The sequence below is a fragment of the Caballeronia sp. DA-9 genome, assembly GCF_051615025.1.
GTDB lineage: Bacteria > Pseudomonadota > Gammaproteobacteria > Burkholderiales > Burkholderiaceae > Caballeronia > Caballeronia sordidicola.
Map to the genome: position 1 here is coordinate 229,321 of NZ_CP195131.1, position 56,507 is coordinate 285,827.

Consider the following 56,507-nt stretch of genomic DNA (forward strand, 5'->3'; position numbering starts at 1 on the left):
GTCAGCGTGACAGCGGCGAGCGCGATGGCAATACGATTGAGTTTCATGCGTTTGTCTCCGTTATGGTTCGTATGTGCAGCACATGAGATGAAGCGAAAGTCATGCAGCGGGTGGTTTTGGCACCTTCGTTACGGGCGTCGCGCCGCCCAATCCGAAGATCGCGCGAACGCGTTCGCCACCGGCCAGCGCCAGCGACGCCAGCAGCAGAAAACCCCAGGCGCAATCGCCGAAGAACTGCGATACACCCAGCAAATTGAAGAGGCTCGACAAAAACTGCAGCACGGTTGCGGCGAGGAACACGCACACAATGCGCCCATAACCGCCCGCAGGATTCACGCCGCCCATCACGGCGATCAGGATTGCGATCAGCAAGTACGAGTTGCCGTAATCCCACTTCGCGCTTGACGTATGTGTCGCGCTGATCAGTCCGGCAAGCGACGCCAGCACGCCACACATGCCATACGTCACGATCAGCATGCGGTCGCGCGGAATGCCGGCGTAGAACGCGGCCTTCGGGTTCGTGCCCATCAGGTAGAGCCGCAAGCCGAACGGCGTGCGCTTCAACAGCCAGCCGAGCAGCAACACGGTCGCCACAAAGATCCACAGCGATATGGGCACTTGCAGGAACGTGCCATTGCCGATTGCCGAAAGCGCATCGAGATATTCCACGCGCACCGACGCGCCGTTGCTCAACACCACGGCAATGCCCGTGAACAACAACGACGTGCCGAGCGTGCATAGAATCGGCGTGAGCTTCAGCCGCGCGATGATCACGCCGTTCATCAAGCCGCCGATCAATCCGAGCGACACGGTGATCGCGCAGAAGACAGCCGTATAGAGCACGGGTGAATCGTCGGCGGAAATGAACATGGGCAGCACCAGCGCCGCGACCATGCCGGAAAGATTGGCGAGCGCGACACCCGACAGGTCAATGCCGCCATTGCCCGATACCATCGAGAGCATGATGCCGAGCGCGAGCAAGCCAAGCTCGGGCAACTGGCTTCCCATCGACTGGAGGTTGTCGATATCGACGAACTGTCCGTGCGATAAAACCGTCGCAACGATCACGACCAGCAGGTTTACCGCGACCAGGAAATTCAGTTGCCGGTCGGCGAGCCATTCGGCGAGCCATTTCGATGCAGACATTCGGGCGCTCCTCCGTTCAGGAATGTTGAGCTTGTTCGCCGAGCACGGCGTGAATCTCGGCGAGCTTCGGCATGGACGGCGCAGTACCGGCGCGCGTCACCGACAGGCTCGCGAGCGCGCAGCCGAAACGTACTGCATCGAGCGCACTTTCGCCGCGTGCGAGCGCCGCCGCGAAACCGCCGGTAAAGCCGTCGCCCGCGCCCGCCGTTTCCACGACACGGCCGCAATTGAACGCCGGCACCAGCACCGATTCCTCGGGCGTATGCAGCAACGCGCCCGCTTCGCCAAGCGTCACGATCACCGCTTTCACGCCTTTGCCAAGCAATACATCGGCGGCTTTGCGTGCGTCGTCCACGCAAGAGATGGCTACGCCCGTAAGCGCCGTCGCTTCGGTTTCATTCGGCGTGATGTAGTCGCACAGCGGGAAGATGCCGTCATCTAGCGGGAACGCCGGTGCTGGATTGAACACGGTCGTCACACCATGCCGATGCGCGATTTCCAGCCCGCGCCGCGCCGCCTCAACGGGTTGTTCGAGCTGCGTGACGAAGACAGCGGCGGACGCTATGTCCGCCTCGATGGCGTCCACGTCTTCCGGGCACAAATGTCCGGCAGCCCCGGACGCCACGATGATCGCGTTGCCGCCCGTGACGTCGTCCACGAAGATATGCGCCGCGCCCGTGGCCACGCCCGGCGTTGCTGTGGCACGCGCGGTGATGCCTTCGGCGGCCCACGTCGAGCGCGCAATCTCGCCGAACGCGTCCGCGCCCAGGCGCGTGCAGAAGATCACGTTGGCGCCCGCGCGCGCCGCTGCGACCGCCTGATTCGAACCCTTGCCGCCGGGCCCCATCGCGAAAGCCGATCCGGCAATGGTCTCGCCCAGCAGCGGCATGCGCGCGGCGCGAAACGTCAGGTCCGTCACGTAGATGCCGAGAATGACGACGCTGCGGCTCATTTGGCGTTCCCCGAAGGCGCGTCGGGCGCAAGGTTCACGCCCTTTTTGAAGATGAAGCAGCCATAGCCGCGCGCTTCGCCGGTCGCGATCACGCAATACGCTTTCTTCGCACGCTCATAGAACGCGAAGCGTTCGACAGAAGCAAACGGCGTGGCACGGCCTTCGGCCGCATCGACTTCGCTCTGTGCTTCGCGTTGCACGGCGGGAAGCGCGTTTGCGTCGCCGACGACTTCCATGCGCTCGGCGGGATGATCGACAAAACTGTCCAGCGGAAATACCGACAACACCGCGCGGATCGCGCGCGGCGCATCCACGCCGTCGAGTCGCAGCACGTGGCCGAGAGCGGTCTGGCGCGCGACGGAATCCGCCGGGAAATTGGCATCGCAGATCACGACTTCGTCACCGTGGCCCATTGCGCAAAGCGCATGCAGGATGTCGGCGTTCAGCAGCGGATCGAGATTCTTGAGCATTGTGTCTCCTTCAGTTGAGCGGCCTCGCTGTCGTGCGAGGTCAAGCGCTCACGATTCTATTTCTTCTGCTTCTACTGCGGATTCGCCCTCGGTGCGGCCGGGTCAGGACTCAGTCGCCATAGGGAATCCAGATGTTCTTCACCTGCACGGCTTGCCGCAGGAACGGCAAGCCTTCCGCCACGTTCGAATCGAACCAGTCGAATACGCGGCCATGATCCACGAACGTGCGCTTCAGGTTGCCAACGGACTCACGTTCCACCATCGCCGATACATCCGCGCCGCCGAACGACCAGAGCGCGTCGACATCGTCATGCTTCGCGAGCGTCGAGGCCAGCGGCTTGCGCTCGCCCGTGACGATGTTCAGCGCGCCCGCCGGCACGTCCGACGTCTCGACCACCTGATAAAAATCCGTCGCCATCAGCGGGCAAGTTTCGCTCGGCACGGCCACCACGCGATTGCCCAATGCAAGCGCCGGCGCAATCAGCGAAACGAGGCCCAGCAGCGGCGCTTCGTCCGGACACACCACGCCGATCACGCCGAGCGGTTCGTGCATTGCGAGCGCCACGCCTTTGAGCGGCGGCGAATGCACTGCGCCGTCGAACTTGTCGGCCCACGCGCCGTAAGTGAACAACCGCGTGATCGATGCCTCGACTTCGCGCGCGGCAAGCGCCGAAGACACACCGGTTCGCGCCACGAGTTGCCGCGCGAATTCGTCCGAACGCGCCGACAGGTTTTCCGCGAGGTAATACAGCACTTGCGCGCGGTTGTGCGTGCTCGCTTGCGACCACTTTCCTGCGCCGCGCGCGGCAGCCACCGCATTGCGTACATCCTTGCGGCTGCCCTCGCCGACCTCGCCCACGATATTGCCCGACGGCGCATGCACGAGCCGCGTATAACCGCTATCCGGCCGCACCTGCTTCCCGCCGATAAACAATTTCGCCGTGCGATCCAGCGCGCTGACGTTGCTTTCCGAAGCAGGACCAGAAGCGGACACGGACGCGGCGGCCTGCGCAGAAGCAGCAGTGCGGACGGCCAGCTTAGACCACGCACGCGGCTTCAGATACTCGTAAATCCCCTCGCGTCCGCCTTCGCGACCGAAGCCCGATTCGCGATATCCGCCGAAGCCCACGCCCGCGTCGAAGAGATTGGTCGCGTTGATCCAGACCACGCCGCATTCCAGACGCGGTGCAATATCGAGTGCGCGCCCAATGGTCTCGCTCCATACGCTCGCGGCGAGCCCGTAGCGCGAATGATTCGCCAGCGCGACGGCTTCGTCGGGCGTGCGAAAACTCATGGTTACGAGCACGGGCCCGAAGATTTCGTCTTGCGCCAGCGTGGAAGACGGCGCGACATTCGTCACGAGTGTCGGCGGATAGAACGCGCCTTCATCCGGCATCCGCACGCCTTTGGGCTGATGAATCTCGCAGCCTTCCTCAACCCCGCGCGCCACCAGCGACTGAATGCGTTCGAGCTGAACCGTATCGACAATCGCGCCCATGTCGATGCCCTTGTCCAGCGACGGCCCCACGCGCAGCGTATCCATGCGGCGCTTCAGCTTGTCGATGAACCGCTTTTCCACGCCTTCCTGCACGAGCAGCCGCGAACCCGCGCAACATACTTGTCCCTGGTTGAACCAGATCGCATCGACGACACCTTCCACCGCGCTGTCGAGATCGGCGTCATCGAACACAATGAACGGCGACTTGCCGCCCAGTTCCAGCGTCAGCGATTTGCCCGAGCCCGCGGTCGCCACGCGAATCTGCTTGCCGACTTCGGTAGAACCCGTGAACGCAATCTTCGCCACACGCGGATGCTCGACCAGCGCGGCGCCCGTGCGGCCGTCGCCCGTGACCACGTTCAGCACGCCCGCGGGCAAACCCGCGCGCGCCGCCAGTTCGGCGAACAGCAACGCGGTGAGCGGCGTGTATTCGGCCGGCTTCAGCACCACGCAATTGCCGAGCGCAAGCGCGGGCGCGATCTTCCACGAGAGCATCAGCAGCGGAAAATTCCACGGCACGATCTGGCCGATCACACCCAGCGGCGCCCACTCGGCGAACTCGCGGTCCTGCAATTGCGCCCAACCCGCGTGATGCAGGAAATGCCTTGCCACAAGCGGTATGTCGATGTCGCGCGACTCGCGGATCGGCTTGCCGTTATCGAGCGATTCGAGCACGGAAAAGAGCCGCGCATTGCGCTGGACCATCCGCGACAACGCATACAGATGACGCGCGCGGCCCGCGCCGCCCAGCGCCTGCCACGCAGGCAACGCACGTTCGGCGGCATCGACCGCCGCATCGACATCGGCCTGATCGCCTTGTGCAATGCTTGCAAGCAACCGCCCGGTAGCGGGTTCCGTGGAGTCGAAGCGCTCGCCGGCTGACGGCTCGCGAAACGCGCCATCGATGAAATGACCCAAGCCGTTCGCATGCTGGTCCAGCCACGCGCGCGCGGCGCCATCGTCTTCCGGTGCAGGTCCGTAATCCATCGAGGAGAAGTAGTCGGCTACGCTCATTGGGAGCTCATGTAAGAGAGTGATGCGGAGAATTCAGGCGAATGTCATGCCACGGGATGCCGGTGAAAAGCCGAATACCGGCCAGTCACGTGATGCTCGAGTTGCCGTTCTATATCGGCGAGCAGGCTCGACGCGCCGATTCGAAACAGCTCCGGCTCGAGCCATTCGCGGCCGAGTTCCTCTTTCATCAGGATCTGGTATTCGAGCACCGACTTGGCCGTGGACACGCCACCCGCAGGCTTGAAGCCGATCATCACGCCGGTGCGCTCGAGGTATTCGCGAATCATGCGCACCATGACGAGCGAGACGTCGAGCGTGGCGTTCACGCCTTCCTTGCCCGTCGACGTCTTGATGAAGTCGGCGCCGGCCATCATGCAGACCATCGACGCCTTGGCGATGTTCGACAACGTGCGGATATCGCCCGTTGCGAGAATCGCCTTGATATGCGCCGGGCCGCATGCCGCGCGAAAATCGCGCATTTCTTCGTAGAGGGCTTGCCAGTTGCCCGTCAGCACGTGTTCGCGCGTGACGACAATATCGATTTCCGCCGCGCCGTCTGCAACAGACGCCTCGATTTCCTTCAGCTTCAGCGGGTGCGGAATCAGGCCGGCGGGAAATCCCGTCGATACCGCCGCGACCGGAATGCCGCTGCCGTGAAGCGCCGCGACCGCGGTCGCAACAAAGCGGTGATACACGCACACCGCGCCGGTTGTAATGCCGGGCGGCATGCCGAGCGCTTCGAGCAGGTCGTCGCGCACCGGGCGGCGTGCCTTCGCGCACAGGCGTTCAACGCGCGCGGCGGTATCGTCGCCATTGAGCGTGGTCAGGTCAATGCACGTGATTGCCTTCAGCAGCCACGCGGCCTGCGCGTCCTTCTTGACGGCGCGGCGCGTGCCGAGCGTACTGACGCGCCGGCCGACCGCCGATTGATTCACGCGCAAACCGTCGATCCACGACAGATCCAGCGGCATACCGGGATTGCGCTCGGCATGGCCGGTTTGAGGTTTTCCGCGCAACGGAACGACAGATTGGGAGGCGACATCGAGCATGAGTAGGGCCGGTTGTGCAACGCACAACATTTTCCGGTTAATCGATACAGCATTCTAACATTATGTTGTTACGATCATAACATCCGGGAATACGCGTACATGCGCTTTGTTTTCTCGGCGGAGCGGCCCGGAATCGCACGCCAACAATTCATCGGAATCAGCCAGAAATCGTCAAGATTGTTCTCGCGGTTAGAATCGTGTATCAAAGGCGGATCGTCGGCGCGTGATACACACCGACACGGCGCTGCCGCCGAGGAGAGTTTGATGGACGCATTGCCACCCGAAGAAACCATCCGCAGCGCAGTAGACCGGTCGGTAAGCCGCTTGCGACTGCAGCACGAAATCGCCGTCCAGTTCGCGACCTCCGTCCTGCGCCTGCACAACGCCGACGCACTGCTCGACGAAGCGTGCAAGGCGGTATCGGCGGGATTGCATTCGCGCTTTGTCAAAGTCCTGCGCTATCAGCCGGAAAGCCAGACCTTCGTGCTGGAAGCGGGCGTGGGCTGGGACCCGGCGGATATTGGCACGACGGAACTGAGCGCCGACGACGCCAGTCCCGCCGGCCACGCGTTCACGAGCGGGCAGCCGGTGCTCTCGAATCACCTGGGCGCGGAACACCGCTTTCGCACGCCCGAACTGCTGACCCGCCACGGCATCAAGCGCGCCATCAACGTGCCGATTCGCGGCATTCCGGAAACCTTCGGGGTGCTGGAAGCCGACAGTTCCGACGACGAAGACTTCAGCGAAACCGACATTGTTTTCCTGGAAGCCATCGCGAATGTGATCTCGATGAGCCGCGAGCGCCTCGTGGCCGAATCCCAGACGGACGCCGACGAACTGTTTTCCACCAGCGTGCTGAACGCGAGCACCGATTGCATTCAGGTGCTGTCGCTGGAAGGCGGTGTGGAGTTCATGAACGACAACGGGCTCGCGGCGTTGAGTATCGACGACTTCGCGGACATTGGCGGCACGCATTGCCTGGACCTCTGGCCCGAGGAGCAGCGCGGCAAGGTTCTGCACGCGCTGGAGGCGGCGGCGCGAGGCGAACCCACGCGCTTCGAAGGCCCCTGCCCGACCTTCACCGGCGATGCGCGCTGGTGGGACGTGTCGGTCTCGCCGATCCGCGATACCGACGACCACGTCAAACGCGTCGTGCTCACCATGCGCGACGTGACCGAGCGGCACGAGAATGAAGAGAAGCTTGCCGCGCTGGTGTCGAGCCAGGAAATCCAGTTGGGCAACTCCGCGCTGATGATGAAGGAGGTGCATCACCGCGTGCGCAACAGCCTGCAACTCGTGCAGACGCTGCTCGCGCTCCAGGCGAACCTTGCAGGCGACAAATCCGTCACCATGCAGTTGCAGGCCGCCGCCACGCGGGTGCGCACTGTCGGCTCCGTGCACCATCGGCTCTATCAGGACGATGGCGCCGAAGCCACGGACGCAACCAGCTACTTGCGCGGGCTGACCGCCGACCTGGCCGAACTCGCCGCCGACCGGGAAGTCATCCTCGAAGGTGAATCTGTTGTGTTGCCTGCCGCGCGCCTCGCGCCGCTCGGGCTTGTCACGGCTGAACTCGTGACCAATGCGCTCAAATACGGCCGCGGCAAGGTGCGCGTCAAGCTTGAACGCACGAGCGACGCTGTGTTGCTCGCCGTCGAGGACGAAGGCGACGGGTTTCCAAACGACTTTCCGAAACCGCAAGGCACGGGTCTCGGCATGCGGCTGGTGACGACCTATGCCGGCAAGGGAGTGGGCGCCGTGACGGTCGATCGAAACGTGCCTTATAGCCGGATTGTGGTGAGATTCGCGCCGGGTTGAAGCCGGGTTGAAAGCAGTTTATCAAGCAATTACATTTCGATTAAATCAGCCATTCGATTAAATCCGGCTCAACATAATCGGCCACCATAATCGGCCATTTGAACAGATCGCATATCAGACATACAAATCGATACAGCACGCCGTTTTACCGGATGTTAAGCTGAGGCCAATCAAGTATCTGCGTCGCCGTTGCGCATTCCCAGGAAGATTGGCTTACCGATCTGCAGCCCGGGCGGCGATCCTTGCCGTTCGGCATTCGCTCGCGACGATCCCTTCGAATCAGTCCAACCGGATACGTGCATATGACCAAGATCAGCAACCAGGACAGCAGGCAGTCGAATGAGTCGCGCACGAAAATCCTGATGTGCCCATTCACCAACTACACCAATCGCTATATAGAGATACAGAAAAATCTATTCACCGAGATTGGCTACGAGGTCATGCCCCTTTCCGTCAAGGGTTTGCTGCAAGGCGGATTCACCCAGTTATTCAAACCGGACAACGTACTGGTGTTTCACTGGCTCGAATACCGGCCATTCAAGCGGGAAAAAGGCCGCGCCCAGTTCAGCGTCTCGGGCAGCCTGCTTTTCGCTTTCTATTGCACGCTGATAACCATTGCAAGAGCGAAGACGGTGTACTTTGTGCATGACCACGTGGTTCACGACACCACCGGCTTCAACAGGCGGCTCGCCAAGCGCGTCATGTCCTTCATTCGCGGACTGGCCGATTTCCGTGTGGTCCATGCGCCGAACTTCGAAGAGAAATACAACGCCACGTATCTCCCACATCCGCTCTACTGGGATGCGCCGGGTCAATCGCCGACCGTGCCGAAGAAAGACAGCGGCAAGCCATTGTTTTCGCTGCTCGGCGTGATCCGTCCTTATAAGCAAATCGACGCCGTTCTGGAAAACTGGCCCAGCGAATGCAATCTGCTTATCGCCGGTCTGGGCACCGAGGCGTATCTCGCGACGCTCAACGAAATTCTCGACAGACGGTCGCTGCGAAGCGCCGTCAATCTGGACGCCAAGTTCCTGTCGGATGCCGAGTTCGCGCAAGACGTCGTCAACACGGACGTGATCATCCTGCCGCACGCGGCCGATTCCATGCTGGTGAGCGGCGCCTTTTTCGAGGCAATCGGACGCGTGCCGCTCGTGATCTCGCGCTCGACGCCCTTCATGAAATGGGCGGCCAACAAGTTCGACAACGTCCGTCTCTTCGACGACATCAGCGAACTTCCCGGCATCGTGCGCGCGATTAGCGATTCCTGGCCGGCGGCGGCTCAAGGCTCAGCCAACACCCTGGCGGCCGATGAGTTCGGCTGGCGAGCATGCCACAGGCGCTACGAGCAGTTCTTCGAGTCAGTCGTGGGGCGACGCAAAGTAGCCGAGGAACCAGTGGCGGAGTAACGCGCGGCGGTGCCTAGATCACGTTCTTTTGCCGCAGCAACTCGATAGTCTCTCCCGGTACATTCCAGTCGCGGAGAATCGCTTCGCTGTGCTGTCCCGGACTCGCGGGGGGCGCGCTCACTTCGGGCGCGGTGCGGCTGAATCGCGGCGCGGGTCCCGGCTGCGTCACGCCATCGATATCAACAAACACGCCGCGCGCCCGGTTATGCGCGTGCAGCGGCGCTTCGTCCATGTCGAGAACCGGTGCGAAACACACGTCCGTGCCTTCCATCAACTCGCACCACGCCTGCCGTGGTTTTGTCGCGAAGATGGCGGCGATCTTCGTTTTCAACGCGGGCCATTTGCTGCGGTCCATGTGATTGTCGAACTCGGGATCGTGGATATCGCAGAGCTTGAGCAGCAGCGCGTAGAACTGCGGCTCGATCGATCCCACCGATACGAACTTGCCGTCCGAGCACGCGTACGTAGTGTAGAAATGCGCGCCGCCAGCAAGCATGGCCGAGCCGCGTTCGCCCGTCCATGCACCGAACGCCTTGTAGCCGTAGATCATCGCGCCAAGCAGCGCCGAGCCCTCGACCATGGCCGCGTCGACGACCTGTCCCTGCCCCGAGCCTCGCGCCTCCAGCAGCGCGCACAGCACGCCGAACGCGAGCATCATCCCGCCCCCGCCAAAGTCCCCCAGCAGGTTCAGCGGCGGCACCGGCGGCGCGCCGGCGTGGCCGATCTCGTGCAGCATGCCGCTCATCGCGATGTAGTTCAGGTCGTGGCCGGCGGCGTTGGCGAGCGGCCCGTCCTGGCCCCAGCCGGTCACGCGTCCATAGACGAGCTTCGGATTGCGCCCGAGACATATGTCCGGTCCAAGCCCGAGCCGCTCCATGACGCCGGGGCGAAATCCTTCGATCAACGCATGGGCCTGACCGATCAGATGCAGCGCCAGTTCGCGCCCTTCCGGTTGCTTCAGGTCGAGAGCCAGGGAGCGACGCCCGCGCGCCATCACGTCGAACCGGGTGCCCTGCATGGGATAAGGCGTCGCACCGCTTGCCGGTTTCCGGTCGATGCGAATGACTTCAGCGCCCATGTCGGCGAGCATCATGGCGGCGAACGGACCGGGACCGAGCCCCACCATTTCGACCACGCGAATCCCCTTCAGCGGCCCGCTCATGTCCTAAGCCCGGCGATCAGCACGCAAATGACTGGCGATTTCATATCGATTTATCCTTGGAGTGTCCGCAAGAAAAAGCGCATTGATTCAAGAGACTCAATAGACTCTACACCTCGCGCAGTCGATTTAATTGCGGCCGGCACCATCGAATAGAATTGGAAACTGATGTGCTGCTCAAGCAGTACGAAGACCAGCCAGCGGTCCGCGATCATCCATGGGGAGTCTGCTAATGCGTCTTCAGCCATTCGGGCGTGCGAGCCTTGGCGCCGCTTGCGTGCTTTTGTGTTTATCGGGGCAAGTGCAGGCGCAACCCGCCAGCGGCACGGCGCCGGCGCCTGTGGCCGAACTGGCCGTGACGCCCAATTTCACCGGCGACGACCCAGTGGCCGTCAGGGACGCGCTTGCCAGGAAACTCACACCCGGCAAGACACGCACGTTCGCTCATCGCGTGGAAGACCTGATCGGCACGGCGCTGCCCAAGACGCTCCACGATCCCGTGCTGACAGACGCGAATCTGGCCCGCGATCTCGCGTTCGTGGTGCCGGCGCCGTATGGCATCAGGTATCGCGCGAAAGTCCATGTCATGACCGTCGACGTAGACCTCTCGGACAGCGATCATCCCGATGCCATCGTGCTGAAAAAAACCATCATGGGACCGGGCGGGCGGAAGCTGGTCATCGCGGCGGAGGCGAAGGCGAAGGGATACATCCAGAACGTCGATGTGATCGAACTGGACATTACTGCGGCCAAGCGGAACAAGACCACGGTACGCGGGCGCTTCGTGTTGCCGGAAGCAGAGTTCGAAGCCGCGGGCGACGGCGATCTTGCGCTTGTGCTGATTTGCCGGGTCGTGCCGCCTTATCTGACCGAGACCGTCGAGCATAGCGATCCAACCAACGAAGAACCCACCGACATCACCACGCGCACCGCGACGCTGCATGCGCATGTTGGCGATGTGTGGCTCATCAATCGCGAGAAAGGCGTGGTGCTCGCGAAGGGACTGCATGTCGTGAAGTGATGGCGCGCGAACGCCCTGGAGACGTTAAACAGCCTTCAATCGCAGCGCGCAAGCTCGCGCCGTTCGGCGTTTTGCAACGGAAATCCCGCGAATGCGCACTTCATCAGCGCGGGTAACGCCGCGTCTGGATCCGGATCGCGGTCGGCGTGCGTGACGCTGACCCGATACACCGTCACCCCGCTCGCGCGTTCCACAAATTGAACCGTCAGCGCGTGCACGTATCGCTTGCGCCCAAAGAATCGCGGCGGCGCTTCAGTGTCGCCGCACGCGCTTTCGGACGCCGCCGATAAACACGCGGCCTGAACCCGGACGCGCTGTGGGCGGGTCGCGTAGCCAAGCTCGATCAGGTAGTCGGCGTTGTCCGTGGATGCGGGCCGCAGACCCTGGGCCGTCATTGCGTCATCGAGTAACCGGGCAGCATTGCTGTCCGCCCCCGCCTGCATTTGAAGCGCATAAGTCCTCGCGGCGCCGTCCGTGGAAAAAGCGCTTTCGCGATATGCGCTGACGCGCACCGGTTGCTCGCCCGCGCAGCCGCACAGCAACGCGAGAAGAAGCACGGCGCCTGACATCGATCGTAGTTTCACTTTGCTCCTCGAATTCGTTATGGCTCGACGGCGTGCGTGCGCAGCGTGATCGTCACGGTCGTGCCCATGTTCAGGCCGCTTTCAATCGCGATGTCGCCCGCGTGGCGGCTGACCACGGTCTTGACGAACGCCATGCCAAGGCCGGTGCCGTCGCTCGCAGGCTGCCCGGCGGCGTGAAAACGGCGAAAGCGCTCGAAAAGATGCGCCTGCTGTTCGCGCGCAATCCCGTAGCCCTGATCGCGGACCACGCAGATCACAGCCTCGGGCGTCGCCCTGACGATGCAATCCACGCGCGTCGCGGGCGGGCTGTATTTGACCGCGTTGCTGAGCAGGTTGATCAGCGCGCGCGTCATCAGGGAACGGTCGGCCAGCACCCAGAAGTGTTCGCCCTCACAGCCGCATCGCACATCGATATGCTTGGCATTGGCCTGCGGCCAGATCTCGTCGCTGGCATCGATGGCAAGTTCGTGCAGGTTCAGAAGTTCCATCTGGTAATGCTGCGACTCGGCGCGCGCCAGTTGCACGAAGTCATCTGCGAGTGCGAGGGAGCGGCGCGCGTAGCGCTCAACGCGCGCGATCAGGTCCACCGCGCGCGGCGAATCGAGATGCGGCCGCTCGGTTTCAAGCAGCGCCAAAATGGATGCCTGCGGCGAACGCATGTCGTGAGACAGCAGGTGCAGCATGTCGTCGCGCTGGCGTTCGGACGCGTGCAGCGCGGTGATATCGATCCAGCTTGCAATCCATCCCGGCAATCCGCCCGTACTGGTCGTGCAGGGCGCGTAGCGCAGCATGTGATCGCGGCCACGGCGGTCGCGCACTTCAATGCCGCGCGTCATCACATCCGCATGGCCGCTCACGCGAGGATCGAGGACAGCAGGCCATGAAACGTCGCGGCTGGTTTCGTCGACGAGGCGCACGAAATGGAACGTGCTGAACATGTCCATGATGGACATGTCGGTGAAATGCATGGGGCCAAGCTGGAAGCGCGCGGGGTCGTTGACCAGCAGGATGCGTCCTTCGTGATCGCAGACCACGATGGGTTCCGGCAGGCTGTTCAGACTGTCCCAGATGAATTGCCGCATGTTGCGCTGGCGTTGCACGGCCTCGCGCGTGAGTCCGATCAGCCGTTCGAGCACGTCGCCGGCCGCGCCCTGCGCTTTTTGATCGGATCCGGGCAGCAGGTTCGGTTCGGCGGCAAGCAGGCGCAGTTCCTGGCCGAGATAGGACATGGCGACTTCGAGACGCCGCCAGCTCCACAGCAAGTAGATCAGCACCAGGCCGCCGAGCGCGGGAACCGGCGACAGCCAGCACGAGCGCGCATACATCAACGCGGCGCTCGCGACGAGGCTGGCGAGCGCGAGCCCGATTGTCAGTATCAGCGACTGGAACGGCGACATCACCAGCAAGCCGCCCAGCAACAGCACGATGGGCAGGACATTGGCCCACGCGGCGGCGTGATCGTCCATGGGTTCGATGGCGCTGTCATTGAGCAGCGCGTCGAGGATCGTCGCGTGGATATCGACACCCGGCAATTCGCCGACAGCGCCGGATATCGGCGTGGCAAAACGGTCGCGCAATCCGGCGGCCGTTGCGCCGACAAGCACGATCTTGCCCGCGAAGAACTCGGGCGGCGCCTGGCCGCGCATTGCGGATGCAAACGACACGCGCGGGTATTCGACCGATGCACGCGAGAACGGAATCATCATTCGATGTGCGCGCTTGAGGTCATCGGCGGGAGCGGCTTCCTTTCTTTGCATGCCGGGGAGCGGCGCACGCGGCCCGCGCAACGCCCGGTACACCGGCACCATCAGCCCCGGCCACCAGTCGCGGCCGCTGCCTTCGAAGAGCGAGACGCTTCGCGCAATGCCGTCGCGGTCGACATCGAGATCGATATGCCCAATGCCCGCGGCGGCATCGCGCAGCGCTGCAACCGGTTCGACGGCGGCCGGCACGCTCTGGTTGACCGGCTGGCGATCGACCAGCAATGGCAGATAGGTCGGCACGCGTTTCATTGCCTTGGCGAAAGCGGCGTCGCCGGGCGATGACTCCGTGAACAGCACGTCGTAAGCAATGGCGCGCGGCTTCGCTTTCGCGATCTGCTCCAGCAGCGCCGCGTGCGTGTCCCGCGGCCAAGGCCAGCGCCCGAGTTCGGCGATGCTTTCGTCGTCGATAGCAACGATCACGATGTCCCGCGCCGCCTCGCGTTTCGAATGCAGCAGCAGTTGGTCGTAGAACAGGAAGCTCGCGCGCTCCGTCAGCGGGCTGACGACGCCATGAACCACGGCCGCAATCCCGATTGCGCCGATCAGCGTCCATTCGAGCAGAAACCGCTTGCCCGTCGACGGACCTGGCCCGCGCCGGTTATGAAAAGGAAGGCGCCATGGCATGCGTCGCGCCTATCGCGTCTGGTTGAACGAATGGATTTCGCCGGGAACCGAGACGACGCGGCCGTTCTCGAAGACATCGACACCGATGCTCCAGTAGTACGTGCCCGGCGCCAGATGCGCGACTGACATGGCGCCGCCGGCTACATCGAGCAGATCGACAAGCGGCGCGCTCAGGTCGGCGTGCGTGGACAGGACGAACCGATACCGCGCGCCGGGTGACGCGCTGTCCACGTGCCAGCGGAACGCATAGCCGCCGCTTTCGGTCGGCGCGGCGCTGGGGTTGGTGGTATCGACGCGGCGGATGAACGTGAACACTTGCGGCAAGCCGTCTATGCCTTGCCGGTCCGTGGCGGACACGCGCACGAAGTAGTTGCCATCCGGAATGTCGTCGAAGGCCACGTGCCGGCCAGTCGAACGCTGGTCACGCAGCAGGTCGAGGAAACCGGCGTCGGCGGCGATCTCCGTGCGATACGCGCTGGCGCCATCGACCGGCGTCAAGTCGAATTCGACTTGCGCGAAACGCTGCAGCCTGTCCGGTTCCACAATATCGGGCGCACCCAGCAGCGGCACCGGAGCGCCCGCGGTTGCGCCCGTAAGCGTGACGTTGCCATAGCCCGCCACGACCACCGTCTCGGCGTCGCCCTGAATCGGTTGCGGCGTGGCCGAACCATCCGGCGAACTGTCCACGCCGATCTTACCCGCGAGCACTTCGACCGTCGTGGCGTCCTGCTGCGCCAGATAATTCACACGAAAACGCGTGCCGCGCACGCCCGCGACCACCGAAGGCGAGGTGACGCGGAACGAATCGCGCGGATTCCTGAGCGGTGTGACATCGGTCGTGACTTCGCCTTGCTTGAGGTCGAAGCGCCGCTCGACCGCGCCCGTGAGGAGCGTCTTGCGCAAGCGCGCGATCCGGATCCGGCTGCTCGATGGCAGCACGACGTGCGATCCGTCAGGCAGTGTCATCGATACGAATGCGTCGCGGCCCGTGCGGACTTCGTCGCCCTCTTGCAGCAACACGCCGGCGCCGACCGGGATGAATGGCACGCCCGGCGCCGTGCTTTTTTCGACGCTGCCGCGCACCGCCTCTACCCGCGCGGTCAGCGACACCTGCCTGAGGCGCGCGGTCGGCATGGCAAGGCGAGAATTGACCTGCAAACGGCGCGGATTCGCGACGTGATTGAGATCGCGCAAAAGCCGCCAGTCGTCAGGACTTTCCATGTACCGGTCAGCGAGCGTGTAGAGCGAATCGTCGGACTGCACCACGTACGGCGTAATGTCGGGCGGCATGCGTTTCGCGTGCGCGGGGTGCACGCTAAGGACGATGGCGGACACCATCGCGGCGGCGCGCCCGGTTTGACTGAACCCATTCACGACGAATCATTCCCCCACTTTTTCCAGCCGGTAGCCGTAGCTATAAATCGGCGTGATGCGGTATCCGTTTTGAGGCCGCAACACCAGCTTGGAGCGGATCTGCGACACGTGTGTATCGATGGTGCGCGAGGGAATGTCGACATCTTGCCGCCACACCGACTCGCGAATATGCGTGCGCGACAACGGCCGCGACAGGTTGCGAAACAGCAGCAGCGCCAGTTCGAATTCCTTTTGTGTCAGCGCGACCGTTTCGCCATTGACCGCGGCGAGTTGAGTGGCGATATCGAATCTATAAATGCCGTAGGTCTCATGCGCCGCGTCTTTTTGCTGCAGATAAATCCGGCGCAGCAACGCCTCCACGCGCGCGAGCAGCACGGGCGGCGAAACCGGCTTGAGAATGTAGTCGTCGGCGCCGGCGTTGAGCATCTTGACGATATCGCTTTCCAGGCTGCGGCTTGTCAGGAACAGAACCGGCAAATTCGTGGTGAGATTTTGCCTGATCCATTTCAGCACGATGTCTCCCGGCATTTCCGGCATGTTCCAGTCCAGCAGCAACAGGTCGAATGGCTGGCGCCTGAGTTCATGAATCAGGCTCTTGCCGTCCGTGAATACCTGACACACATGCCCCGCCGAGGTCAGTGTCTGAGCCACGTATTCCGTCTGGCTCAGGTCGTCGTCCAACACGCAAATCCGCATTTGCCTGATTCCCCGTTGAATAATCCAGACCGTCTTTTGCTAACCGTTCGAGTCGACTTGCCAAATACGTAAGGCGTTAATTTTTTCAGTCTAAAACCTGTTCGGCGTTTTATTATACTTTTTAACGGCTATTTATCGCATTTTGAATCAGCATCTTGTCGAGGCTTTTCATTACATGGTCCCACGCTGCCGCTGAATAATCCTCTCTCGCCTTTGCACACATGCGCGCGAACGTCATCAACCGCCGTGCTGTTTGTTCGCAATGGGTCAGCGGAATCGGACCGTCCTCATCACTATTCAAGCCTGAAAACAGATTCCGGGCGGGTTCCACCGACCGGTTTAACGCGTCAAGTTTTTTGCGCAGAATATCGGCCAGCCAGGGCAACTCATCCGCGCATGAATCCGCATATGCCTCGACAGCTGCACGTGCGTGGCGGTCGGCTTCAAGATCCAGTGTCAGCCGGCGCAGGCCGCTGGCGGCTTGGCCAGGCCGGATCGGCGACTTCAACGCAACCGGACCTCCGCTTGATTTGCACAACATTGCTAGCCCCCGGCCTTTATTCTCGATGGAATGTCGATTTAATCGCGTTCCGCAAGTCCGCTCAAAAGGGATTGCACCGCGTCGCGCTGCATATGGCTCAGACCGCAATCCCGTAACGTCATCAAGCGGTTTCGCCAATACCGCGCCTGGAAAATCGCGCCGTCGGCGCTTAAGCGGACGCAGCGAAACATTACAGTCCGGATATGCGTTATTTCAGCATCGATAATACTCGACGCGTGATTTCCCTGGTAAAGCCTTTTGCTTTTCACAGATATCCCCGAGCTGACGTTTTGATCGCTTCATGGTCGGCCTCCCACGCGCTGGATTAAACAGTTCTCCGAATTGCGAACAAAACTTCTATTGCGTTTTCGATACGCCACTCTACCGCCGATGACTCGCGATTTAAGCGTAGTTTTCACTATTTAACAGTTCGCGCGGCGGCCTATCCCGGGCTGTCCCCTAGCGACCTGCCGGTTCCTGGCGCTTACACTTTCGCGGCTGCGGATTGCCGCTTTCATCGACTTACAAACCATCCATGACTCTCATGAAATCGTTCTTGCTGAAGCTGTCTGTGTGTGCGTTCATCGGCTTGACGGCCGCCATTTCAGCTCAGGCCGCCGAATTACACGTGATGAGTTCAGGCGGCTTCACTGCCGCCTACAAGATCCTCGGGCCGCAATTCGCGGCGGCGAGCGGCAATACGCTCGACACGGCGCTCGGCCCGTCGATGGGGAAAGCGCCCGAAGCCATTCCAAATCGGCTGGCGCGCGGCGAACCCGCCGATGTCGTCATCATGGTCGGCTATGCGCTCGATGACCTGATCAAGCAAGGCAAGGTCATTCCGGGTTCACGCGTCGAGCTTGCAGACTCGCCTATTGGGATGGTTGTGCGTACTGGCGCGCCGAAACCGGATATCGGCACGATCGATGCATTGAAAGACACGCTGCTGCATGCGAAGTCCATTGCTTACTCGGACAGCGCCAGCGGCGTGTACATACAGAACGAGTTGTTCAAGCGGCTTGGGATCGAGGACCAGATTCGACCGAAGGCGACCATGGTCCCGAAGATTCCGGTGGCGTCAGTGGTTGCAACGGGTGAATACGAGGTTGGCTTTCAGCAAGTGAGCGAACTGCTGCCCGTGCCAGGCGTGACGTTTGTGGGCAAGATCCCCGGCTCGGTGCAATCGGTCACGCGCTTCGCCGCAGGCATTCCGGTGGGCGCGCAGCATCCGGCCGAGGCAAAGGCGCTGCTTCAGTATCTGGCGTCGCCCGCTGCGTTGCCCGTCGTGAAGCAGACGGGACTCGACCCGGTGGCCTCGCATTGATGAATGCATGCGGGGGGTCATTGTGCGGCTCTAGAAGCCAAGCATGGTGCGCCTTTAGTCCGCCGCAAGCTCACGCACGCGCGGAATGACTTCCTGTGCAAAACGGCGCATATCGGTTTCGAAGGGCTGGAATTGCAGCATGAACAATTCGATCCCCGCCCGATGAAATGCCACGATGCGCTCGGCAACCGTCGCGTAGCTTCCAACCAGACCCGCCGCCGTGCCGCCGTTCGTTCCCACGCGCGCCGACTTGCTGAAGGTCTGGTGCATGACCGTTTTCGGATCGCTGTTCTGCTTCACGATGGCGCGCAACGGCGCATCCTTCGCGGCGAGTTCGAACAGATGATCGAGATGATCCTGCGCTTCTCTTTCGGTCTCGCGCGCGATCACAAACGCCGATAACCCAAACCGCAACGCCGCGCCTGTGCGCTCGCGCGCGGCGACATCGGCTATGAGATGCTGCACGTCCGCAAGCGGCTGGCCGTTGATGAACCAGACGTCGCCTTTGTCGGCGACCAGCGCGCGGGCCGGCTCCGATTCGCCGCCCACGTAGATTCGCGGACGCTCGCGATACGCGCTCGCGGGCCGCAGCATGTAGTCCTCGACATCGAAATGCCGGCCCTTAAACGTAGTTCGCTCGCCGCGCAAAAGCGAACTCACCACGCTGATCCATTCGTGGCCATACGCATAGCGCTCGTCATGCTCGGCAAAGCCGATGCCCGCTTTCGCCAGTTCCGGACGGTTCCACGCGTTGACCAGATTGAGCGCAAAGCGCCCGCCGCTGATCTCCTCGATCTGCAGCGCCATCTTCGCGAGCACGACCGGGTGATAGAGATACGGCTTGATTGCCGTGATGATCTCGATACGCCGGGTCAGTGCAGCGATCGCCGCCGAGGCCGTCCACGCTTCGAGCTGGTCGAGCTTTTCATCGTGCGGATTGATGGTGTGCTGCGCAATCAGCGTGGCGTCGAAGCCAAGACGCTCGGCTTCCAGAATCAGTTCGCGGTTGCGGGTCCAGGAGGCGTCGTAGGGTTCGTCGGGATCTTGAAGTGCTGCGCGGCTACCGTGGACAAGCGCCCAGATGCCAAAGCGGGGAGGATTCGCGGACATGTGATGCCGAAAGGGAAAGTGTCGGGGCATGATGCGTGGCGCGGCGGGCGCCGGTCAACGAAGCGCTTTTACTTTTTTCTTCTTTGCATTTCACGTCCCGCACTAACGCCAGATCCGAACCCGTGGGAACGTCCACGCCCGGGTGTTAATATCGACCGCCCGGATTCAAGCCCCAGCCCGCCGATTTCCCGCCCCGGACGAAACGTCCGACCTTACAGCCCGCACCTTCGTTCGAAGGCACATTGAAGTGACCCTATAAGTGACTCGACCGCATTCGCCGGCGCATTCCGATGCGTGCGCAGATGACATGCATCGACACATTGTCGACGCGATGCATGAACATGGCTGGTCGGAGCAGGATATCTTCTTGCCACCGGAACTCACCGTTGCGCTCGCGCTGGAATGCGCGGCGCTGGCGACCGCTGGAACCTTGACGCTCGCGCGCGTCGGCCAGGGCGCGGCGCGCACGCTGCAACCCGAAATACGCGGCGACCGGATCCAATGGCTGCAAGCGGGTCAGTCCAAAGCCTGCGACCAGTATCTGGCGATCATGGAAACGCTGCGGATCGCGCTGAATCGCGGGCTGTTCCTGGGACTCGACGAATACGAAAGCCACTTCGCGTTCTACACGCCAGGGGCCGCGTACAAGCCGCATCGCGACCGCTTCCGGGACGACGACAGCCGCACCGTTTCAGTCGTCGTCTATTTGAATGCCGCCTGGCTGCCGGAGCACGGCGGTGCGCTGCGGCTGCATCCAGCGGGCTCGCACCCACGGGACATTTCACCTGTCGCGAGCCGGATTGCGGTGTTTCTCTCCGCCGACATGCTGCACGAAGTACTGCCCGCCACGCGCGACCGGTTATCGCTCACCGGATGGTTCCGGCGCCGCGCCTGACCTCCTCCTCTATGAAGGCACCGCATCATGCAAACTGAAAGCTTCATTCCCGGCAAGGACGCATCGCTGGAAACCTCCATTGCCACCATGACGCAGAAGCTTGCGGCGCGCGGCTTTTTCCTCGATGAAAGCTCGTGGCTCAATCCGGCTGAGAACATCTGGTCCGTGCATATGCGCGACCGCGACTGTCCGCTGCTGTTCACCAACGGCAAGGGCGCGTCCGAACTGGCAGCGCGCGCCAGCGCGCTGGGCGAGTTTTTCGAGCGCCTTGGCTGCCATTATTTCTGGACGCACTTCTATCTCGGCGAAACCCGCGCCGCGCGTCCGTTTGTTCATTACCCGCAGGAACGCTGGTTCGCACCCACGGATGATGGTACGTGGCCGAAAGAATTGCTGAATCCGGAACTGCATGCGTACTACAACCCGGATAGCGACATAGACGGCTCGGTGATGGTCGATCTGAACTCCGGCAACATGGATCGCGGTATCTGCGCGTTGCCTTACACGCGTCTGCGCGACGGCGAAACCACGTGGTTCCCGGTGAACCTGATCGGCAATCTGTATGTCAGCAACGGCATGTCGGCGGGCAACACGAAGCTCGAAGCGCGCACGCAAGCGCTGTCCGAAATCTTCGAGCGCCACGTGAAGTACCGCATCATCAGCGAAGGTCTGTGCCTGCCGGATGTCCCAGAAGACGTGATCGCGCGTTACCCGGGAATTGCTGCCGGCGTGAAGGCTTTGCGCGACGCCGGTTTCGGCATTCTGGTGAAGGACGCGTCGCTCGGCGGCCGTTATCCGGTGATGAACGTGACCTTGCTGCATCCGAAGGATCAAGGCGTGTTTCCGAGTTTCGGCGCGCATCCGCGTTTTGAAATCGCGCTGGAACGTGCACTGACCGAGTTGCTGCAAGGCCGGTCGCTCGCGTCGCTGGAGAACTTCCCCGAAGCCGGTTTCGATATGGACGAAATCACCGCGGTCGCAAATCTCGAGATTCACTTCGTGGATTCAAGCGGTGTGGTGAGCTGGGAATTCCTTGGCGAAGAACCCGATTATCAGTTCGCCGACTGGAATTTCAGCACGACCACGCAGGAAGATTACGACTGGTTGTGCGCGTGTATCGCGGCTGAAGACCGTGATGTGTATATCTCCGATTTCGAAGAACTCGACGTCTACGCCTGCCGCATCCTCGTGCCCGGCATGTCGGAGATTTATCCGGTTGAAGACCTGCAGTGGGAGAACAACAGCGTGGGCAACGAGATTCGTCCGGCGCTCGTGCGCCTGAACGAACTCGAGGACGACGAATGCCAGAGGCTGCTGGACGATCTCCAGACCATGAATCTCGGCGACGAACGCCCGCTGTGGGAAATTCTCGGGCTGGCCGTACCGGTCGGGACGACATGGAAGGAATTGCGCGTCGGCGAGTTGAAGACGTTGCTGGCGCTGGCAATAGGCGACAGGGAAGCGGCGCGCGAAGGCTGCGACTGGATCCATCATTACCGGCAGATGAACCATGCGCGCTGGCTGGTGTATCGCTGCGTCGAGGCGTTGCTCAATCTCGATGAACCCGGCGAGTTTGGACGCTCGTTGACGCTGCTGTATGGTGCGCAAACGCTGCGTCAGGCGCAGGCGCTGGTCGACGGCAAGGAGCGTTTCTTCGGCCTTCCCATGCTCGGCCCCGATTTCGAAGGAAGCGCCATCCACGGCACATTGCTCGCCGCCTACGACAAGCTGTTTGCGCCTCAAGCCACACCGCTAGCCACTCATTAAGCACGGCCTGCAAGCACATTCATCGCGCGAATCGATCACTCGTCTTGAAGGTCGCGCGGTGGGTGACCTTCGCCCGCCAGGCGCGTGGCCGCATCGCGCTTGAGCGCCGCGCGGTCGATCTTGCTCGTCGACGCCAGCGGAAACGCGTCGACGAACCACACTTGCCGCGGATGCTGATACGCCGGCGCATGTTCGAGCGCGAACTTTTTCACGGCCTCCGCGCTCAATTGCGCGCCCGGCTTTCTCACGATGAACGCAACGGGCTTCGTACCCTTGATGGCGTCATCCACGGGAATCACGCTCGCTTGCTGAATCAGCGGATGCCGCTCCAGCATCTTTTCCACATCGCCGGGAAAGATGTTTTCGCCGCCCGACACGAACATGTCGTCACGTCGCCCGATGAACGTATAGAAGCCGTTTTCATCGCGGCGAAATACGTCGCCCGAACGATAAAAACCATCGGCCGTGATCGGCGGCGCAAGGTCCGCGCGATTGTGATAACCGTTCATCAGACCGGGACTGCGCATTTCCAGTTCGCCCTCGTCGGCGGGCTGCCCGTTTGTATCGATCAGGCGAAGCTGCACTTGCGGATGCGCCACACCAACAGCGAGGGGCGGCGTCGGCAAGCCGCCGGGATGCGGGCCGAACACCACGGGACCGCCTTCGGTCGTGCCGTATGCATTGATCACTTTCGCGTTCGGCAACAACGTGTGGATCTGGTCGAGCAACGCGCCGCTGACCGGAGCGGAGCCCATGCGCACGTAACGTACCGACGATAGATCTGTTCGCGAAAGCAGGTCCCGCTCCTGCATCATCATGGCGATCATGGGCGGGACGGAGGTGAGCCAGGTGCATCTATACGTATCGATAGCGCGAATGTAGTTGCGCGCGTTGAACGCCGGCATGAGCACGGTCGTGGCGCGTGCGGCGAGCGCCAGAAACGCCAGCGCCAGCGCGTTCATGTGATAAAGCGGCGCTGCGATCAGCACGCGTTCGCTCTGCAACGGCTGCGCTTTCAGGCGCGTCTCGACAACCCACAAATGACTCGCGTGCGAAAGCACGACACCTTTGGGCCGGCCCGTCGATCCCGATGTGTAGAGAAATAGCGCGGCTTCGTTTTCATTCGGCGCGACCGGTTCGAACGGACCGCGATGAGCCTTGGCTTCTGCGATGAAGGCAGCGAAACCTTGCGTTTCGTCGGGACTGTCGAAGACGATTCGCGGCAGCGCATCAGGCGTATCGGCTGAACGCTTCGGATCACTGAATACCATTCGCGCGCCGCTGTCGGCAATAACCTCTGCAATCAGCGCTCGCGGGAACTTGTAGTTGACCGGCACGGCGACCAGCCCCGCGCGCATGATGCCAAGCAGGGTCGCGACATATTCGGCGGAGTTCGCAGCGAGCACCGCGATGCGTTCACCGCGCGCGTATTGCCGATGAAGCGTATGCGCAACGGCGTCCGCGATGGCGTCGAGTTCGGCGAACGTATACCGGCGCGCATTGAATGTTTCATCAAGGCCGATGATTGCAACGGCGTCGTTGTCCGCAGAGTCGCGGGCAATCAACGCACCGAGATTGGTGGGAAACGTCATGAGATGAATTCCAGCAAGGTATCGAAGCGCGGCAACGCAACGAGCACGCGATCTGCTTCGACTACAGCGGACAAGCCAGCCGCGCTCGCCATTGGCTCGATCGATCGCCACGCTGGAGTGCGCACGGTGATCGCGGCGTAACGCGGTCCGCGCGCCGCGACGTGCGCGGCCATTGCGCCGAAATGCTCATCGAAGGTCTTGCGTGTCCAGTAGGCCAGCGCGAAGCCGGGCGCGATCTCGCCGAGTTGCATGTAGGGTTCAGGCGCTACATCGACCAGATGCAGCGCGCTCAAGCCAGTCGCGCCGTTCGGATGATGCTGCCATTCGTCGCGAAACACGAACTCGGGCGTCAGGTGCTGGCAAAAATAGACGCGGCCGCCATCGAGCTGACCGGCTTTCAGGCGCACCGTCGTGAAACGCGCGTCGCCAAGCGGTTCAACCGGGCGCGAAAATGTCTGCGGCGGAGTCGCATCGAAGCCTGCCTGCTGCAAGCTTGCAAAGGTCGCATCCGGATCTTCGGTGCGAAACACGAGACCGTCTGCGCCGAGGGGACTGTTCAGGATCTCCTCGCGCACGGTCTTGCCATCGGCAGGCAGACCGATCAGTTCGAGATAGTGGTCATCGAATACGATCGCGTGATTGATCGAGCCGAGCGTGTGATACCCGCGCGGCGCGATCGTGAAACCGAGTTGCTCGAAGATGGCTTGAGCGGCGTCGGTATCGAAGCGCGTGTTGATGACCAGGTGATCGAGCGGCAACATCACGGCACGGATGGCGGCGTTGCGGGCGAAGCTGTCGCGGTCGAATACGCGCCGCGTCCGCTTGCGACGAGCTTGCCCTCTTTATCGAAGACTTGCGCCTCGGCGACCGACACTTGCGAGCCGAACTTGACCACCTTGCCTTTCACGGTCAGGTCACCCTTGAACGCCGCGCGATGATAGTCCACACGCAAGTCGATGGTAGGCACGCCGCGCCCTGTTTTCGACACCAGCGCCCAATCCGCCGCGAGATCCACGAGCGCGGCGAGAATGCCGCCGTGCGTGTAGCCCTTGTCCGGATTCACGACCCACTCTTCGCGCCACGCGGCCGTGAGTTCAATCTCGCCCTCACCCACCGATACCACTTTCAGCCCAAGCCATTCGTGGAACGGGCCGCGACGAAGGCGCGCCTCGATATCCTGCGCGGACGGTAAAGTTGCTTCGCTCATGATTTTTTCTCTCGATTTCGACTTTTCCCAACATTGGATTCACGGATTGACGACGACCTTGCCCAGCACCTCGCGATCGCGAATCAGACGCAGCCCTTCGGCCGCTTCTTCGAGCGGCAACGTCCGGTCGATAGCAGGCACGAGTTCACCTGTTGCGATCTGGTCGAGCAACGCGCGCAGGTTTTCATCGTAGAAACTGTTGGAGCCGATGATCTTCAGCTCGAAGCTCCAGATGTATCGCAGATCTTCCGCCGGCGCATGTCCGGCCGTCGCGCCGCATACGAGCAGCGTGCCGCCGCGCTTGAGGCATTTCAGCGAGGGCACCCACGTGTCGCCGCCGGTGAAGTTCACGACCACGTCGACACCGCCGTCGTAGGTCCGGCGTTGCGGCTTGCCATACTGTCCAATGGCCCACTTCGAGAAATCCGTGGTCTTGTAGTTGACCGTCTGATCGGCGCCGAGCGCTTTCAATTGCTCGCACTTCTCGTCGCTGCCCGCGCATGCAATCACTTCGGCGCCCAGTTGCTTCGCGATCAGGATGCACGCCGTGCCCACCCCGCCGCTCGCGCCGAGGATCAGCACGCGGTCGCCGGCCTTGACCGTCCTGTGCGTGACAAGCATGCGGTGCGCCGTGCCGTAGGCCACGGGCAAGGCGGACGCGGCGTCGTAGCTCACGGCGTCGGGCAGCGGGATCAACTGGGCCACGGACACAAGGCAATACTGCGCCATGCCGCCATCCAGCATTTCGCCCATCAGGCCCTTCTCCGGATACAGCGGATTCACGAGCACGCGATCACCCGGCTTCCAGCCTTCAACGCCCTCGCCCACTTCCGCGATGTCGCCGGCCATGTCGAGCCCGATTACCACTGGAAACGGCACCTTGATACCGGGCATGCCCTTCACGGTGAATACATCGTGGTAGTTGAACGACGATGCACGCACGCGAATCACCACATGCCCGGGCGTGGCTTTCGGCACGGGCTTGTCGCTGACCACATGCAGTTGATCAAGGTCGCCATGTTCGTTCAGCACGAGCGCTTTCATGGTCGATGCAATAGCGGTTGTCACAGTGTCTTCTCCACGTTACTGAATTGATTTCGATGCGGCGTATGGGGCGGTATCGAACAGATTGGCGGGCAATGCGCCCTTGATCACGCCACCGTCCACGAAAATCTGATGTTCGCGTTTGAGCGTGTCCAGATCGATAGGCTCGAAGGTCACGCGATTGATGTCCGACCAGCGCGCGGCGTAGGCCTGCGCGTCCTCAGCCGGCAAGTTCGCGCTCTTTTGCAGGATCGTGGCGACGTCGCCCTGATGCGCCGCGCCCCATTGCAACGCGGTGCGCATGCCGGCAATCAGCTTCGCCACGTCTTGCGGATGCTGGGCGAGATAGTCCGCACGGATCGCACTCACGCCAATGTAGGGCGTCGCGTCCGACTTCGTGAGCTTCTTCCATTCGCCGCCGAAACTGCCCAGGCGCTTCACCTTCAGCTCCTTCAATTGCGCGATGGTCACGGCGCGCAACGCGGCCGCATCGACCTGTTTTTGCACGAGAAACTGCGCGAGGCGGCCTTCGTTTCCAGGGACGATCGAGAAGTCGGCAGGCTTGATGCCGTTGTTGCCCTGCAGGACTGCAGTTGCAATCGATGCAACCGAACTACCCGGCGGCGACATGCCGACCTTCTTGCCGCGCAGGTCGGCGAGCGATTTGATGGGCGAGTCTTCCGGCGCGACGAATTCGACATCGGCGGGTTGTGTTGCGAGCACGATCTTCAACGGCACGCCGTCGGCGGCAGTGCTGAAGACGGCCGATGCGGGAGCCGCAAAAGCGAAGTCGATTGCGTTTGCGGCCAGTGCGCGATTGGGCGCGTTGACATCGGCGAAATGCACGAAGGTCACATCCAGCCCGCGTTGCTGCAGGAACTTCTGCGCTTCGAGCACCGCGCCAAAGCCAAGGCTCACGCCACTCGTCCAGTAGCCAATGCGTATCGGCGCCGCTTGCGCCGCGCGCACGCCGCCCAGTGCCGCACTTGCTGCAATGGCCGTAACAAGCGCCGCTCTCCTGAATAAATCGAAGCGTTTCATCATCCTCATCCCGTTTTGTTCATCTGGTTCAGTCGGTTTTTTTCCAGCGAAACAGGCGGCGTTCGAGCGGCTTCAGCACGCCCGCTTCAAGTGCAAGCATCAGGACGACCAATGTCACGGTCCACGCGAAAACCTGATCGGTCTGCACGAGATCCGCCGCTTGCCGCAAGCGATATCCAATCCCGTTCGACGACCCGATGGTCTCCGCGACCAGCGACACACGCCAGCCAAAACCAAACGCAAGCCGCGCGCCGGCAAAGAAATGCGGCAAGATGGTCGGCAAGAAAATCTTGCGCATGATCTGTGTTTGCGACATGCGAAAACTGCGGGCAAGTTCTACGAGATTGCCATCTACAGTCAGCGCGCCTTGCCATACGTTAGTCAGGATCAGCGGCATGGCCGTCATGAACACCACGAAGATGGTCGTCGCATTCGAGATCCCGAACCAGATGATGGCGAACACGGCCCATATTGCCGACGAAACCGTATTCACAATCGAGAGCAGCGGCTCGAAAAAGTGCGCGACCCGCGGGTTCGATCCGAGCGCAATGCCAAGCGGTGCACCCACGGCCGCAGCCAACAAGAATCCTCCCACCACGCGATACAGCGTGACGCCAAGGTCATCGAAAAAAGTGCCGCCTTGCACCAGCGCCACGAACGCATGCGCGACTCTCTGCGGTCCGGGCAGCACGAATTGCGGCATGCGCAGCGACGCAAGCGACCAGAGCGCCAGCAGCAATACAACAAGCGCCACGCGTTGCGCAACGGTCGGGGCGAACGAACTTCGCGGAATAGTAGCCATAGGTCAGATCAGGAGACGCAGTTGGCGGATCGCCTCGGCAACGGCGGGATCGGTGGCGCTGCGCGGGCGCGGCAGGTCGACGCCGACAATCTCGCGCACGCGCCCGGGACGCGGCGCGAGCACGACCACGCGGTCGGCCAGCACGATCGCCTCCTCCACGTCGTGCGTGACGAAGAGGACGGTCATGTTTTGCATCGCGTGAATGCGCAGCAATTCCTCGTGCATCTGCGTGCGCATTTGCGGATCAAGCTTCGAAAACGGTTCGTCCATCAGCAGGATGCGCGGTCCCGTAACCAGGCTGCGAGCCAGCGCCACGCGACTGCGCATGCCGCCGGATAACTGATGCGGATGGGCATCGGCAAAACCTTGCAGCCCCACGAGATTGAGCACCGCATTCGCACGCGCATGGCGTTCGTGCGCGGGGATGGCGGGGACTGCGGCTTCCAGGCCGAACTCTGCGTTGGCGCGCGCCGTGCGCCATGGGAGCAAGCGGTCTTCCTGAAACATATAAGCCAGCGCGTTACGGTCCTTCGTTCCTTCGGTATGCTTACCGTCGATCCATAGCTCGCCCGCGCTTGGCTCGATCAACCCCGCGACCATGTTCAGCAGCGTGCTCTTGCCGCAACCCGACGTACCAAGAAGCGCCACGATCTCGCTTTGGGCGACATCGAAAGAAACGCCATTCAGCACCTGCAGCGAGCCAAAATGCTTGCCTACGCCGCGAAGGGATATTGCAGCGCTCATCGACGCAACTCCGCGACCGTATAGAGCGGCAGCGACGCGCCCGCGCTCGACAGGCTCGCGTAGACCTTTTCCATTGTCATGGTCTGGAACGTCTCGATGTGACGGCGCGCGATGGTCTCGGCACGACGTCCGTCGCCGGCGATAAACGCATCGATCATCGCGTTGTGGTCATGCTTGATCTCGGGCTTCGTGCCTTGAACGCCAAAGCCTAGCGCCACGAGGCGCGACATTTCATCCAGCAGGCTTGCCAGCGTCCGGTGCAATCGTTCGTTGCCGCTCGCTGCGGCGATGGCGAGATGAAATTCGCGGTTGGCGTCCAGAAATACATCGATCTGCGCAGACAATGCGCGCTCGGGATGCGGCACCCGGCACGCGGCTTCGAGACGTTTGAGCAACTCGACGTCAACACGGCCACAAGCAAGACGTGCAGCCAGCGGTTCAAGCTGGACGCGCAACGCAAAGACTTCTTCGACGTCTTTCAGCGTGATCGGCGTGATCCGGTAACCCTGTCGCGGAAGCGAGCGCATGAAGCCTTCGTGCGCGAGCCGCACGAGCGCGATACGGCAACTCGTCTTGCCAATTTCGTAATCTGTCATCAACTGGCTTTCCGTCACCGTCGAGCCGGGCATGAGTTTGCACGACAGCACGTCGCGCCGGATGCGCTCGTAGGCGTCGTCGCCCCTGGCAATCGGTGCCGAAGTATCGGACGTGGCGACCGGAGTGGACATGCGCGGATCGGGATCGTTGTAGGTCATGAGTGTCGGATTGTGAGCAGCTCACGGTGTCGAATTGATGCGTTCAAGGAACCATCGTAGGCGTTTGCGTTGGTTTTCGAAAACAAGGAAAAGAAATAAAGATGTGGCGCAGGGAGATATCGTGAGGTGCTCAGCGGAGGATTTCGCCGTGGGAAGTGGCGGATTTCCTTCCGGCAGGTTCTACAGGGCAGTGAAAATAGCGATGTATCGCGCGCTGAATTTTTGGACAAATTCTCGTCGGCGGCGAGCGATTATAAGAAGCGACGCCGCGCACTTCAGCCGATTGTCGCCCGGTAGCGCGGGTTCGATACGAACCTGATGCATGGGGCTGGCCTGCGGTTTGCATGTATCTCCTTAACAACATCCAAAGGAGGTTTCATCATGATCAGGACCCTTATTCCGGCAGTTGTGATTGCATCGGCGTTGGCAGCACCGGCGTTTGCCTTTGCTCAGGACAACACCCAGGTCACGCGCTCCGCAGTCAAAAACGACCTTCTGCAAATGGAGCAATCAGGATATAACCCTGATGCCGAACGTACGACCTACCCCGCAAAAACGCAGGCTGCCGAACAACGCGTGCAGGAAGAGCGCGGTGTAGCGGCAACTTCTTATGGACCGTCGACTAGCGGTACGTCCGCTTCCGGGATTCGTGCGCAAACGGGCCCGTCGGACAGCAACCACACGGTTTATTTCGGTCATTGAGCCGTACGTGCGAACATCGAATGAAAGAGGGGCCGCTTGCTACCGAACAAGTGGCTTCTCCTCGGTTAACGCAGATAGCGAGGGACAGTATTTTCGCGGCTATTCATTCAATGTGCATGGCCGCTTTTCTACAATCGATACACGCGAATGTGCAGTGGCCTGCGCCACATTCGCGGCGAGGCAGGCATCAATTTCCTTGCGATGATTTTCTTCAATATGTCACGCGTCGCCATGACAGTTAGCTGACGAATGCCTAAGGCACTATGTGACGTTTACTTTTTCTCGTGCCCCGTCTCGTATGCCTTGATCGCGTCACCTGCCACGCGAAAGGCGGCGAGCGCGAGTGGCGCCCCACAGTACACCGACGCTTGCATCAACACGGCGCGAATCTCTTGCTTCGTTACTCCGTTCCTGAGCGCACCTTTCACGTGGACAGCAAGTTCGTGGTGCTGGCTCATTGCTGTCAGCATTGCAAGGTTGACTATGCTGCGCGTCTTGAATGACAGCGTCTCATCTCCCCATATCTCGCCCCAACAGTACTCGGTGACGAGCTTTTGCATCGGCCGATTAAAGTCGTCAGCCGCAGCCCAGGACTTTTCTACGTGCTCCGCGCCGAGAACTTCTTTTCTGTTTTCGAATCCTTTTTCAAAACGTTCATTGCTATCCATTAGCATTCGCCTTCGTTGACATGGTTTGGTTTCCTTATCGATTTCGTAGGGTACGAATTGAATAAGGCGCTTCGCCGCGTTTAGCCCGTGCGACTCTTTCAACTAATCACTTTTCGCATCGGTCGGAAAAAGGATGTCGCTCCTCTTTCATCAAGATTCGGCCATCCTCCCAATCTGACGACCAGATTGGCGGCGGCTCGGCGGTGTCCTTCCTTCACGCGGGTGTGTGCTTCTTTTTCGTGCCGTATTTGGCGCGATCTATTGGGGATTGCCAAATCGGTTTTGTTATTGTACGACTGTAATACAATCAGTCAAGTTGATATCTATTCGGGTTTTCCTTAACTAGATTCGACTTGCCTGCGAACGGATGCAATCAGATTGAATTTCGGCTCGCCGCCAAATTGTGGTGGACGCTAATCTAATCGACCGTTAGTTGCTAAATGAAGTTTCTTAATACGCGGGACAGCGATGTCCAGAGCGTTCCCGTACAGCATGAATCGAGGTTCGCCCTATATGCTTCGTATCCCGTAGCGGCTCGTCTGTCCGTTTTCGCTGTAACCACGAAATGGCACTAGCACGGATGCTAGCGTCTTGGGGGCACCGCATTCTCAGTCCCACATCCGTCGGTTGGATACGTTGCCCGACTCACGTTGAACGCCTCGCGTGAAACTATCCGTCGGCTGGGGCTTATTGAGCAGAGGGCTGGTTCAACGAGGATTCGCTAATCGAGGGAAGACTTGGGCTCGCCCGATTGACGCCTGCGCACGCCGCCCGTAGGGTGCGTTTCATTTCCTCAAGCCGGTCACCAATATCTGCGGTACGTGCACGTGGATGGGCTATCCGGATAGATGTGTTGCACTCGGCGGTGCTTCGTACGGCGTTGCCCATGCATCTTTCGCGGAAGTCGGCGATCTGCTTCTGAGTTGCTTGCTTCAAAGCTTTTGCCTTGAGCGCCGCAACGAACGATTCGGCCCACTGTCCGGTTGCGACACGAGGCGAAATTTCGCGGCGATCTTGTACGAAAATCGACCGGGCGTCATTCGATACAACGACGAGTTTGCTGTAGGCATCGTCGATAAAAGTCCGACCGGCACATTCGTGCACGGTGGCTGCGATCTGCGCTGCGCGGGCGACATCACGGGCCTTGCGTTCGTCGGCGGTACGTTTTGCGCGAATCTGATGGCTAAAGTCGACGGGCGAGCGCAGCAGGGCGCGAAGATAGCTGATCGGGCGCTTGGCCTGTTTCAGATGGTCCCAGGTTGCCTCGACAACATCGGAGAGCAGCTTGGCTTGAGCCTTTGCTTCACGCATGAGTTTGAAAATCAAAAATTGACGAAAACCCAAACCCAGCAGGCGCTCGAGGTCGGCAGGAACGGCGCCTGGTTGTCTCTTTTGATTCTTAGGGAATAGATCCTTATATATAGCTCCGTCTGCCACGCTGGCACACGGAGCCTCAAAAGTTTGAGAGAGCGTGGCGACGCTACTATCCCTTGATGCGTGGGACTCGCTTGCTTCGGTAGCGGGAGACGAAGAGATATAACCCAGGACCATCGCGGAACGTTCTGTGAGGTGCAGGTAGGCGCGCCCAAACAAGCCCGCGTTGCCATAACGTTTTTGCGGAGCGCGCTCGATCAATCCGGCGGCTTCAAGATCGTCAAGGCTGCGATAAAACGTCCGCATAGACTGCATGGCTCGGCCAGTGAGAAGTTCACGGCGGGCGAATATGGACGCGTAGGGGTTGTTGGCGTCGACCGTGCGTGCGAGCGCAGCCAATACAGCCCTTGCACGGGCTGGTAGTGCAGGATAATTGGCAGCGCGGTGCGCGGCCCGAAACACCACCCAGGGCAGATTGGATTGATGCGCCAGAAATGCATCCAGTGCATTTTGATCGGTAGCGGCGGAATCGTCGTGGAGTGGAAGAGGGTACACAAACCCCTCGCCAGCAACGGAATGTTGCGCGATAAGCATGTCACACGTCCATTTCTAGAAAAATGGAAGAGAAACGCTTGACTGCCGATCGCTATCCGCTACACTTCGAGGTGTTGGGCCTTTATCCGATTCCCGTCGGAGAAATGCAGCGGTGGGCAAGCGACAGCGAAGCCCGGTTAAATCAAAAGCCTTCGGTTCCCGCCGAAGGCTTTTGTCTTTCTGCATTTAAACTAGATCATCGTTGTTCTCGATCGTTAAACTAAGTCCATGATTTTGAAGCCTTCCCTACTAGGGAGAATTTTGAGTTCCCGCTCGACTCCCAAGGGATTGCCAACCTCTTGATGCTAACTCGTTGATTTCAATGTGTTCCCTACTAGGGATCATTGTTTTCCGAGTTCTGTTTCGATAAATGTGCGGATTCGCTCCGCCCATTGCTCAGCGTCATCTGCGGCGCTGCCTGAAAAAGACACGCCTACAACACCGTTGCGGGCTGAGATTTGACAAACTTTCTTTGCGCCCCGACGAATAATCATCGGTTCAATGCGTTCGCGAGATGCGCGAGGCACTTTGGTGGCGGCGATTGCCTGAGCTTGCGTGAAAGCTTCGTCGTTTATCAGGCGTTCAATTGCGGCCTTGACCTTGTCTTCGCGGCCTTCCGCAACCGCCTTGGCCATTTGCTCGGCGGCGTTGCTACCCAGTCGCTCTGGTCGTGTGGCCAAGAGGTCCTTGCTTTCATCGGGCAGGAGATCGAACTTCATAATTCGGCCAACGTGTGAATCACTAATGCCCGCCGCCTTTGCCAGTTCTTCCTTGGTGATTCCCGTCGAGTCCTGCAGCGACTTGAAACCCCAAAACTTCTCGAAGTCGGAAAGTGTCGGCGATAACAGGTTAGAGAAAAAGGCGGCGTACTCGACCATCGAAGCATCGATGTCGAGCACAATGCCGTCGATTTCTGTGCGTCCAATTTCCCGATAAACCGAAGCGCGATTATGCCCGGCCACGATGTCGTACTCGCCATCCGGCCGCTCCCGTACTGTGATTGGCTGAGCGAGCGGGTAAGCGGTCAAGTTGGCCTTAAGCTCGGCATACTCGGCGCTTGTCAATCGACGTCGGCGACCGGGTATTTCATGAAGTTTGTTGAGCGGGATCTTGCCGGGAGCCCGCTGTTCAAGCGCGCGTTTCAGTTTTTCGATCTCTGCTTGCTGGCTATGAACGCGCCCTTGCAATCCAATCAATTGCCCCGGCGCCGTGCGTGGAGCAAGCGGCTCAGAAGGGGCGTCGTTGCTGTCGTCGTCAAGACGGATGCCTGCCGCCTTGGCTTTTTGTTTCGCTGCTGTAGACATGCTTACTCCTTGTCCCAGAGGTAACAAACCTTGCTGTCGATCAAATCAACAACCTGATCGTAGGGCACGCGAATGCGCCGCAGTGTTGCCGCGTTGCCGTCGTAGTTAGGAAAGTCGTACACCGTGGAAAAATCGTTTGTGGTCGTGCGCGCGAGGTCTGTCTCCGGAATTTCAACGGGCAGGACCCGCTCGCCGTATGTAGTGATAACCCAGTCGCGTACGATCGACGCGTTAGCCTTGTTAGGCATGCGCGTAACCAGAATATCGATGAAATCGAACACCTTGGCTTCGTCGGCGGATTCTCCAAACTGCTTCATTCCGGAGACCATATCCGAGAAAAGCGACCAGAACTGCACCATCGATGCGAATGAAAGGGTGTCGGGCATCACTGGAACAATGACGCCATCGGCCGCAAACAGCGCGTTGATGGTGAGATAGCTCAGGGTGGGCGCCGTGTCTATGATGATGTAGTCGTACTCATCCTTGAGATCTTCCAGTCCGTCATTCAGCACATTCCAGAATTTAGCGCTCGGGGACGCATGAACGCGCGCTGGCAGCATGAATTCGGCGTTGAAAAGATCGGTCGACGAAGGTATGAGGTCGAGGTTCTCCCAATACGTTTGCATCGGGAGATTTTTCATGCTGAAGGCTTCTCCGCTTACGTACGCTTCGATCAGAGGCAGAATGGTTTGATCGCCATTGATTTCAGCGTGCGGGTTTATGCCGTACAGCGTGGTTGCGCTGCCCTGCGGGTCCATGTCGATATGCAACACGCGACGACCATGCCGCAGGGACAAACCTTGCGCGAGCACCATGGATGTCGTGGTCTTGGTGACACCGCCCTTGAAGTTGCCAATCGCGATGACCTTGCCTTTTTTCCCCTCGGGACGTTGCCTGGGCTTGCGTTCCGCGCGGACCCACTCAATGGTTTCCGCCAATGTGAACTGTCGGGCTGCGCCAGGCTTTTCTTGCGTCCCCTGCGGAAGTTCGCCTTTCTTGATCAGATAGGAGAAACGGGCTTTATCGATGCCGCACAGTTCCTGGAGTTTGCCGCTCGGGAACACCGGGGCAACCTTCCGCGGAAACGGTTGGAGCATCTGCGTGCGAATTCGCTCAAGCATTTTGGCGGAGCGCGCCGCCAAATTGACGAGGTCGTCCGGCGTCACCTCGATAGGTGGCGTCGAAAGGTTGATATCCATGTGTTCTTCCCGGTGGTGCTGGTTCTACCAAAAACGTGGATTCTCCCTTAAAAGGTAGAACCGACGGTAACCGAAGACTAAGAGGTATACGGAGTAAACGCAAGTAAACTTTGCCACGTGCCGACGGCCGGAAAGGCACGCGGGTAATGGACTGCGGGCAGAAAGATGAGAAATGACTTGAGGGAAAACAGGCGGTTGACCCTGCTTTAGGTCTGCGGAATCAGCGCGGACCGGGGATTGTAAGCACCGGATTGGAGGAACCAGGCCTGTTTTACCTCAGGTGGTCCCGCGAACAAACACTGCCTTGACGTAAAGTCGCGTCGTGGAAAGGTGCGCATGGCCGAGGCGAGCCTGGATTTCCCGACAGTCCGCGCCTTGTCGAAGCGCGTGATGCGAATGAGTGTGGCGGATCCAGTGCGTGCTCGGATCGCGGGCCAGCTTCGGAATCACGCCAGCAAGCACGCGGCGAAATACCTGCCCAATTCCATCCGGCGTGAGGGAATGTCCTGTTCGAAAATTTGCAAGAAGCGGGGTATGGGGTGCGCAGGCAACCGGATTCCCAGGCAGCCCGCGAGTACGCAGGCTGGCGATAAGCAATTCCACGACGGACTGAGGAATCGGAATGCGGCGATCCGGGCCTGACACCATGAGTTGCCAGCAGAGGTTATCCGGGTTACGAGAGGTTTCGGACAGGGCCTTGACCAGATGGCTTGTCGTGGCGCGGGCTAGTTCCGCTCGCCGCAAGCCAGTCGAGTACGCCAGGCTCAGAGCCAAAAAATCGCGTAATTCGCGCTCCGAGTAATGCACGCGCGTGTTCGACTGAACGACGTTACGCCACTGGCCGCGGCTCAAGGACCGTCCGGCGACGTCGATGCGCGGTCCGGTTGCGATACTCGCGCAGCGGGCAAACGGGTTGTTCGCCAGATAGTCCTGGCCTACCAGCCACTCGCCCATTGCATGCAGAATCGCCCGGGCCGTTTCTCGGCTACGGTCCGAAAGCGCGCCAATAAAGGGGCGCCAATCGGGGTGTGTCCGCTCGATTTTCGCGCTTCCGATCCACCGGGCGGCGGGCTGCGGATCGATCAGAAATGTCTCGATATATTCCGCGCAGTCGCCGCTGCTCAGCGACGACAGCGCTTTTCCCTTCGCGTGAATCGCCCAAAGAAGCAACCGTTCCGATTCGCGCCGATATGCACGAACCGTGTGAAGACTGTGCTGACGGCTTGTAAGCCACCCATTGATCGCCTGCAAATCAGTGTCGAAGCCGCAATCCAGCGCAGGCTGGACCATGCGGTTCGTGCCGGCGGATCCGTCCAGTAGTGCCGGCACATCGAGCGCTTCCAGCGGTACGATTCCCTGCTGGCGCGGCCGCACGAGCGCCGGATCATTGCTGGCCAAGCGCCGGCGCGGCGTGACGGCGCGTTTCGACAGCGTGTGGCCCAACGAATCCGCGTGAAGGGAAAGCCAGTCCACGATGCGCCGTGCTGCTTTCGGCCCGACGCGCTCCACCCCGGCGTGCCAGCGATGCCCCCGGCGTTCAATAAACCCCAGCAGATCGGCAAGCGTATATATATGCGCCCGTTGCAATCTGTCCGCGATTGCAGGTTCAAGCCAGCTCGACACCGGATGGTCGGGCTGAGGCGCCTGAACCAGGCTGTTTTCCATCCGGGCGAGCGCGTCGGCCTGACGGCGGCGCAAGCGCGCGTTCCTGGATGCCCGGCGATCAAGCGGAGCGTTTTCCTGCGAATATTCCGCCCGATAAAGCTCAAGCAGTTCGGCTTCGCTATGAAAACCGTTCGGATCGACGGCCTCGCGATACGCGGCGAGCGTCGGCAACGCGCTGGCAGCAACGCGTTCTGCATCGGGAATGCTGCCGGGCCGCAGGCGCAAGAGATGCGTTGCCTCGACATCGCGGGTCCGGCGGGCGGCGCTCGAAAGGGTATCGCGCAATAACCCGATAAGACGTCGTGTGCCGCGTACGTCCGTGGCCGCGTCGCCGTATGTGGCGTGCAATTGTTCGATCGACACGCCGTCCAGATACCCGCGATACAGCGCGAAGTGTTCGCGTGTGAGCCGCTTTATGGAAGCGCGGTTCTCGGGATTGCGGACGGAAGGCGTGTTCAAGGCGACCAGAATTGAATTAATTATGCTTTGGTTTCAAGAGGTTGGATGAAGCCTACCAGCGTGGGCTTGGTTTGACAATAAAAACTGCTACATCTGATAAGTATACAGAGTGACATTGGATTCGAAGATCGCGCGGCCTTGTGCATCGACCGCGCGTCATGGCCGGTTACCTGGCGAGCGCCGCAGCAACAACCGTAGCCAGTGGCGTGGTCGGGCGTCCGAGGATTGCGCTCAATTGATGGCTGTCATCGAAGAGGGCGCCTTTCGCGGTGCCTGTTCCCGAGTCGGAGATCAATGCGGCCACGGGCTCGGGGAGACCGACGCCGATCAGCGCCGCTTTATAGTCGGCCTCGGACACGTCTCGATACACCACCGCTTTACCCGATTGCCGCGCGACTTCCGCCGCGAGATCGGTGAGGGTGTAGGCGGTGTCGCCCGCCAGCTCGTAGATTTGGCCAGCTTGCGCGCCGCGGGTGATCACGAGCGCCGCCGCTTCGGCATAGTCGGCGCGGGCAGCCGATGAAATCCGGCCATCGCGCGAGTTGCCGAGAATCGCGCCATGCTCAAGCGCGGGCGCAAGGCTGCCTGTGTAGTTCTCCGTGTACCAGCCGTTGCGCAACACGACAAACGGCACGCCCGAGTCGCGCAACGCCGCTTCGGTTTCGCGATGCTCGCCCGCAAGACCGAGCGGCGAGGTATCGGCGTGCAACACGCTGGTGTAGGCGATCAATTCGACACCCGCGCGGCGGGCTGCATCAATAGCCGCACGATGCTGCGTGCCGCGCTTGCCAATTTCGCTCGATGAAACCAGCAGCAGCTTCTTGACGCCCGCGAACGCCGCGTCGAGCGTCGCGGGCTCGTTGTAATCCGCACGCCTGACCTGCACACCGCGGGCAGCAAGATCGGCGGCCTTCTCGGGCGTGCGCGCGGCCGCGACGATCTGCGAGGCGGGCACGGTTTTCAACAATGCTTCGATAACAAGCCGGCCAAGTTGGCCGGTGGCTCCGGTGACAGCAATCATGAAGTGACTCCTTGAACGATTAAAAAACGGCGCGGGACACGACCGAATCCGCACGGTATCGGATAAACTAACTTTTCGTAAGTACGTACGCCGAGGTAAGTATCCGTGAAGTCGAATTTCGAATTGCCCATAGAAACCGTACCGCTGTCCGAACTCGTTCGACGCGGCGAGTTGCTTTCGGCCGACTGTCCGTCGCGCGAAGTGCTCAAGCACGTGACTAGCCGATGGGGCGTGCTGGTATTGATGGTGCTGCTGGATGAAAAGACGTGCCGTTTCAGCGACCTGCGCCGCAAGGTGGATGGCGTGAGCGAAAAAATGCTCGCGCAGACGTTGCAATGGTTAGCCGCCGATGGGTTTGTCGTGCGTACGTCGTATGACGTAGTGCCGCCGCACGTCGACTATCGGCTGACGCCGCTGGGCGACGAGGTCGCGCGGCAGGTGAGTTCGCTGGCCGACTGGATCGAGGTCAACCTCTCCCGGATATTGAGCGCGCGGACCGAACCCGCGAACGCATCCGGACACATGTAGACGGGACTCGCAACGCATCGGCAAAATGCCTATAATGAATGTGCAAATTGCCAAGACAGGATTTTGAGGATTTCGCCATGATCGCCGTCGCTTTCAAACCCACCGGGTCCGTCAATCCAAAACGGGCCGAATTCGCGTTGCTCGCGGAGTTGCTCGACGCGTCGATTCACTCCGGACTGGATCTTGCGGAACTCGCGAGCGAACGGGTAGCGGTCGATGTCATCGACCGGTTGTCGGCGCACGGCCTGAAAGCGGACGAGCTGAATTTCATCATTCCGCGCCGAACGCTCACGCATCGCAGGCAGAACCAGGAACGTCTCTCGACCGACGAATCCGACAAGGCCATCCGCCTCGCAAAGCTCGTCGCGCAGTCCGACACGGTTTTCGACAATCAGGACAAGTCGATGCAGTGGCTGAGAAGCCGGCAACGTCGTTTTGGCGGAAAGACCGCGCTCGATATGGCCAGCACGGAACACGGCGCGCGGCTGGTCGAAGAAGCGCTCGTGCAACTGGACGAAGGGTATTTCGGCTGATGGAGCTTTGGCGCATCAGCAATTACGCCGATCTGAAAGGCATTGGCGGATTGCGCGCGCCGGGGCGCTGGCATTTCACGGGGCAGCCGGTTGTGTATCTCGCTGAACACCCGGCCTCGGCGCTGCTCGAAATTCTCGTCCACCAGGAACTGAGTCACTCGGAATACGTTCCGGATTCCTACCAGTTGCTGCGCATTGAAGTGCCGGACGACATCCCGATCGCGGAACTGCTCGAAGCCGATACCCCCGAAGACTGGCGCACCGACATGCAATGGACGCAATCGGCCGGCACCGAATGGCTGGCCGGCGGAACAACCGCGTTGCTGAAAGTGCCGAGCGCCATTTTGCCCGCGACCAATTATGTGCTGAATCCGGCGCATCCCGACGCGGCCCGACTCGAGATCGCGGAAGTCATTCAGGTGCGCCATGACAGACGGATCTTGCGGCTGTTGTCGAAGGATTAGGCCTTCAAATGCGCGATGAGCAGATCCGCCACCGCGCCGGGCGCTTCCCTTGGTGGAAAGTGGCCGACTCCATCCAGCACCACGCGCCGGTATCCGCCGGTGAAATGCCGGTCCATTCCTTCCGACGACGCCGGTTCATCGCAGAAATCCGCGCCGCCCTGGATCATCAGCGTCGGTACCGAAATCCGGTCGATGCCAGCCAGTCTTGACTGCAACGCAGCGTACGCAGGATCGGACACTTCGCCCTGACGCCAGCGCCGGCGATATCCGTTGAGTGTGATCGGCACCCAGTCGGGGTTGTCGAAAGCAGCGGCGGTGCGCGCAAATTCGTTGTCATCGAACCAGCCCGGCGGCGACCACGTGTCCCACTGCAAACGTGCAAACCCTTTGGGATCGGCGGCGAGCGCGGCGGGACCGTCATCGAGCGCCATGAACCATTGATACCAGAACTTGCGCGCCTGGCTGAAACGGGGTAACTCGAACGCGGCATTGGGTTGAAACGCGAGAGCAAGGGCAGCGATTCGACCGATGCGTTCGGGGAACAGCCCCGCCAGCGTGTAGGCCGCACGCGCACCCCAGTCGTGGCCGACCACATCGAAATGTTCAACGCCGAGCGCGTCAGCAAGGTCGATTGCATCCTGCGCGAGCGCGGCGGCCGATGCGTCGCGAAGAATGCCTGGCGAGAGAAAGCGGGTTTGGCCGTGGCCGCGCAGATCCGGAATGATGATGCGAAAGCCCGATTCGGCGAGACGCGCTCCCACGGGTGTCCAGGCACGCGCGGCGTCGGGCCAGCCGTGCAGCAGCAGAACGGGCGGACCGTCAGCGGGACCGGATGTCGTGTACGCAATTTCAAGCTTCGCTGTTCGTGCGGTTTGCGGGTCGTTTACCATGTGCGCTCTCCCGAAGTGCCTCGATGCATGATCGTTGCCGTTCGACACGTTTCTCGAACCGGGCGTTCCTCGATCCAATGTCGGATTAAGCGAAAAAGCAACTAACAATCTGCCCGCACCGCGTCTTTCTTCTTGCCGGCCAGTTATCCAGACGGCCATATCCCGCCTAACTCGCATCGCGTAAAATTTCCCCTTCAATACAACAACGTCACGTCACCATGCCAACAACGCCCGCCGATAAACCTGGCCCGAAAGAGGGCGAAGGCGTTGCTGTCATCGACCGCGCGTGTGCGATTCTTTTCGCATTCCGCCCCGACGACGACGCCCTCACGCTCGCCGAACTCGCCGCCCGGACCGGTCTGTACAAGAGCACGCTGTTGCGCCTTGCTGGCGCGCTGATCCAGCACCGTTTGCTGTTGCGTCGCGACGACGGCCGCTATCAGCTGGGGCCGTCCACGTTCATGCTGGGCGCCGTGTATCAACGCAGCCTGAATCTGGGCGACATTCTCGTTCCGCTCATGCGCGAACTCGCCGAAATCAGCGGCGAAAGCGTGTCGTTTTATGTTCGCGATGATGGCGTGCGCGTGTGTTTGCATCGTGTGGATTCGACGCACGCCGTGCGTTATCACGTGCACGAAGGCGATGTGTTGCCGCTGGAAAGCGGTTCGGGCGGAATGGCGCTGCTGGCTTTTGGCGGCAAGCCGGGCGAGGTCTTCGAGCAGATTCGCGAGGACTTCTATTATGTATCGATGGGCGAGCGCGACCGGGAAACCGCGGGTGTATCGATGCCCGTCTTCGGTGTTCGCCAGACCTTGCGCGGCGTGATTACGCTTGCGGGACCGAGCTCGCGTATTGATCAGGCGTTCGTTGCAAACAACCTCGACGCGCTGTTCGATTGCGCCGCGCGCGCAACCGATGCGCTCGGCGGCGACGCCCGCGCGTTGCGCGCGGCGCAGCGCCGCGTGGCGGACGTTCAGGCCAGATGACGCTCGGGCTTGCCCGTGTACTTGTACGCCATCTGACGCGGCATCGGACCTTTATTGCGTTCTTTCCGGCCGCGCTGCTCCCACGCATGCGACAAGATGCCCACCGCCCGCGACAAACAAAACACGCCGCGCGCAAGCTCGGGCGCAAAGCCAAGTTCGGCATAAATCACGGCGGTCGCGCCATCGATGTTCATCGGCACCGGCTTGTTCTTGCGCGCTTTCAATAACGCCTCGATACCCCGCGCGACCGCCGCATATTTTCCGTCGATCACGCCGTGTTCAACGCTGGCATCGACTAAAGCAAGCAGCCTGGTTGCGCGCGGATCCACAGGATGAAACCTGTGCCCGAAGCCCGGCAGATACTTGCCGCGTTCGCCGATAAACGCATCGACGCCTTGCTCGACCGCATCTTCCAGCGCGGCGCCCGCGTTCTCCAGCGCGACGATCGAATCGTATAGCTCGACAGCTTGCTGGCCGGCGCCCCCGTGGACGTCGTCGAGTGCGTTGATCGCGGAAGCCATTGCGCCGTTCAGCGGCAAACCGCAACTCGTCGCCATGCGCGAGATGGCGATGGAAGGTGCGTGCGGCCCGTGGTCCACCGACGCCACCAGCGCGGCTTCAAATAAACCTGCCTGGTTTTTATCGGGCAATTCTCCGCGCAACATCAGCCAGATCATCTGCGGGAAACTTATCGAGCCAATCAGTTCCTGGATCGGAAAACCGCGCACGTTGATCGACCCCGGATGGATATCGATGATCGAGGTGCTCCAGTAATCCGCGGCGAGCGCGGCGGCGTCAAATTCCTGCGTCATGTTCAGATCACTCCTTCGGCGCGTAGCTGATCGATTTCCGTTGCGTCGAAACCCAGTGCGGAAAGATGTTCGCGTGTGTTCGCGGACAACACCGGCGCGGGCGATGCGGGCGCGGTGTCGGTATCGGCGAAACGAAAACCCGCGCGCGTGACGCGTTGCCGTGTTGCGGCGTCATCGCCGTTGAATTCATGCACGAATTCGCGCGATACCATATGCGGATGCGCGAGGATTTCGGGCACCGACATCACGCGTCCGGCGGGCACGCCGGCTTCGATGAATTTCGCGTCCCAGTTCACCGCGCTGTCCGAGGCCAACGCGGTTTCTATCTCCGCCTTCAACGCCGCGCGATTCACCTTGCGCGTGTTGCGTTCCGAAAAGCGCGGGTCATCGGCGAGATCCGGCCGCCCGATCAAGCGGCACAAACTCACGAACTGCCGGGTCTCGTTCGCCGCGATGTTGAGCAAACCGTCGCCGGTCCTGAACGTGCCGGAGGGCGCGGCCGTGAAGTTTTCGTTGCCCATTGGCGCTGGCGTGACGCCTGCGTTCAGGTAGTTCGACACGACCCAGCCCATGGTAGAAAGCGTGGCTTCCAGCATGGATACATCCAGCATCCGTCCACGGCCGCTGGCGCGCGCGTCGACCAGCGCGGCGCAAATCCCGAATGCGGCGGTCAGTCCGCCGACCGTGTCCGACACGGGATAACCGACCCGCAAGGGCGCGCTTTCCGGATCGCCGGTTACGCTCATCACGCCGGAAATGCCCTGGATGATCTGATCGTAAGCCGGGCGCTTCGATAATTCGCCATCCTTACCAAATCCGGAGATAGCACAATAGACGAGTTTCGGATTGATTTCGCTGAGCGCTTCGTAGCCGAGTTCAAGACGTGTCATCACGCCGGGCCGGAAATTCTCGACAAGTACGTCCGCGGTCTTCACCAGCGAGCGCAGGATTTCCTTGCCGCGTGCGTCTTTAAGATTCAGCGTGATCGATTGCTTGCCCGCGTTCACTGCAACAAACGAAGCGCCCATATCCCGCGCCGACGCTTCCTTGTCAGCGCCGAGCCGCCGGGCAAGATCGCCGCCTTCGGGATGCTCGACCTTGATCACTTCGGCGCCGAGCAGCGCAAGCTGATACGCGCAGAACGGCCCGGCGAGCACATTCGATAAATCCAGCACCCGTATTCCTGCTAACGGAAGCGTCATGTCAAACCCTCTTGTCCAAAAATACCCAACCTACATATGGCGCAACGCTCGACATCAATGGGAAATCTCGTCCAGATTGCGATTGTTCGTGCGCGGTCCAAAGATGCCGATGGCGCCCATCACCATGATCATCGATGCGCTAATCAGCGCGAACACGCCCGTCACTTCGAAGTGACGCAAGGCGAACGCGATCATGAAACCGGAGAACATGGCGGAAAGACGCGAGATGGAATAGACGAGACCCACGGCGCGTGCGCGCAGCCGCGTTGGGAAAAGCTCGGTCTGGTACGCGTGATACCCGACCGAGAGCAAGGTGCCGCACAACGTAATCAGCACGCCGAGAATCATCAGCATGACGGGCGATGTCTGCGTTGCAAACACACTCCCGAACACCGCAATGCCGAGCGCGGACAGCACAATCAGCGTCTTTCGTTCGATGCGGTCTGCAATCGCCATCCCGAGCAGCGGCCCGAACGGATTCGAGATCGCGATGACAAACGAATACAGCAGGCTATGCGTGATCGTGACGCCTTTGGAGACAAGCAGCGTGGGCACCCAGGAAGCGAAACCGTAGAAGCCGATCGCCTGGAAGAAGTTGAAGACAAGCATGGTGATCGCGCGCTTGCGATACGGCGGTTGCCAGATTTCGCGAAACGCGGCTTTGGTGGTCGCCGGTTCGATGGTCGCGACAGGCTCCGGCAGCGCACGTCCGTACTGCGCGGCGACTTTCGTTTCGAGTGCGTGAAGCACGTGTTCGGCTTGCGCGGCGCGGCCCTGCTGCGCGAGCCAGCGTGGACTTTCCGGAACGCGCTGGCGGATCGCCCACACCACGAGCGCACCCAGCGCACCGATGATCACCACCCAGCGCCAGCCGTCGAGACCGAACGGCTTTTGCGGCACGAGCCACCACGCGAAAAACGCGACCGACGGCACGGCCGTGTATTGCACGAGGTGGACGAACGCGAACGCGCGGCCGCGCAAGTGCTTTGGCACGAGTTCACTGACGTAGGTATCGATGGTGACGAGCTCCACGCCCACGCCAATGCCCGCAATCAGCCGCCATATATTGATGGCGGGTGCGGTGCTCTGGAACGCCATGACCAGGGTCGCTATGGAATACCAGAGCAGCGACACGGTGAAGATGGTCTTGCGGCCGTATTTATCGGCGAGTCCTGCCAGGAAGAACGTGCCGATGAACAAGCCCGCGAACGATGCCGCCACGAACGCGCCAAGCCCCGACACGCCGAAGAACGACGCCGTGGTGGTCGAGTACAAGCCGCTTTTCACAAGGCCCGGACCTACGTAGGCGGTAAAAAACAGGTCGTAGAATTCAAACCAGCCGCCAATGGACAGCATGAAAACCAGCGCCCACACGGAGCGCGTGGCGGGCAGGCGATCAATGCGCGCGTTGATGCCGGGCACGGTTTCCCTGCCGCCGGCGTCTGGTTTTTGCGATCCACTAGTCGCATCGATTGGCAGACTTGCCATTTTCAACCCTCCTGCGGGCGTCTCGTTTATCGTGTTCTGTTCAACAGAACGTCGTTCTGTTTGAAGGTGATGCGAGATTAGTGCGTGAGGAGGGCACGCGAAATAAGGGGTTTTACCTAGATGCAGCCACGAATGCGCCGCCGGGCCTTAGCCGATCACTTTGCCCCGCCACGAATCCAGTCGATGACCGTGTGTAAATCGGCATCGCTGATAGTGGGATTGGGCGGCATCGGAATTTCACCCCAGACACCGGCGCCGCCGTTGCGGACTTTCGCAAATAGTTTCTCAGGCGCGGAAGGATCGTTCTTGTATTTTTTCGCGACCGCCTGATAAGCCGGGCCGACGACCTGCGTTTTCACCGCATGACATCCAAGGCAATTGTTCTTCTGCACGATTGCCAAAGCCGCCGCACCGTCCGGCGTCGCACGCGCCGGCTGCGCTGTGAAGAGGGTGAATAGAAATGCAAATTCAAACGCAAGGCAAAGAGTTCCACTCGACCCTTTCTTCATCGATCAGCCCGCCACCTTGTCTGCCGCATTGCTCGTCACGTGGCTTCGAAAGTCCATCGACGCGTTCGCTCTTAGTCCTTGATATCGAAGACAGGTGACGCGAAGGAACGATGCAAAGTTCGTCGTCTCGCCGAGATGCTGCGTGATCTCCTCATGCAACTTGGCGATGAGCTGGTTGGTGGTCATGTCGTTGTCGGCGGCGAGTTCGGACAGCGTCTGCCAGAACAGGTTCTCCAGCCGGATGGTTGTCGTCACGCCGCTGATGCGCACCGAGCGCGCGCGGCATTCGTAGAGAATCGGATCGGTTTGAGCGTAGATCCTGCACATGAACGAACTCCTTGCAGTGAAGGCGGAACCGCCCGATGGCGGCTCCGTTGCAGCGTCTAGATGCTGCGGCGTTTCATCTGGTCCGCTATGTAATCCGATTGCCGGATTGCCAGCGTCACGATGGTGAGCGTTGGATTTTCGGCCGCGCTGGTCGTGAACTGGCTGCCGTCGGAAATGAAGAGGTTGGGGACATCGAAAGTCTGGCCGTGCTTGTTGCAGACACCATCGCCCGGTTTCGCGCTCATCCTGCAAGTGCCGAGATTGTGCGTGGACGGATAGGGCGGGGTACGCAACGTCTTGACCGCGCCCGCGGCTGTATAGATGGCCTCGCCTTGCTTGAACGCGTGCTCGCGCATGGCGGTATCGTTCGGATGGTCATCGTAATGAACGTTCGCCACCGGCAAGCCGATCTGATCCTTCACGTCATGATTCAACGTGACGCGGTTCGTCTCGCGCGGCATGTCCTCGCCGACTATCCACATGCCCGCGATATTTGCGTAGTTATCCATATAGTAGGTAAAGTCCGATCCCCACGCGCCCGGGTCGAAGAACGCCGCGGCAAACGGCAGGCCGAGCGAGATGGTCTCCATCTCGTAGCCGCCCGCAAAGCCGCGCTTCGGATTGAACCCGGCTTCGTCGGTGATGATGCCCGCCATCACCGTTCCCCTATAGAAATGCACCGGCGCCTTGAACACGCCGTAGACGGACCCCGTTGTATGGCGCATGTAGTTCCGTCCGACCTGGCCCGAACTGTTTGCAAGTCCGTCAGGATGTTTCGATGATTCCGAGAGCAACAAGAGCCGCGGCGTTTCTATGGAATTGCCCGCGACGCAGACCACGCGTGCGCGCTGGCGTTGTTGTTTGCCATCGGCGTTCGTATAGATCACGCTGCTTGCCTTTCCCGCCGCGTTCGTTTCAATACGCATCACATGCGACTCGGGACGCACTTCGAGGCGCCCGGTTGCTTCCCCTGCGGGGATCTCGGTGTAGAGCGTGGACCATTTCGCACCCGATTTGCAGCCCTGGAAGCAGAATCCCAGTTGCATGCACTGGCCACGTCCCGCGCGTGGGCGGCTGTTGATCGCCATGTGCCCGGTGTTGCAATTCTTGTAGCCGACCTTGGTTGCGCCGTCGTAGAAGACCTTGAAGTTGTTGTTGCCCGGCAGTCCCGGAATGCCGTTTGTGCGCGTCACGCCCATCTTGTTCTCGGCGCGCGCGTAGTACGGTTGCAGGTCTGAAAGCGTGATCGGCCAGTCGAGCAGATTCGCTTGATCGATGGAACCATACGTGGTGCGCGCCTTGAACTCGTGTTCGTGAAAGCGCAGCGACGCGCCCGCCCAATGTGTTGTCGTGCCGCCAACGGTCTTGCAGATCCACGCCGGCAACTCGGGGAAGTCCTTCGCGACGCGCCAGTCTCCGGATGTGGTGCGCTTGTCGGTCCAGGCGAGTTGCCCGAAAGATTTCCATTCGTCGTTGATGAACGTGGCCGATGACTGGCGCTTGCCCGCTTCCAGTACTACGACTTTCACGCCCTTCTGGCACAACTCGTTCGCGAGCGTCCCGCCGCCCGCGCCCGAACCGACGATCACGACAACGGAATCGTCGTTGTAGTCGAACTTAGCCATGCTTGCCTCCTCGGCAGTTTTTGCGTTCAGGTTCGGGTTCAGGCGACCGGCGGACTCGCGCCGGCAGGCGGATTCGGCAACCATGTCAGGTCGTTGAATCCGCGGCCCACGTAGCCGCCCTTGCTGAACGCTTCGCCTTCGTAGCCGAAGTGCGCAAACGACATGTCGTTGTTATAGAGCGAGGTGACGCATTGCGCGCGCACGAGCAGCACGAACGGATCGGTCTGATTTGCCTCGACGATCGCCGTGCGCTGCGCGTCGGAGAGCGTCCCATTGCCGGTCCATTTGCCCTGCGCCGCGTCGTTCAGTTTCGCCACGCCGTTCTTGATCACGTCCATGGTCTTCTGATCAGTGGCTTTCGCATCGACATCCTTCACGGCCAGCGCGTAGACCGCGTCGGGCAACGTCTTGTGCGGGTAGAGCGTGCGCGCGAGCGCCATGATGGCGTCGGCCTGGGACTGATCGATGTGAGTCAGTTCCACCGCCCACGCGCGACTGGGCGCGAGCAGCGCGATGGGCGTGCCGGCCGCCAGTACGCCGGACAGGACCACGGAACCCTGGAGGAAGTGCCGGCGGCTCGCGCGCGCGGGCGGCACAGCGGGATGTGTATGTGTATGTAAACCGGCCGCGGAACCTTGAAGGCCTTCGGCGGCGACGACGGCAATGGGGATTGCCTTGGGCATGATTGTCTCCTTTTATAGTTGTCCAGTACCTGCGTCAGTTCATACGTAGTGGCCCTCCCTCGATAACACTTCGATCTTGTAGCCGTCGGGATCCGTGATGAAGAAAAAGCGCGCGGCGACAGCGCCATCGTGCGTGAGCGACTTGAGCTCGCCCGGCTGCATGCCCTGGCTGATCAAACGATCGCGGAACGCGGCCAGATCGTCGACGGCGAACGCCACGTGACCGTAGCCCGTGCCGTGCGTATAGGGCGTGGCCGTCCCCTTGTTCAACGTGAGTTCAATCTCCGCGCCGCTCTGTGGATCGCGAAGATAAACGAGCGTAAAAGTATCGAAATCAAGGCGATGCGATTCGCGCATGCCGAACGCGTCCTGATAGAACGCAATAGAGCGATCCAGCGCCTGGACGCGGATCATCAGGTGGAGGAATTTGGTCATGCGCGGCTCGTGTCATGGCGTCGCTTCAGTATGCAACGTTGGCAGAAAACCGGGTAATAGCGGGCTATTACGCTGCTTTAGCGGCCCTGTGTTTTCCCTTAAGGAGCGCGTTTGCTCGGGTTAAACACCTAGAACCGGCACGCCCTCGGCGCACGATCGATCAACGGGAGTTCGATGACATGTGAGCGAACGTATCGCCTCGAACGAGACGATACGACCAGACACTTTCGCGCCGGCTGAAGACCTGGCGCGCAGCGAAAGCCAATGTTCAACAATCAACGCTCAACGCTCAATAAGCGCCCATGTAGTCGCGCTTGCCAATTTCCACTCCGTTGTGACGCAGGATGGCGTACGCGGTCGTGACGTGAAAGAAGAACTGCGGCAAACCGTAGTGCTGCAGATAAGCGCTGCCGTTGAGCTTCTTCTCTTTCGGCGTACCCGGGCGCAGCACGATCTCCTTGTTTTCGCTGCCTTCGAATTGCGCGGCATCGAACGATGCGATGTGGGCCAGCGCCTTTGCAACCAGCGCCTGCAGATCGGCGAACGTGACTTCGGTATCGGGCCATGACGGTACTTCAGCGCCTGCGAGCCGCGAGCTTACGCCCTTCGAGAAATCAACGGCGATCTGCACCTGGCGCACGAGCGGGAACATGTCCGGGAACAGGCGTGCCTGCAACAGCGCGTTCGGTTCGATGTTCTTTTCGGTTGCGTGCACTTCGGCTTTGCGCAGCACCTCGGACAAAGCCGTCAGCATTTGCTTGAAGACCGGGACGGATGCGTTGTAGATGGAAATAGTCATGGTCTCTCTGGGAATGAGGTGGATGTTCGTATGCCGGCGCAGAAGGCAACGCGCCTGATAGATGGATTGAGCGATTGGATCCGTTGGTCCGGCGCGAAGTCAGATGAAGCTATAACGCCGTTAACCGCGCCAGATTATAAGCGTCCGCGAAAACGACGCCCGCCCGAGCAACGCAACGCTAGGGAAAACCCGAGATCACATGAACGCGCAAAACGGGTTTATGCTGCGTTTGTTCTTGATATACCATATTGGATATATTCAAATAATGATGCTGCGCTTCATACCAACAGGGAGACACCCACCTCAATGGCTGATACGTATGTTGGAATCCGCCCGACGCCCCTGACGCTTGCACTTGTGCCGATCAGTGCATCGGCTTCGTTGCGCGACCAGGCGTATGCGCGCCTGAAGCAGGCTATTGCCGATGCGGATATTTACCGGTCGCGCGAAGAGATCCGGCTCGACGAAAAGGAACTGACCGAAGCGCTCGGCGTGAGCCGGACGCCGGTTCGCGAGGCGATGACGCTGCTTGAACAGGAAGGTTTCCTGCGCACGGTGCCACGACGCGGCATCTATATTCAGCGCAAGACGAAGCGCGAAATCGTCGACATGATCTATATGTGGGCTGCGCTCGAAAGCATGGCTGCGCGGCTCGCGACGCTGCACGCGTCGGAAGAGGACATAGCGGGATTGCGCCGCATGTTCGACGATTTCCGCGATGCCACGCCGGCCGACCATATAGAAGAGTATTCGGAAGCAAACCTCGCGTTTCATCAGGCGATTCTGGAGTTATCGCAATCGCAGGTGATTCTCGACACAATGAAAAACCTCTTCGTTCATGTGCGCGCAATCCGCCGCATGACGATTGCGCAGAGCGACCGCGCGTCGCGATCGATCGTGGATCACATGCATATCATCGAGGCGCTGGAGCAGCGGGATACTGAGCGCGTCGAAAGTCTCGTCCGGCAGCATTCGGTGGAACTCGCGCAGTTCGTGGAGACGAATTGCGATTTTCTCGATTGAGGGTCGTGGTTTCGTTTGGTTGCGTTTGGCTTGAGGCCGTGTAAATCCGGCTGAGTATGTTCGCTCACAGCGCTTTACTGTTAGGAATCCGTATGGTTTTACGCAAGCGTTTGCGCCTGACTTTCTCACCACTCAATCCCGTTCAAAACGGCCAAGGCTTTCAACCTGCCGCTTGTTTTTACGAGGCCGGAAATCAACCAAAATTCATTGGCCGCAAAAATTCCGAAGTCACCGCAAGTTGGTGCAACGCAAACATAAAAGCGCCCGGAACCGTATCAAATCGTCCCAAACCTATTCGCCGCAGTGCAGCAATGACGTATCGAAACAAAAAGCTGCTTGACTAATACTGTGTGTGGAATATTGTATATCACGAACTACACAAACACCCCGCCAAAGGAGGAGACGTCATGGCCGAAGTAGTAAGCAATCCGCAGAGCGCCACTGCAAACGACACGCTGGAAGAAAAGAAGGCGGAAACGACGGATGGATTTCATCTTGTTATCGATGCACTGAAGCTGAACGACATTCACACCATTTTCGGTCTGGTGGGCATTCCCATCACGGACCTCGCGCGTCTCGCGCAAGCCGAAGGCATGCGCTTTATCGGCTTTCGCCATGAGCAGCATGCGGGCAACGCAGCCGCCATCGCCGGTTACATGACCAAGAAGCCGGGCATCTGCCTGACTGTGTCCGCGCCGGGCTTCCTGAATGGCCTGACCGCGCTCGCCAACGCGACCACCAACTGCTTCCCGATGATCCTGATCAGCGGTTCGAGCGAGCGTGAGATCGTCGACTTGCAGCAGGGCGACTATGAAGAAATGGACCAGTTGAACGCGGCGAAGCCTTATGCGAAGGCCGCGTATCGCGTATTGCATGCGGAAGATATTGGCGTCGGTATCGCACGTGCGATCCGTGCGGCTGTGTCCGGGCGTCCTGGCGGTGTTTATCTGGACCTGCCGGCCAAGCTGCTCGCGCAGACCATCGATGCCCTCAAGGCGCAGCAATCGCTGATTAAGGTTGTCGATGCCGCGCCGAGCCAGCTTCCCGCTCCGGATTCGGTGAAGCGCGCAATCGACGTATTGAAGGGCGCGAAGCGTCCGCTGATCTTGCTCGGCAAGGGCGCAGCCTACGCGCAAGCCGACGCTGAAATCCGCGCATTCGTGGAGAAGAGCGGCATTCCGTATCTGCCGATGTCCATGGCGAAGGGCCTCTTGCCCGATACACACGAACAATCGGCGTCGGCTGCCCGCTCGTTCGTGCTGCAGGAAGCGGACGTCGTGGTGCTGATCGGCGCGCGGCTGAACTGGCTGCTGTCGCACGGCAAGGGCAAGACGTGGGGCGCGGCGCCGAAGAAGTTCGTCCAGATCGACATTTCGCCGACGGAAATCGACAGCAACGTTGCGATCGCCGCGCCGGTGATCGGCGACATTGGTTCGTGCGTGTCGGCGCTGCTGACGGAAATCCAGTCGGGCGGCTTCACGAAGCCGAGCGTGGAATGGACCGGCGCGATCACGGAAAGGAAGAGCAAGAACCTCGCGAAGATGGCCGCGACGCTCGAGCAAAATCCGTCGCCGATGAACTTCCACAGCGCCCTGCGCGCGATCCGCGACGTGCTGAAGACGCGCCCGGACATCAACGTGGTGAACGAAGGCGCGAACACGCTGGACTATGCGCGCAGCATCATCGACATGTACGAACCGCGCAAGCGCTTCGATTCCGGCACGTGGGGAATCATGGGCATCGGCATGGGCTTCGCGATCGGCGCGGCTGTGACGAGCGGCAAGCCGGTGGTCGCAATCGAAGGCGACAGCGCGTTTGGCTTCAGCGGCATGGAACTGGAAACCATCTGCCGATACGACCTGCCCGTTGTCACCATCGTCTTCAATAACAACGGCGTGTATCGCGGCACGGACGTGAACCCGACCGGCGGCAAGGACGTTGCGCCGACCGTGTTCGTGAAGGGCGCGCGCTACGACAAGATGATCGAGGCGTTCGGCGGCGTGGGCTTTAACGCCGAGACGCCGGAGCAACTGACCAAGGCGCTGCTGGAAGGTATTGCATCAGGCAAGCCGACGCTGATCAACGCTGTTATCGACGAAGCTGCCGGCACGGAGAGCGGCCGTCTGACGAACCTCAATCCGCAAAGCGCGGCGATGAAAAAGTAAGGCAACGCCCAAGGAGACATGACATGAGCAAACCACTCGACGGCATCAAGATCATCGACTTCACGCACGTCCAGGCCGGCCCGGCTTGCACGCAGTTACTCGCGTGGTTCGGTGCAGACGTGATCAAGGTCGAACGTCCAGGTTCGGGCGATGTGACACGTAACCAGTTGCGCGACATTCCCGACGCCGACGCGCTGTACTTCACCATGTTGAACAGCAACAAGAAGTCCCTCACGCTCGACACGAAAAAGCCCGAAGGCAAGGAAGTGCTGGAAAAGCTGATCCGCGAGTCCGATGTGCTGGTGGAGAACTTTGGTCCGGGCGCGCTCGACCGGATGGGTTTTTCGTGGGAACGGTTGAATGAGTTGAACCCGAAGATGATCGTGGCGTCGGTGAAAGGCTTCAGCGACGGCCATCATTACGACGACCTCAAAGTCTATGAAAACGTCGCTCAGTGCGCGGGCGGCGCGGCATCGACCACCGGCTTCTGGGACGGTCCTCCGACCATCAGCGCGGCCGCGCTCGGCGACAGCAACACCGGCATGCATCTGGCCATCGGCATTCTGACGGCGCTGATTGGCCGCGATAAAACCGGCAAGGGCCAGAAGGTCGCGGTATCGATGCAGGACAGCGTGTTGAACCTGTGCCGCGTGAAATTGCGCGACCAGCAGCGTCTGGACCGCGTGGGTTATCTGGAAGAGTATCCGCAGTATCCGCACGGCGAATTCAGCGACGTGGTTCCGCGCGGCGGCAACGCCGGCGGCGGCGGTCAGCCGGGCTGGATCCTGAAATGCAAGGGCTGGGAAACGGATCCGAACGCGTATATCTACTTCACGATCCAGGGTCATGCCTGGGCGCCAATCTGCAAGGCGCTTGGCAAGCCGGAATGGATCGACGACCCGGCGTACAAGACGGCTGAGGCACGTCAACCGCACATCTTCGATATCTTCGCGACCATTGAAACCTGGCTCGCCGATAAAACCAAGTTCGAAGCCGTCGATATTTTGCGCAAGTTCGATATTCCGTGCGCGCCGGTGCTGACCATGAAGGAACTGGCGAACGATCCGTCGCTGCGCGCAAGCGGCACGATCGTGGAAGTGCCGCACAGCGTTCGCGGCTCGTATCTTACGGTCGGCAGCCCGATCAAGTTTTCGGACCTGAAGCCGGAAGTGACCGCTTCGCCGCTGCTCGGCGAGCACACGGAAGAAGTTTTGGCGAGCCTCGGTTACAGCCAGCAGGAAATCTTCAACCTGAAGGAAATCCAGGCAGTGTGAGCGTCTGGTTCATGTAGCAAAAAGTAGTCGAAGCACCGGGGTCTCATTCTTCGAGACCCCGCACAATGCGGCGTCACAAAGCGGACGCCGCGTTGACTGAATCACTGCCCTTCCAGATTTGGCGGAATCGCGATCGATTACAAGTCGGTCAACCGCCGCAGCCGTCGATACCCTTACGGATGAATCACGCGCCAACGTGCCGCTCGCGCACGCCTGCGCGTCGCGGCTTCCCATCGTCAGGATTTAACAGGAGGTTTCAAATGCACGTCGAGGTCCTTGGGCAATACAAACTCGAACTGTCCGCGATGCAGTTGATCCACAACGGCGGCTGGGCGGCCTATCTCGCCATTCGCACCGTCGATGAAAACCAGCAGGCCCAATCCGGCTTACTGCCGTATCAGCATGTGGTGGACGAAGCCGTGTTCGAAAGCGAAGCCGCGGCAATAGCCGGTGCGCGCCGCGTGGCAATGGCAATGCTGAGCACCGCGCCCGCGCGCTAACTAACGCCTGGGCGTTTAATGATTGGTAATCCTGAATTAGCCGCCTAATAAAATGTCTGATAAGTCGCGCACATTCACCGACTCAGCGGACGCATAAAACAAATGCGCGACGTCAGACCAAATAAGCAATAAAAGCGGTTGCAGAAATACGATGTTCAAAATACGATATATCAGAAGGGGCGAGCCAAAGCAGTTCGCCCGACGCGCAAGCCGTCGCCGACCCATGAGCAGCCCACGGTAGATAAGCCGGCAAAGTCCGGCAACCGAACCGAGCGCAATGCCAGGCAGACAAGGATCAATTTAGGGAGACGAAAATGGGCAAGGCATTGGAGGGTGTGAAGATCCTCGACTTCACGCACGTGCAGTCGGGGCCGACCTGCACGCAGTTGCTGGCGTGGTTCGGCGCGGACGTGATCAAGGTGGAGCGCGCGGGCGTGGGCGACGTCACGCGTGACCAGCTTCGCGACATTCCGGAGGCGGACAGCCTGTATTTCACGATGCTGAACCACAACAAGCGTTCCGTCACCATCGATACAAAGAATCCCGAAGGCAAGCAGGTTCTGGAAGAGCTGATCCAGGTGTGCGACGTCATGGTCGAGAATTTCGCGCCGGGTGCGCTGGACCGGATGGGCTTCACCTGGGAGCGCGTGCAGGAACTGAATCCGCGCATGATCGTGGCGTCGGTGAAAGGCTTTGGTCCCGGACCCTACGAAGATTGCAAGGTCTACGAGAACGTTGCGCAATGCGTGGGCGGAGCCGCGTCGACCACGGGTTTCGACGATGGTCCTCCCGTTGTGACCGGCGCGCAGATCGGCGACTCGGGAACCGGGCTGCATCTGGCGCTTGGCATTGTCACGGCGCTGTATCAGCGTCATTCGACCGGCCGCGGCCAGTACGTGTTGTCCGCCATGCAGGACAGCGTGCTCAATCTGTGCCGCGTGAAGTTGCGCGACCAGCAGCGCCTCGAACGCACCGGCGTGATGAAGGAATACCCGCAGTATCCCAATGGAGAGTTCGGCGAAGCCGTGCCGCGTGCGGGCAATGCATCGGGCGGCGGCCAGCCCGGTTGGATCCTGAAATGCAAGGGCTGGGAAACCGATCCGAACGCGTATATCTATTTCATTACGCAAGCGCCCGTGTGGGCAAAGATCTGCAATGTGATCGGCAAGGAGGAGTGGGCGACCGATCCGGACTACGCCACGGCCGCCGCGCGCCTGCCGCACCTGAAGGAGATCTTCGCCGAGATCGAACGCTGGACCATGACGAAGACCAAGTTCCAGGCCATGGACATCCTGAACAAGTACGACATTCCATGCGGCCCGATCCTTTCGATGAAAGAAATCGCCGAAGAACAGTCGCTGCGCGAAACCGGAACCATTGTGGAAGTCGATCATCCGGTGCGCGGAAAATATCTGACTGTTGGCAATCCTATCAAATTGTCCGATAGCCCCACTGAAGTCACGCGTTCGCCGTTGCTCGGCGAACACACGGATGAAGTGATGGCCGAACTGGGTTACCAGCCGGAACAGATTGCGCATTTGCGGGCTGTCGGCGCCATTTGAGCGCGGGCTTGCACGAAAAGATGACGCGACGCGGCCCATGCGGCGGCGTCAGCGCACCCCATAAAAACTTGCAGGAGACATTCGATGAAAACGTGGATACGGTTTCGGAACGCGCACGGCCAGACGGGTTTCGGCGTTCTGGAAAACCATCGCATCACGCAGTACGACGGCGAGATGTTCGGGACGGCAACGCCGGGCGCGAAGCTGCTGAGCCTGGAAGACGTCACGCTCCTGAGTCCGTGCGTACCGACAAAAGTCGTTGCGCTCTGGAACAACTTTCACGCCCTTTCCGAAAAGCTGGGAAAGGCCGCGCCCTCTCA

Annotated in this window: 55 protein-coding genes (2 of these 55 only partly in view); 18 read left to right on the forward strand and 37 right to left on the reverse strand. The window is 60.6% G+C overall.

Annotated features, from left to right (window positions below; translation table 11 throughout):
- The 6 genes from ACRWA7_RS01025 to deoC all read right to left on the reverse strand — a co-directional run.
- Window positions 1-47, reverse strand: the 5' portion of a protein-coding gene (locus tag ACRWA7_RS01025; protein WP_060856524.1) for an autoinducer 2 ABC transporter substrate-binding protein. 958 nt of this gene lie to the left of the window's left edge; the window shows 47 of its 1,005 coding nt (coding positions 1-47); its start codon is at window positions 45-47; the stop codon falls past the left edge of the window.
- A gap of 52 nt (window positions 48-99) precedes the next feature.
- Window positions 100-1,146, reverse strand: a complete 1,047-nt coding sequence (locus ACRWA7_RS01030; protein ID WP_438390692.1) for an ABC transporter permease — start codon at window positions 1,144-1,146, stop codon at window positions 100-102.
- Between the two features lie 16 nt (window positions 1,147-1,162).
- The gene (gene rbsK / locus ACRWA7_RS01035; protein WP_060856522.1) at window positions 1,163-2,098 is read right to left on the reverse strand and encodes a ribokinase; all 936 of its coding nucleotides are present in this window, start codon (window positions 2,096-2,098) and stop codon (window positions 1,163-1,165) included.
- Window positions 2,095-2,568, reverse strand: coding sequence for an RbsD/FucU family protein (locus ACRWA7_RS01040; RefSeq protein WP_438390693.1), 474 nt, complete (start codon window positions 2,566-2,568; stop codon window positions 2,095-2,097). Before ACRWA7_RS01040 ends, rbsK begins: the two co-directional genes overlap by 4 nt.
- 109 nt (window positions 2,569-2,677) lie before the next feature.
- Window positions 2,678-5,080 (reverse strand): aldehyde dehydrogenase family protein, encoded by a 2,403-nt coding sequence (locus tag ACRWA7_RS01045; RefSeq protein WP_438390694.1) that lies wholly within the window; start codon window positions 5,078-5,080, stop codon window positions 2,678-2,680.
- 44 nt (window positions 5,081-5,124) lie between these two features.
- The gene (deoC, locus tag ACRWA7_RS01050) at window positions 5,125-6,129 is read right to left on the reverse strand and encodes a deoxyribose-phosphate aldolase (RefSeq protein WP_438390695.1); all 1,005 of its coding nucleotides are present in this window, start codon (window positions 6,127-6,129) and stop codon (window positions 5,125-5,127) included.
- 264 nt (window positions 6,130-6,393) lie between these two features.
- On the opposite strand from deoC, the gene ACRWA7_RS01055 reads away from it, so the two are divergent.
- Together ACRWA7_RS01055 and ACRWA7_RS01060 are read left to right on the forward strand one after the other, a co-directional pair.
- Window positions 6,394-7,947 carry a sensor histidine kinase gene (locus ACRWA7_RS01055; RefSeq protein ID WP_438390696.1) on the forward strand — a complete coding sequence of 518 codons (1,554 nt, stop codon included), beginning with the start codon at window positions 6,394-6,396 and terminating at the stop codon, window positions 7,945-7,947.
- Between the two features lie 302 nt (window positions 7,948-8,249).
- Window positions 8,250-9,353, forward strand: a complete 1,104-nt coding sequence (locus ACRWA7_RS01060; protein ID WP_438390697.1) for a glycosyltransferase — start codon at window positions 8,250-8,252, stop codon at window positions 9,351-9,353.
- 13 nt (window positions 9,354-9,366) lie between these two features.
- On the opposite strand, the gene ACRWA7_RS01065 is transcribed toward ACRWA7_RS01060, so the two are convergent.
- A complete protein-coding gene (locus ACRWA7_RS01065) occupies window positions 9,367-10,515 on the reverse strand; it encodes a CaiB/BaiF CoA transferase family protein (protein ID WP_438390698.1) in 1,149 nt (382 codons plus the stop codon).
- Window positions 10,516-10,744: 229 nt separating this feature from the next.
- Between ACRWA7_RS01065 and ACRWA7_RS01070 the strand changes: the two genes are divergently transcribed.
- The gene (locus tag ACRWA7_RS01070; RefSeq protein WP_438390699.1) at window positions 10,745-11,533 is read left to right on the forward strand and encodes a hypothetical protein; all 789 of its coding nucleotides are present in this window, start codon (window positions 10,745-10,747) and stop codon (window positions 11,531-11,533) included.
- Window positions 11,534-11,568: 35 nt separating this feature from the next.
- On the opposite strand, the gene ACRWA7_RS01075 is transcribed toward ACRWA7_RS01070, so the two are convergent.
- From ACRWA7_RS01075 to ACRWA7_RS01095, 5 genes are all read right to left on the reverse strand, one after another.
- Entirely contained in the window at window positions 11,569-12,117 is a 549-nt protein-coding gene (locus ACRWA7_RS01075; protein ID WP_438390701.1) for a DUF4136 domain-containing protein, read from the reverse strand.
- Between the two features lie 17 nt (window positions 12,118-12,134).
- A complete protein-coding gene (locus tag ACRWA7_RS01080) occupies window positions 12,135-14,504 on the reverse strand; it encodes a CHASE2 domain-containing protein (RefSeq protein WP_438390702.1) in 2,370 nt (789 codons plus the stop codon).
- A gap of 9 nt (window positions 14,505-14,513) precedes the next feature.
- Window positions 14,514-15,878: a FecR domain-containing protein gene (locus tag ACRWA7_RS01085; protein WP_438390703.1), complete on the reverse strand. Its 1,365-nt coding sequence runs from the start codon at window positions 15,876-15,878 to the stop codon at window positions 14,514-14,516.
- Window positions 15,879-15,884: 6 nt separating this feature from the next.
- On the reverse strand, window positions 15,885-16,574 hold the full coding sequence (locus ACRWA7_RS01090; protein ID WP_438390704.1) for a response regulator transcription factor: 690 nt from the start codon (window positions 16,572-16,574) through the stop codon (window positions 15,885-15,887).
- A 121-nt stretch (window positions 16,575-16,695) separates the two neighbouring features.
- Window positions 16,696-17,082, reverse strand: a complete 387-nt coding sequence (locus tag ACRWA7_RS01095) for a peptidase (RefSeq protein WP_438390705.1) — start codon at window positions 17,080-17,082, stop codon at window positions 16,696-16,698.
- Window positions 17,083-17,659: 577 nt separating this feature from the next.
- Here ACRWA7_RS01095 and ACRWA7_RS01100 point away from each other — a divergent pair.
- Complete coding sequence (locus ACRWA7_RS01100) at window positions 17,660-18,439, forward strand: substrate-binding domain-containing protein (RefSeq protein ID WP_438391021.1); 780 nt, start codon at window positions 17,660-17,662, stop codon at window positions 18,437-18,439.
- A gap of 54 nt (window positions 18,440-18,493) precedes the next feature.
- On the opposite strand, the gene ACRWA7_RS01105 is transcribed toward ACRWA7_RS01100, so the two are convergent.
- A complete protein-coding gene (locus ACRWA7_RS01105) occupies window positions 18,494-19,549 on the reverse strand; it encodes an LLM class flavin-dependent oxidoreductase (RefSeq protein ID WP_438390706.1) in 1,056 nt (351 codons plus the stop codon).
- A gap of 307 nt (window positions 19,550-19,856) precedes the next feature.
- Here ACRWA7_RS01105 and ACRWA7_RS01110 point away from each other — a divergent pair, with 307 nt between their 5' ends.
- Window positions 19,857-20,444: a 2OG-Fe(II) oxygenase gene (locus ACRWA7_RS01110; protein ID WP_438390707.1), complete on the forward strand. Its 588-nt coding sequence runs from the start codon at window positions 19,857-19,859 to the stop codon at window positions 20,442-20,444.
- 27 nt (window positions 20,445-20,471) lie between these two features.
- Window positions 20,472-22,211, forward strand: coding sequence for a 30S ribosomal protein S12 methylthiotransferase accessory factor YcaO (gene ycaO, locus ACRWA7_RS01115; RefSeq protein WP_438390708.1), 1,740 nt, complete (start codon window positions 20,472-20,474; stop codon window positions 22,209-22,211).
- Window positions 22,212-22,246: 35 nt separating this feature from the next.
- On the opposite strand, the gene ACRWA7_RS01120 is transcribed toward ycaO, so the two are convergent.
- Genes ACRWA7_RS01120 through ACRWA7_RS01155 form a run of 8 tightly spaced genes read right to left on the reverse strand, consistent with a single transcriptional unit; the run spans window position 22,247 to window position 29,396 of the window.
- On the reverse strand, window positions 22,247-23,803 hold the full coding sequence (locus ACRWA7_RS01120) for a class I adenylate-forming enzyme family protein (RefSeq protein ID WP_438390709.1): 1,557 nt from the start codon (window positions 23,801-23,803) through the stop codon (window positions 22,247-22,249).
- Window positions 23,800-24,564: a VOC family protein gene (locus ACRWA7_RS01125; protein WP_438390710.1), complete on the reverse strand. Its 765-nt coding sequence runs from the start codon at window positions 24,562-24,564 to the stop codon at window positions 23,800-23,802. The genes ACRWA7_RS01120 and ACRWA7_RS01125 overlap by 4 nt, the downstream gene beginning before the upstream one ends.
- Window positions 24,564-25,010 (reverse strand): PaaI family thioesterase, encoded by a 447-nt coding sequence (locus ACRWA7_RS01130; protein ID WP_060856505.1) that lies wholly within the window; start codon window positions 25,008-25,010, stop codon window positions 24,564-24,566. The genes ACRWA7_RS01125 and ACRWA7_RS01130 overlap by 1 nt, the downstream gene beginning before the upstream one ends.
- Before the next feature lie 39 nt (window positions 25,011-25,049).
- Window positions 25,050-26,054: a quinone oxidoreductase family protein gene (locus ACRWA7_RS01135; protein ID WP_438391022.1), complete on the reverse strand. Its 1,005-nt coding sequence runs from the start codon at window positions 26,052-26,054 to the stop codon at window positions 25,050-25,052.
- Window positions 26,055-26,093: 39 nt separating this feature from the next.
- On the reverse strand, window positions 26,094-27,095 hold the full coding sequence (locus tag ACRWA7_RS01140) for an ABC transporter substrate-binding protein (RefSeq protein ID WP_060856504.1): 1,002 nt from the start codon (window positions 27,093-27,095) through the stop codon (window positions 26,094-26,096).
- A gap of 28 nt (window positions 27,096-27,123) precedes the next feature.
- The gene (locus ACRWA7_RS01145; protein ID WP_438390711.1) at window positions 27,124-27,897 is read right to left on the reverse strand and encodes an ABC transporter permease; all 774 of its coding nucleotides are present in this window, start codon (window positions 27,895-27,897) and stop codon (window positions 27,124-27,126) included.
- A 3-nt stretch (window positions 27,898-27,900) separates the two neighbouring features.
- Window positions 27,901-28,641: an ABC transporter ATP-binding protein gene (locus tag ACRWA7_RS01150; protein WP_438390712.1), complete on the reverse strand. Its 741-nt coding sequence runs from the start codon at window positions 28,639-28,641 to the stop codon at window positions 27,901-27,903.
- A complete protein-coding gene (locus ACRWA7_RS01155) occupies window positions 28,638-29,396 on the reverse strand; it encodes a GntR family transcriptional regulator (protein ID WP_438390713.1) in 759 nt (252 codons plus the stop codon). Before ACRWA7_RS01155 ends, ACRWA7_RS01150 begins: the two co-directional genes overlap by 4 nt.
- 381 nt (window positions 29,397-29,777) lie before the next feature.
- On the opposite strand from ACRWA7_RS01155, the gene ACRWA7_RS01160 reads away from it, so the two are divergent.
- Window positions 29,778-30,098 carry a DUF4148 domain-containing protein gene (locus ACRWA7_RS01160; RefSeq protein ID WP_438390714.1) on the forward strand — a complete coding sequence of 107 codons (321 nt, stop codon included), beginning with the start codon at window positions 29,778-29,780 and terminating at the stop codon, window positions 30,096-30,098.
- Window positions 30,099-30,370: 272 nt separating this feature from the next.
- On the opposite strand, the gene ACRWA7_RS01165 is transcribed toward ACRWA7_RS01160, so the two are convergent.
- The 6 genes from ACRWA7_RS01165 to ACRWA7_RS01190 all read right to left on the reverse strand — a co-directional run bounded on the left by ACRWA7_RS01165 (window position 30,371) and on the right by ACRWA7_RS01190 (window position 38,382).
- Window positions 30,371-30,766, reverse strand: a complete 396-nt coding sequence (locus tag ACRWA7_RS01165; RefSeq protein ID WP_060856565.1) for a carboxymuconolactone decarboxylase family protein — start codon at window positions 30,764-30,766, stop codon at window positions 30,371-30,373.
- 687 nt (window positions 30,767-31,453) lie between these two features.
- Window positions 31,454-32,734: a replication protein O gene (locus ACRWA7_RS01170; RefSeq protein WP_438390715.1), complete on the reverse strand. Its 1,281-nt coding sequence runs from the start codon at window positions 32,732-32,734 to the stop codon at window positions 31,454-31,456.
- Window positions 32,735-33,075: 341 nt separating this feature from the next.
- Window positions 33,076-34,038, reverse strand: a complete 963-nt coding sequence (locus ACRWA7_RS01175; RefSeq protein WP_438390716.1) for a ParB/RepB/Spo0J family partition protein — start codon at window positions 34,036-34,038, stop codon at window positions 33,076-33,078.
- A gap of 2 nt (window positions 34,039-34,040) precedes the next feature.
- Entirely contained in the window at window positions 34,041-35,237 is a 1,197-nt protein-coding gene (locus tag ACRWA7_RS01180) for a ParA family protein (RefSeq protein WP_060856501.1), read from the reverse strand.
- 276 nt (window positions 35,238-35,513) lie between these two features.
- Window positions 35,514-37,361, reverse strand: a complete 1,848-nt coding sequence (locus tag ACRWA7_RS01185) for a phage integrase family protein (RefSeq protein ID WP_438390717.1) — start codon at window positions 37,359-37,361, stop codon at window positions 35,514-35,516.
- A gap of 166 nt (window positions 37,362-37,527) precedes the next feature.
- Window positions 37,528-38,382, reverse strand: a complete 855-nt coding sequence (locus ACRWA7_RS01190) for an SDR family oxidoreductase (protein ID WP_438390718.1) — start codon at window positions 38,380-38,382, stop codon at window positions 37,528-37,530.
- A gap of 105 nt (window positions 38,383-38,487) precedes the next feature.
- Between ACRWA7_RS01190 and ACRWA7_RS01195 the strand changes: the two genes are divergently transcribed.
- The 3 genes from ACRWA7_RS01195 (at window position 38,488) to ACRWA7_RS01205 (ending at window position 39,907) form a co-directional block, all read left to right on the forward strand.
- Entirely contained in the window at window positions 38,488-38,910 is a 423-nt protein-coding gene (locus ACRWA7_RS01195; RefSeq protein WP_438390719.1) for a winged helix-turn-helix transcriptional regulator, read from the forward strand.
- A 77-nt stretch (window positions 38,911-38,987) separates the two neighbouring features.
- Window positions 38,988-39,443 carry a type II RES/Xre toxin-antitoxin system antitoxin gene (gene parS, locus ACRWA7_RS01200; protein ID WP_438390720.1) on the forward strand — a complete coding sequence of 152 codons (456 nt, stop codon included), beginning with the start codon at window positions 38,988-38,990 and terminating at the stop codon, window positions 39,441-39,443.
- Window positions 39,440-39,907, forward strand: coding sequence for an RES family NAD+ phosphorylase (locus ACRWA7_RS01205; RefSeq protein ID WP_438391023.1), 468 nt, complete (start codon window positions 39,440-39,442; stop codon window positions 39,905-39,907). Before parS ends, ACRWA7_RS01205 begins: the two co-directional genes overlap by 4 nt.
- On the opposite strand, the gene ACRWA7_RS01210 is transcribed toward ACRWA7_RS01205, so the two are convergent.
- Window positions 39,904-40,797 carry an alpha/beta fold hydrolase gene (locus ACRWA7_RS01210; RefSeq protein ID WP_438390721.1) on the reverse strand — a complete coding sequence of 298 codons (894 nt, stop codon included), beginning with the start codon at window positions 40,795-40,797 and terminating at the stop codon, window positions 39,904-39,906. The two genes, ACRWA7_RS01205 and ACRWA7_RS01210, sit on opposite strands and share 4 nt — an antisense overlap.
- A 218-nt stretch (window positions 40,798-41,015) precedes the next feature.
- Here ACRWA7_RS01210 and ACRWA7_RS01215 point away from each other — a divergent pair, with 218 nt between their 5' ends.
- Window positions 41,016-41,783: an IclR family transcriptional regulator gene (locus tag ACRWA7_RS01215; RefSeq protein WP_438390722.1), complete on the forward strand. Its 768-nt coding sequence runs from the start codon at window positions 41,016-41,018 to the stop codon at window positions 41,781-41,783.
- Here ACRWA7_RS01215 and ACRWA7_RS01220 read toward each other — a convergent pair.
- From ACRWA7_RS01220 to ACRWA7_RS01260, 9 genes are all read right to left on the reverse strand, one after another.
- Window positions 41,771-42,595, reverse strand: a complete 825-nt coding sequence (locus tag ACRWA7_RS01220; RefSeq protein WP_438390724.1) for a citryl-CoA lyase — start codon at window positions 42,593-42,595, stop codon at window positions 41,771-41,773. The genes ACRWA7_RS01215 and ACRWA7_RS01220 overlap by 13 nt on opposite strands.
- Window positions 42,596-42,597: 2 nt before the next feature.
- The gene (locus tag ACRWA7_RS01225; protein WP_060856493.1) at window positions 42,598-43,797 is read right to left on the reverse strand and encodes a CaiB/BaiF CoA transferase family protein; all 1,200 of its coding nucleotides are present in this window, start codon (window positions 43,795-43,797) and stop codon (window positions 42,598-42,600) included.
- A 54-nt stretch (window positions 43,798-43,851) separates the two neighbouring features.
- Entirely contained in the window at window positions 43,852-45,285 is a 1,434-nt protein-coding gene (locus ACRWA7_RS01230; RefSeq protein WP_438390725.1) for an MFS transporter, read from the reverse strand.
- A gap of 155 nt (window positions 45,286-45,440) precedes the next feature.
- Window positions 45,441-45,794: a c-type cytochrome gene (locus ACRWA7_RS01235; protein WP_438390726.1), complete on the reverse strand. Its 354-nt coding sequence runs from the start codon at window positions 45,792-45,794 to the stop codon at window positions 45,441-45,443.
- A 3-nt stretch (window positions 45,795-45,797) separates the two neighbouring features.
- Window positions 45,798-46,121: a ribbon-helix-helix domain-containing protein gene (locus ACRWA7_RS01240; protein ID WP_060856491.1), complete on the reverse strand. Its 324-nt coding sequence runs from the start codon at window positions 46,119-46,121 to the stop codon at window positions 45,798-45,800.
- Window positions 46,122-46,177: 56 nt separating this feature from the next.
- Window positions 46,178-47,746 (reverse strand): GMC family oxidoreductase, encoded by a 1,569-nt coding sequence (locus ACRWA7_RS01245; RefSeq protein ID WP_438390727.1) that lies wholly within the window; start codon window positions 47,744-47,746, stop codon window positions 46,178-46,180.
- 38 nt (window positions 47,747-47,784) lie between these two features.
- Window positions 47,785-48,429: a tat (twin-arginine translocation) pathway signal sequence gene (locus tag ACRWA7_RS01250; protein WP_438390728.1), complete on the reverse strand. Its 645-nt coding sequence runs from the start codon at window positions 48,427-48,429 to the stop codon at window positions 47,785-47,787.
- Between the two features lie 39 nt (window positions 48,430-48,468).
- Window positions 48,469-48,864, reverse strand: coding sequence for a VOC family protein (locus tag ACRWA7_RS01255; RefSeq protein WP_438390729.1), 396 nt, complete (start codon window positions 48,862-48,864; stop codon window positions 48,469-48,471).
- A 289-nt stretch (window positions 48,865-49,153) separates the two neighbouring features.
- Window positions 49,154-49,663: a DUF1993 domain-containing protein gene (locus tag ACRWA7_RS01260; RefSeq protein WP_438390730.1), complete on the reverse strand. Its 510-nt coding sequence runs from the start codon at window positions 49,661-49,663 to the stop codon at window positions 49,154-49,156.
- Window positions 49,664-49,969: 306 nt separating this feature from the next.
- On the opposite strand from ACRWA7_RS01260, the gene ACRWA7_RS01265 reads away from it, so the two are divergent.
- The 7 genes from ACRWA7_RS01265 to ACRWA7_RS01295 form a co-directional block, all read left to right on the forward strand.
- Entirely contained in the window at window positions 49,970-50,686 is a 717-nt protein-coding gene (locus tag ACRWA7_RS01265; protein ID WP_060856488.1) for a GntR family transcriptional regulator, read from the forward strand.
- A gap of 92 nt (window positions 50,687-50,778) precedes the next feature.
- Window positions 50,779-51,030 carry a hypothetical protein gene (locus tag ACRWA7_RS01270; RefSeq protein WP_157766639.1) on the forward strand — a complete coding sequence of 84 codons (252 nt, stop codon included), beginning with the start codon at window positions 50,779-50,781 and terminating at the stop codon, window positions 51,028-51,030.
- Window positions 51,031-51,093: 63 nt separating this feature from the next.
- Window positions 51,094-52,851, forward strand: coding sequence for an oxalyl-CoA decarboxylase (gene oxc / locus ACRWA7_RS01275; protein WP_438390731.1), 1,758 nt, complete (start codon window positions 51,094-51,096; stop codon window positions 52,849-52,851).
- A gap of 23 nt (window positions 52,852-52,874) precedes the next feature.
- Window positions 52,875-54,125, forward strand: a complete 1,251-nt coding sequence (frc, locus tag ACRWA7_RS01280) for a formyl-CoA transferase (protein WP_438390732.1) — start codon at window positions 52,875-52,877, stop codon at window positions 54,123-54,125.
- A gap of 260 nt (window positions 54,126-54,385) precedes the next feature.
- Window positions 54,386-54,625 (forward strand): hypothetical protein, encoded by a 240-nt coding sequence (locus ACRWA7_RS01285; RefSeq protein ID WP_060856485.1) that lies wholly within the window; start codon window positions 54,386-54,388, stop codon window positions 54,623-54,625.
- A gap of 314 nt (window positions 54,626-54,939) precedes the next feature.
- Window positions 54,940-56,187, forward strand: coding sequence for a formyl-CoA transferase (frc, locus tag ACRWA7_RS01290; RefSeq protein ID WP_438390733.1), 1,248 nt, complete (start codon window positions 54,940-54,942; stop codon window positions 56,185-56,187).
- Window positions 56,188-56,271: 84 nt separating this feature from the next.
- On the forward strand, window positions 56,272-56,507 hold the beginning of the coding sequence (locus tag ACRWA7_RS01295; protein ID WP_438390734.1) for a fumarylacetoacetate hydrolase family protein. Its footprint extends 544 nt past the window's final position; the window shows 236 of its 780 coding nt (coding positions 1-236); it begins with the start codon at window positions 56,272-56,274; its stop codon lies off the right edge, out of view.

Bases quoted from the DNA above. Each gene is read 5' to 3' on its own strand.
- ACRWA7_RS01265 (WP_060856488.1), top strand. From the start codon at position 49,970: ATGGCTGATACGTATGTTGGAATCCGCCCGACGCCCCTGACGCTTGCA.
- ycaO (WP_438390708.1), top strand. From the start codon at position 20,472: ATGCAAACTGAAAGCTTCATTCCCGGCAAGGACGCATCGCTGGAAACC.
- ACRWA7_RS01055 (WP_438390696.1), top strand. From the start codon at position 6,394: ATGGACGCATTGCCACCCGAAGAAACCATCCGCAGCGCAGTAGACCGG.
- deoC (WP_438390695.1), bottom strand. From the start codon at position 6,129: ATGCTCGATGTCGCCTCCCAATCTGTCGTTCCGTTGCGCGGAAAACCT.
- ACRWA7_RS01105 (WP_438390706.1), bottom strand. From the start codon at position 19,549: ATGTCCGCGAATCCTCCCCGCTTTGGCATCTGGGCGCTTGTCCACGGT.
- ACRWA7_RS01215 (WP_438390722.1), top strand. From the start codon at position 41,016: ATGCCAACAACGCCCGCCGATAAACCTGGCCCGAAAGAGGGCGAAGGC.
- ACRWA7_RS01225 (WP_060856493.1), bottom strand. From the start codon at position 43,797: ATGACGCTTCCGTTAGCAGGAATACGGGTGCTGGATTTATCGAATGTG.
- ACRWA7_RS01100 (WP_438391021.1), top strand. From the start codon at position 17,660: ATGAAATCGTTCTTGCTGAAGCTGTCTGTGTGTGCGTTCATCGGCTTG.
- parS (WP_438390720.1), top strand. From the start codon at position 38,988: ATGATCGCCGTCGCTTTCAAACCCACCGGGTCCGTCAATCCAAAACGG.
- ACRWA7_RS01030 (WP_438390692.1), bottom strand. From the start codon at position 1,146: ATGTCTGCATCGAAATGGCTCGCCGAATGGCTCGCCGACCGGCAACTG.
- ACRWA7_RS01190 (WP_438390718.1), bottom strand. From the start codon at position 38,382: ATGATTGCTGTCACCGGAGCCACCGGCCAACTTGGCCGGCTTGTTATC.
- ACRWA7_RS01120 (WP_438390709.1), bottom strand. From the start codon at position 23,803: ATGACGTTTCCCACCAATCTCGGTGCGTTGATTGCCCGCGACTCTGCG.
- ACRWA7_RS01220 (WP_438390724.1), bottom strand. From the start codon at position 42,595: ATGACGCAGGAATTTGACGCCGCCGCGCTCGCCGCGGATTACTGGAGC.
- ACRWA7_RS01245 (WP_438390727.1), bottom strand. From the start codon at position 47,746: ATGGCTAAGTTCGACTACAACGACGATTCCGTTGTCGTGATCGTCGGT.
- ACRWA7_RS01090 (WP_438390704.1), bottom strand. From the start codon at position 16,574: ATGCGGATTTGCGTGTTGGACGACGACCTGAGCCAGACGGAATACGTG.
- ACRWA7_RS01110 (WP_438390707.1), top strand. From the start codon at position 19,857: ATGCATCGACACATTGTCGACGCGATGCATGAACATGGCTGGTCGGAG.
- ACRWA7_RS01260 (WP_438390730.1), bottom strand. From the start codon at position 49,663: ATGACTATTTCCATCTACAACGCATCCGTCCCGGTCTTCAAGCAAATG.
- frc (WP_438390733.1), top strand. From the start codon at position 54,940: ATGGGCAAGGCATTGGAGGGTGTGAAGATCCTCGACTTCACGCACGTG.
- ACRWA7_RS01255 (WP_438390729.1), bottom strand. From the start codon at position 48,864: ATGACCAAATTCCTCCACCTGATGATCCGCGTCCAGGCGCTGGATCGC.
- ACRWA7_RS01125 (WP_438390710.1), bottom strand. From the start codon at position 24,564: ATGTTGCCGCTCGATCACCTGGTCATCAACACGCGCTTCGATACCGAC.
- ACRWA7_RS01140 (WP_060856504.1), bottom strand. From the start codon at position 27,095: ATGAAACGCTTCGATTTATTCAGGAGAGCGGCGCTTGTTACGGCCATT.
- ACRWA7_RS01065 (WP_438390698.1), bottom strand. From the start codon at position 10,515: ATGAGCGGGCCGCTGAAGGGGATTCGCGTGGTCGAAATGGTGGGGCTC.
- ACRWA7_RS01135 (WP_438391022.1), bottom strand. From the start codon at position 26,054: ATGAAAGCGCTCGTGCTGAACGAACATGGCGACCTTGATCAACTGCAT.
- ACRWA7_RS01040 (WP_438390693.1), bottom strand. From the start codon at position 2,568: ATGCTCAAGAATCTCGATCCGCTGCTGAACGCCGACATCCTGCATGCG.
- ACRWA7_RS01180 (WP_060856501.1), bottom strand. From the start codon at position 35,237: ATGGATATCAACCTTTCGACGCCACCTATCGAGGTGACGCCGGACGAC.
- ACRWA7_RS01070 (WP_438390699.1), top strand. From the start codon at position 10,745: ATGCGTCTTCAGCCATTCGGGCGTGCGAGCCTTGGCGCCGCTTGCGTG.
- rbsK (WP_060856522.1), bottom strand. From the start codon at position 2,098: ATGAGCCGCAGCGTCGTCATTCTCGGCATCTACGTGACGGACCTGACG.
- frc (WP_438390732.1), top strand. From the start codon at position 52,875: ATGAGCAAACCACTCGACGGCATCAAGATCATCGACTTCACGCACGTC.
- ACRWA7_RS01285 (WP_060856485.1), top strand. From the start codon at position 54,386: ATGCACGTCGAGGTCCTTGGGCAATACAAACTCGAACTGTCCGCGATG.
- ACRWA7_RS01160 (WP_438390714.1), top strand. From the start codon at position 29,778: ATGATCAGGACCCTTATTCCGGCAGTTGTGATTGCATCGGCGTTGGCA.
- ACRWA7_RS01250 (WP_438390728.1), bottom strand. From the start codon at position 48,429: ATGCCCAAGGCAATCCCCATTGCCGTCGTCGCCGCCGAAGGCCTTCAA.
- ACRWA7_RS01230 (WP_438390725.1), bottom strand. From the start codon at position 45,285: ATGGCAAGTCTGCCAATCGATGCGACTAGTGGATCGCAAAAACCAGAC.
- ACRWA7_RS01175 (WP_438390716.1), bottom strand. From the start codon at position 34,038: ATGTCTACAGCAGCGAAACAAAAAGCCAAGGCGGCAGGCATCCGTCTT.
- ACRWA7_RS01240 (WP_060856491.1), bottom strand. From the start codon at position 46,121: ATGTGCAGGATCTACGCTCAAACCGATCCGATTCTCTACGAATGCCGC.
- ACRWA7_RS01170 (WP_438390715.1), bottom strand. From the start codon at position 32,734: ATGCTTATCGCGCAACATTCCGTTGCTGGCGAGGGGTTTGTGTACCCT.
- oxc (WP_438390731.1), top strand. From the start codon at position 51,094: ATGGCCGAAGTAGTAAGCAATCCGCAGAGCGCCACTGCAAACGACACG.
- ACRWA7_RS01145 (WP_438390711.1), bottom strand. From the start codon at position 27,897: ATGGCTACTATTCCGCGAAGTTCGTTCGCCCCGACCGTTGCGCAACGC.
- ACRWA7_RS01130 (WP_060856505.1), bottom strand. From the start codon at position 25,010: ATGAGCGAAGCAACTTTACCGTCCGCGCAGGATATCGAGGCGCGCCTT.
- ACRWA7_RS01165 (WP_060856565.1), bottom strand. From the start codon at position 30,766: ATGGATAGCAATGAACGTTTTGAAAAAGGATTCGAAAACAGAAAAGAA.
- ACRWA7_RS01270 (WP_157766639.1), top strand. From the start codon at position 50,779: ATGGTTTTACGCAAGCGTTTGCGCCTGACTTTCTCACCACTCAATCCC.
- ACRWA7_RS01210 (WP_438390721.1), bottom strand. From the start codon at position 40,797: ATGGTAAACGACCCGCAAACCGCACGAACAGCGAAGCTTGAAATTGCG.
- ACRWA7_RS01080 (WP_438390702.1), bottom strand. From the start codon at position 14,504: ATGCCATGGCGCCTTCCTTTTCATAACCGGCGCGGGCCAGGTCCGTCG.
- ACRWA7_RS01150 (WP_438390712.1), bottom strand. From the start codon at position 28,641: ATGAGCGCTGCAATATCCCTTCGCGGCGTAGGCAAGCATTTTGGCTCG.
- ACRWA7_RS01155 (WP_438390713.1), bottom strand. From the start codon at position 29,396: ATGACCTACAACGATCCCGATCCGCGCATGTCCACTCCGGTCGCCACG.
- ACRWA7_RS01045 (WP_438390694.1), bottom strand. From the start codon at position 5,080: ATGAGCGTAGCCGACTACTTCTCCTCGATGGATTACGGACCTGCACCG.
- ACRWA7_RS01060 (WP_438390697.1), top strand. From the start codon at position 8,250: ATGACCAAGATCAGCAACCAGGACAGCAGGCAGTCGAATGAGTCGCGC.
- ACRWA7_RS01235 (WP_438390726.1), bottom strand. From the start codon at position 45,794: ATGAAGAAAGGGTCGAGTGGAACTCTTTGCCTTGCGTTTGAATTTGCA.